Raw genomic sequence first — 57,671 nt, 5'->3', positions numbered from 1 at the left:
GATGGAACTGTACCGCCAGGAACCATGGATGCTCAGGAAGCTCCACAATTTCCACCAAGCGTCCATCCGGTGAAGTACCGGAAATACGAAGACCTGCTTTTTCAATAACTTCACGATATTCGTTATTGAATTCGTACCGATGACGGTGTCTTTCGTACACCAGCTCGTCGTTGTAGCAAGCCGAAGCCAGGGAACCTTCCGCCAGTTTGCATGGATACAAACCAAGACGCATCGTACCGCCCAAATCTTCGATGTCTTTTTGGTCAGGAAGCAAGTCAATGACAGGATAATCAGTAGCCGGGTTAATTTCCGAGCTGTTGGCTCCTTCGAGACCAGCCAGGGAACGGGCAACCTCAATGACAGATACCTGCATACCCAGACAAATGCCGAAGAACGGAATTTTTTGCTCCCGCGCATAACGGATGGTACTAATTTTGCCTTCAATTCCGCGATCGCCGAAGCCACCCGGTACGAGAATGCCGCCAATGCCGCCCAGCATGTCAGCTACGTTCTCGTCCGTCACTTCTTCAGCGTTCACCCAACGGATTTTTACGTCTGCATTCGCATCAAATCCAGCGTGGGAAAGTGATTCAACCACACTTAAGTAAGCATCATGTAATGCAACATATTTACCAACAATAGCAATCTCAACCGTTTTATCCAGCTTGCTGATTCGATCAACTAACCCTTCCCATTCGGTCATATCTGGTGCAGGTGTTGTCAGCTTCAGATGGTTAACTACGATTTCGTCCAAGCCTTCTTCGCGCAGGTTCAACGGAACCTCGTAGAGGGTTGAAGCATCGCGGCATTCTACCACTGCATTCGCATCAATATCGCAGAACAATGCAATTTTAGCCTTCATATCGGAGGACAGTTCATGCTCTGTACGGCAAACAATGACATTCGGTTGGATGCCGATGCTGCGCAGTTCTTTTACACTGTGCTGAGTTGGTTTGGTTTTAACCTCACCAGCAGCTTTAATATAAGGAATGAGCGTTACGTGAATGTACATCACATTCTCGCGCCCAACTTCGCTTTTGAGCTGACGAATAGCTTCCAAAAATGGCAAGCTTTCAATATCGCCCACAGTACCGCCGATTTCTGTAATAATGACGTCCGAACCTGCTTCACGGCCTGCACGGTACACGCGTTCCTTGATTTCGTTCGTAATATGAGGGATAACCTGCACCGTACCGCCCAAATATTCTCCGCGACGCTCTTTGCTGATTACGCTGGAATATACCTTGCCTGTTGTGACATTGCTGTTCTTGGACAGATTAATATCAATAAAGCGCTCATAGTGTCCCAAGTCAAGGTCCGTTTCCGCACCATCATCCGTTACAAACACTTCACCGTGCTGGTAAGGACTCATCGTACCCGGATCGACATTCAGGTAAGGATCAAATTTTTGAATCGTTACCTTCAGTCCCCTGTTCTTCAAAAGCCTCCCCAGTGAAGCTGCCGTAATCCCTTTGCCCAAGGAAGACACAACCCCGCCTGTCACAAAAATATACTTTGTCACTGTTCAAAACCCTCCTAGATAAGATGCAAAATTCAGGCGACATTATGATGTTATCGTAACCCGTTTGCACGGATTATCATCCATGAAGAAGGCAGCGGAATCATTTTCCATGTCCGCCGCCCTTAGCCCTCTTTCATGAGTGAAAACACCCCTATAAAAAACAAAAAAGCACTCCCGTAGTACGGGGCACTTTTATACAAAAAGCAAACATATAAGTGAATCAATCATAAGCCCAAGCAATAGTTTACCCCGTGTCCAATCCGCTGTCAAGGAAGTTATCTGTGTTAATTTGTCCATTGAACCAGATTGGAGAGAATCCACCTGAAAGCTTTAAATCAGAAGAGGTTTTCAAGAGAATGGTCATGAAAAAGGGGAGAACTCATCTCCCCTTGTAGCCTGTTCCTAACGAAGCGAATCGTCGTCTTCCGTCGACTCATCGTCATTTTCATCTTCTGAATCTTCCTCATCACTGAGGTCTTCATCGTCTATAACCACGTCTTCATCACTATCATCATCATCTTCTTCTCCGTCGAACAGCTCATCTTCGCCATCCTCGTCTTCGCTATCTGCATCGAAGTCGTCATCAGAGTTGTATGTTTCTTCTTCCTCATGATAGTCATCTTCATCGTCATCGTCTTCGTCGTTAATAATACGAGGACGCTTGGCTCCTGTCAGGGCATCTTCGGATTTATCTACCGGATACCAACGTTTCAAGCCCCACAGATTCGTACCGACACAGGCAAAACGCCCGTCAATGTTGATTTCAGTATATAGCTGAGCAATAACGTCATTAATTTCTTCGTCGGAAAAGCCACGCAATTTGGCGACTTCCTTCATCAGGTCACGGTAATAATACGGAGTATTGGCTGCTTTCAATACCATAAATGCCAAATCCACCATTGGAGTCTCGTGGACTTTCTCCGGGTCAATCTTCAAGTTGAGTGGGGTACTCACCTAGGGACACTTCCTCTCACACGTAATTCACAAGAACATGTTTCAGAGCATACACGATACATGCAATACTAACATATCCATTATCAAAACTAAGTAAAACCTATTTGGAAGCAAATTGCAAGTTAAAGATGGGTATCGTCATAATTTCCAGGAATATCCCTATAAACAAGACGGCATACATAAAAAGACGGGGTCCCCCCCGTCTTCGACTGTACCCGCTCCGGGAGAACCCCCCAAAGTTGTTGCACAAGAGCTTATGCCCTCCATGTATCGTATGTGTCCACGGCCACTTTGACACGACAAGCAGGCCTATTTCCATAAAAAAGGGGCAGGTTTCCCATGCCGCAGCTGACGCTTGCTCATACAATACCTCAGCATGGCTCATCGGAGGGGGACCGTCTCAAATGGACTATCCGGATTTTTTGCAGCGTTTGCATGAGGGTATTTCGGAGCCGTCCGGCAGTGGACGGAACAAACAGATCATCACGTTCGATAAGCCTCACCAATACCGGGAATGCCTGTCCTATCTCAGGAAGCTGAAACCCGAGCTTGCGGGATTACGGCAAGTACAACCGGCCCGACTAATCCGCGCTTTAATCGCTCCGCTTTCAGGGGGAGACAGGCTAGGCAAATATCACAACGGTGTTACCGTTGAAGAAGATACCCGCATGAAGGTCCACGCTGAAACTGCTCATATACCAAAAGTAGAGAAGAACCTTTCCATGCCATGGGGAGTCAAACAGGTACGTGCATACAAGGCTTGGCCTTCCTCGACAGGGAATCGGGTCAGAATCGGTGTGATCGACACAGGAGCAGATTTTCAACATCCTGATCTTCGTCATTCTCTCGCCAGAGGTATTAATTTGCTTAACCGAACCATGCTACCCTATGACGATAACGGCCATGGTACTCATATTGCTGGAACTATCGCGGCGTCTAACTATGATGAAGGTATGGTCGGCGTAGCACCACGGGCTTTAATTCATCCCGTAAAAGCATTTGATCATAATGGAGCCGCCTACGTCTCCGATATCATTCTTGGCATCGACTGGTGTGTATTAAATCGTGTCGATATCATCAATATGAGCTTTGGTATGAAGTCGCGTAGCAAGGCACTACTAGATATGGTGAATAAAGCATATCATAACGGCATCGTGATTGTAGCGTCCTCGGGAAATGAGGGCAAGCGCCGAAGTATTGACTATCCAGCCCGCTATTCCCAGACGATTTCGGTGGGGGCTACTGACAAATACAGACGCATTGCACCTTTCAGCAACCGAGGGCAATTTGTAGACGTGTACGCACCTGGCGAAAAGATTACCTCCTCCTGGATCCATGGCAAGCATCACGAAATGAGCGGTACCTCTATGGCTACTTCCCATGTGACCGGAAGCATTGCACTTCTCCTTTCACTGAGACCGGAACTGGAGCCTGGAGAAATCAAAGCACTGCTTAAGCGTACCGCCACACCGCTACGCCTGCGTAAAAGCGCTGGACGTAGCTCTATCTCCACCAAACTTGGAGAAGTCGATGCCTTCCGATTGATGCAGGAGGGCACAAAGTGAATGATGTTGCTAAACCTCTAGTGTAGCGCCCGGCTCCAGAGAATGAACTTTTCTGGCAGAACCTTCACACCCACTATTTCCTCCTCTTATCAACTCATCTCGTACCAGGTCAGTCTGCAGCTTTGGTGCATGAACGAGTACAACCTGTTTGCTAGGCAGATCCTTTAACATTTGCCGCACATCTGATAATCCCTGATGCACCTTGTAAATCAAATGCCGAGCTACACAGCTGTCATTTTGATCTGCACGTTCCAACAGATGTTTGCCAAAAGAACCATGTGGAGCATGCCCGGTCAATATAACACTGTTGCTGATTCTTTCTCCGCTTTCATTACCCTCCCCCATGTTGCGGTTATCCGATAGATACTGATAGTACCAGCGCGCCTGTGGGGAATCCATCATGCCGTCTCTTGTTATGATAATAGCCGTTGGGTTCTGTTCCAGCAGACTCACTCGTTCCGCAGCATCACGAGGCACGAAGACCCTGTCACTGTTTAGCACATGTTTTATTCGCGCTGGAGCTTCCGGACGCAGCCATTCTTTCCAGCGTTTTAACTGTTTCAATCCCTGCCATATGTCGTGCTCTACAATCATTGCCTGTGCAGGGAATTGCTCGCTAGCCCATACGATCATGTCCTGTCCTCTACCAAAGGCAGGCACCGGCAACAACACATGACCACCAGACATTAATATCCGCCCCATCTCGACCCTCAGCCGCTCCAGCTTAACAGGCTGCGGGTCTATATCCATGCCATAGGCATTGTCCATAATGGATATGTCCGCTAGGTTGGGCTCTGACTTCCATTCAGGCAGGTCATGCAGCCCCTCCCCAACACCCAAGTCTGGCGCATCGGCAGCAAGAAGCTCAGATTCGCGGCTGTAATCTCCAGAAAAAAACAACCGCTTCCCTTCCATTTCTACCGCATACCACACTGCACCAGCCAAATGTCCACTGCGTCCCCACATGATTCTCACACCCGGACAAGCCTCAAGCCATTCTCCTGCTGGCCCTTCATCTTCCAGATAGCGATAAGCAATGGATTGGATATCCTGTACGTCGTATGGCAATTCGGCTCCTCTCGATTCAACATAAGTATGCCAGGAGCGAAAATAGGAGCCTAGCTGCTCAGCGGTGGCCTTGGTCGTCCAGACCTCCCCTTGGTATCCATACTTGTACAGTAAGGGGAGCGCCATGGAATGATCCTCATGTGCATGAGACAGCAATACAGTGGTCAGTCCCTCCGCCTTTTGCGGCGGAAAAACCGGATATTGTCCGGTTCCTTCCTTTTTCACGCCACAATCCAGCATAACGCGATGCTGTGTTCCTTCAAAAACATAGCAGGAGCGGCCATGTTCGCCCGCTCCTCCCCAAATCCTAAGCTTGGTCATGATCATTTCCACTTTCTTTGCGAGTTTAAGCTTTCCATTAAGACCAGCAGCAGTGTGGTCATTCCCACCGATATGACGGCCATCGCCATCCCAAGTGACACCTGTCCCTGCTCAAATTGTGCAAAGATGTAGGTTGCAGACGTCTGAACAGATGGCGGCAAAATCAGCAACGATCCTACCAGCTCGCGTGAAGCAATGGTAAATGTCATCATCCAACCAGCGAGCATTCCCGGTATAATCAGCGGCAGCACAATCCGGCGGAATATGTAAGACGGTCGCCCGCCAAATACCTGTCCCGCCTGAAAAAGGCCAGTGTCCACCTGCGTAAAGGCGCTTTTGACATACTGCACCGTATAAGGAACAAACAAGATAACATACGTCAGAATGACCATGCCGTATGTGTTATACAAAGGGATCGGCATCCATGGTGAGTTCCACCACAAAATCAGGCCGACCACCATAACAATTCCCGGCACCGTATTCGGAAGCAAGCTAAATGCATCAACCGTCCGTTGAATTCTTGTGCGTGAGCCGCCAATGACAAGCGCAAACCAAGTGCCCAGCACCACAGCAAGCGTCGAAGCGCCCAAAGAGAGAAATACGCTGTTCAGGAGCGCCTCCATGCTCTCTGATCCCCAAGACAGCAGTTCCTTGTAAGAGTCGAGCGTCAAATTATCCCAGGCAAGCCCAATTCCCCTCAGCTTCATCGTCGAGGCTGAAAGAATTGAAAAATAAGGAATGCCAATGGATGCAATGAGCAACAATAGAATGAATGCAACACTCAGCCCCGTAGTCAAGCCGGATATACGAAGACGGGACGGACGCGAACCTTTACCACCTACCAGCCTGTACGTAAACTTTCGGTTGATCACCGATTGCGCATACCACATGAGCAGGCAGGCGGTTAACAGCACCGAGGCCATTGACGTCGCTTTGCCAAAATCTATGGGCCAGCTGGAGATATATTTGTGAATTTCCGAAGTCATGACCTCATACCCGATCCGTCGCCCAAAGGTAGCGGGGGTGCCAAACTCGGCAATTGTTTTAACGAAAATGAGTAACGCGCCCATTCCGTAAGCTGAAAGCAGCAGCGGTAAAATGATTCGACGGAATCTGTACAGAAAGCCACCGCCCATTACGGCACCCGCCTCTTCCAGGCTCCCGCCAATCCTTACCAGCGCCCCGCGCAGCAGGAGGTACAGGAATGGGAACAGATGCAGGCTCATGATCATCACCATGCCACCAAGGCTGAAGAAGGACGGCGCTAAAAAATGTAGACCCGGGAACAACTGCTCCAGATATCCGTTTTTTTGCATAAACAGAATCCAGCCCATGGAACCGATATAGGGAGGAGTCATAAACGGAATCAGCAACAGGATATCCAACCAGCGCCAGTGTGCAAGACGAGTGTTGGACATGATCCAGGCTAGCGGAAGTGCAAGTACCGTTGTTCCTGCAATCACACAGATACCAAGCCAAATCGAGCTGAATAGCACTCCTGCAAATTGTGAAGCAGCTAACGTTCGAAAAGGCGCATCCCATTGAAATTTTTCATCAACATATACACTTTGGATAAAGATTTGCAGCAACGGCATCACAATCAGGAAAAGAAGCGCGATCAGAGCCAGCGTCAGACACCACGCTCTGATGTGTTTAACGGATAAGCCTCCCATCGGCTTACTTGAACATTTGCGTGAACTTCTCCGTCACGTCTGATCCGTGCTCACCCATCCACTCCCAATTGGTTTTCAACAATGGAATCTCGTCCAGATTGGCACGCTTGTCGGCTTTGACATCCGTGCGGCCCGGGAGTAAGGAGGCGTCTGCTACTAGTTTCTGCGCCTCGTCCGACAACAGATAATCAATGAATGCTTTCGCATTCTGCTCATGCTGCGTTGACTTGAGAATTGCGGCAGGACGTGGGCTGATGACCGTTCCCTCTGTCGGATAGACAATGTCAATCGGCTCGCCTTTGGCTTTAGCCTTGTATGTCATGTAATCGACCGCAGCGACGACTATACCTTTAGCTCCGGTAATTACGGGGTCCAGCGCTTCCTGATTGGCACCAGCCATAGCAACACCGTTAGCCTTGTACTGCTCGAACAACGTCCAGCCTCCATCGCCCTTGGCACTCAGATAGCCTGTCATAAAATCCAACGCTGAGCCGGACAGGGATGGATCGGGAATATTAACCTGATCCTTGTACTCAGGCTTCGCCAAATCAGCCCATGAAGTTGGTGGTGTTTTTACCAGCTTCGTGTTATACGCAATGCCCAGAGCAGAAGCACTGGTACTGAAGTAGTTGCCCTCCTTATCGGACCAGTCTGGATTTAGCTTGTCTGCGTTCTTGGCTTCCGGGTAAGGCAGCGTAAGTCCTTCCTTTTTCAAGCCTTGTACAGATGGAAGCGATGCTAGTACAACCACGTCCGCTACCGGATTCGTCTTCTCAGCTTCCATGCGGGCCAAAATTTTCCCTGTCGTTCCCTGGAACAACTCTACCTTCACTCCGCTCTGCGCCTCATACCCTGCTACCAGCTTTTTCGCCAGTCCATCCGGGCCTGCGCTGTAGACCACCAGCTTCTGATCGGTGGATGCCGCCTCAGCTTGTCCTGCTGATCCATTAGCTGGCGCCCCATCCTTGGATGGCGTTGCTGTTCCGCAACCCGCCACAGCGAGTCCAAAAGTCAATGTTAATGCGAGCATCGTCCCTTTTTTCCATCCTGTACGAAAAACATGCCTATTCATCTTATATATACCCCTTTTCCCTATGCTTCAAGTTGGTGGATGTGTTGCGGTGATACCCAAATGTGCATTTGTTGACCTATGGGCAAGCGGATGGAATGATATGCAGTCCATTGTTCGCCGTTCTCGGCTAGTAAACGAATTTCATAACGATCGCCGACATAGCTGACATGCAGGATCTCTACTGTAAAAACATGCTGATCCGCTTGCTCCTGTTCCCAACGGGCATGTTCAGGACGAAATAGTGTCCGTTCCGACTCCAGCCAGTTGGATTTGCCAATAAACTTCGCCACCTCTGGATGAGCCGGGCAACCGTAGATCACCTCTGGTGTTCCGGTCTGCAAAATATGTCCACTTTTCATAACAACTACTTCATCGGACATTGACATAGCCTCGATCTGATCATGGGTGACATATAGGGCGGTCAGCCCCAGATCGCGCACAAGCGATAGCATCTCAATGCGCATCTCCTCCCGTAGCACCGCATCCAGCGCACTGAGCGGCTCGTCGAACAAAACAAGTCGAGGCCGGATAGCAACCGCTCTTGCAAAGGCAACCCGCTGCTGCTGACCACCGGACAGCTGATGAGGATACCGATCCTCCATCCCTGACAATCTGACCATGTCGAGCGCCTCCAGCACCACTGTCCGCAGTTCCTTGTCTCGAACGCTGGCGAACCCTTTCCCACGCTTGCCCGCACGCAGGCCGAAGGCCACATTTTCAAACACCGTCATATGCGGCCACAACGCGAAATCCTGAAAGACCATCCCAAAGTGGCGGAAATGGGCGGGAATATCCTTTTTGCGTTCTGCAGAAAAAAGAATTTCCTCTCCCATCGTGATTGTGCCGGTATCCGGTGTCTCCAGACCAGCAATCAAGCGTAAGAGGGTTGTTTTCCCACAGCCGGACGGTCCGAGCAGTGTTGTGAATTTGCCCCGTCGTACTACCAGATTCGTCTCATGCAGCGCTGTTATTTGGCTGAAGGTTTTACTTAATCCGTGAATATATAGATCCTGATTCATCGCATTACCTGCCTGTTCTTCTGACTGACCCCAGTGTAAAACTTGAATTCGCAACCTGTGTTATTGGAAAGTTAAAACAAAATTAATTATTTCAATGAATTGTGTTAACACTCATAGATTTAATCTATATAGAGGGGATTGATGCTGCTCCCCAAAGAAATAGGCATGATTGTTCGATTAACCTGAAAGCGAGGCATTCTAAGTGAATTTAAGTCTTCTAAAGTTACATATTGTAGAGCTGCTGAATAAGCACCATAAAATTACCACGGTCGCCGAGCTTCTTGGCCTAAAGCAACCAACCGTTACTTTTCATATGAAAAATCTGGAGCGTGAATTCGGAGTAAAGCTGTTTGACACACGTATGGGCAAAATCATCCTGACCGATGCTGGAAATGCGTTGCTGCACTATGCCACTAAAATTAATGCACTGGCTGCTGAAGCTGAGCGAGTCGTCCGCGAGTTCGATACGCTCCAGCGGGGAAGTATACGTATTGGCGCAAGCTATGTACCCGCTACCTACCTGCTTCCTGCTGTGCTGCACCGCTTTGCCCGTGAGCATCCGGGCATTCACATCGCCTTGTCCGTGAAAACAGCGCCCGTCATCAAGGACATGCTCGCTCGCCACGAAATTGACCTTGGCATCATTTCGGCAGAGCCGTTTCAATCCCCAACGCTACTCTCCGAATCTTTGGGCGAAGATGAGCTGATGCTCATCTGCTCACCCACTCATCCGCTCGCCAACGAAACCAATTTGACAACCGAGCTTATCGCTTCTTCCTCCTTCGTATTACATGGCAAGGAATCCAGCACACGCCACGTGACCGACAAATGGCTGGAGCGTGGGAGTCGGCGACTTCCTTCCTATCTGGAGTTGGATTCACTGGAAGCCATCAAACAGGCGGTTATGCTGGGAGAACACATCTCCTTTGTCTCTCGCATTGCCGTTCAGTCAGAGGTTGAGCGGGGCTTACTGGTTGTAAGACCTATTCCGGGGCAGTCTGTTGAGCGGTACATCTATATGGTCAGCAACAAAGACCGCCATCGCTCGGCGCTCATTCACAGATTCACCGAATATTTATCATGGAACCAAGATTAAATCTTACCTGTCATATAGAAATTATGTAATTTTTTAACCGGAGTACCCTCTTGCTTTGACATACGACTGACAATACACCCGTAAAGTGTAGCGTGTAACCTATTCGGACGAACAGGAGAGGATGAAATGAAAACAGGCCTTCGTATCACCAAATTGATGTCGGTAGTAACTCTGAGTGCAGTGCTGCTCGTAACAGGATGGAGAGGAGCAGAACCGGTACAAGCTGCCGCCAATGCCACACCAAGCTATGAGGTGAAGCTGCTACTGGATACGGCTCAGGTCCTCAATGCGGATGGCTCATTAAAGAGTGGCATCGTGAACGAGTTTCAAATTAGCGACGATGCACAACGATTGAGCGTCGAGTATTTTGATACAAATTCATTGCAATTGAATGACGAGGGCTGGAACGTGAGATTTCGCAAAAAAGAGGACAAAAAGAATTATGAATTAACCTACAAAAAGCGCTATACGGTCACAAACGGAAATATCGACGCGGCGCTCACCCAAGCGAATAAAGAAGGGTTCAGCGCATCTGATGATAATTATGAGGCTGAGGTGGATTGGGGGTACAGCAAGCAAACATTAAGCTTTTCCAATGATAAGAAAACAAACGCCTCCAAAGGATTGGCTCTGCCTTCCCCAGATCAAGCATTAAAGCAATTGCAGGATAATCTTCCGGGCAAGCTGCAAAACTGGAAAAACAGCAATTGGGGTAAACAAACCTTGGCAAACTCCAGAGTACGCGGTCCTGTACAGGTCAGTAAATACGAGGGTAGCTTTCAGGGATTGGATGCCAACGTTGAAGTATGGCCTATTCGCAGCGCAAACGGATCAGGTACAGAAAATATTATCGAAATCTCCTTCAAAACCTCGGATTACAGTGTTGCCGCCAGCAACCGCACCAAGCTGATGAACCTGCTGCAATCCAAAGGATGGCTGGTTCCCGCCGATTCCCTGAAAACGAATTTGGTACTGGAACGCTACTAAGCTAATCCAACATAAAAAGGAACCGAGGCGCCACCCTGTTGAGGGTGATACGAACGGTTCCTTTTATTATTATTTATATGACTACAAAGTCATGATGTTAAAGTTGCTTGCTTACATACGTTCCGGTGCAGACACGCCCACCAGCTTCAGTACGTTGGCAATGGTCGTGCGCACCGCACCAAACAAAGCCAAGCGTGCCTGCGTTTGAGCGGCATCCTCTGTGATGACGCGCTCTGCCTTATAGTAGCTGTGGAACAATGAAGCCAGCTCGTAGACATAGCGAATCATACGGTGTGGTGCAAAGTTTGCAGCCGCCATCGATACTTCTTCCGGCAGCTCGCCGATTTTGCGTAACAGATCGTATTCATGCTCAGCCGTCAGCTTGGACAAGTCAACTTCTGCCAACGGCAGCACAGCAATACCTTGCTCTTCGGCTTGACGATATACGCTGCATGCACGTGCGTGCGCATATTGCACATAGAATACTGGATTCTCATTGGAGGTGGAAATCGCCAAATCCATGTCAAAATCCAGGTGCGAATCCATGCTGCGCATCGTGAAGAAGTAACGGATCGCGTCTACACCCACTTCTTCCATCAGATCTTCCATCGTCACGGCCTTGCCGGTACGTTTGGACATTTTTACTTTTTCCCCATTTTGGAACAAGCTGACCATTTGGGCAATCAGCACTTTAAGCTTATCCGGGTCATTGCCCAGTGCTTCCATTGCTGCCTTCATCCGTGGAATGTAGCCGTGGTGATCCGCTCCCCAAATGTTGATAATCGTGTCATACCCACGAGCATATTTATCGCGATGGTAAGCGATATCCGGAGTCAGGTACGTGTATGTACCGTCATTTTTGATCAAGACGCGGTCCTTATCGTCGCCGTACTTGGTCGTATTCAGCCATGTAGCTCCGTCCTTCTCGTAAATCTCCTCACGGTCACGCAGCTCATTCAGCGCTTTAAGCACTTCACCGTTTTCATACAGCGACGTTTCGCTGAACCAGGAGTCAAAAGGTACACGGAACAGTTCCAGATCGCGCTTGATCTTGTTCAGTTCCTTTTCCAGACCGTAGTCACGGAAATAAGCAGCGCGATCTCCCGGTTCCATAGACAACAGAGAATCTCCCTTTTCGGTCACCAGTTCCTTGGCAAACCCGATGATGTCCTCACCATGGTAACCATCCTCCGGCATCTCCGCAGGCTGTCCCAGCTCCTGCAAATAACGCGCCTCAATAGAGCGGCTCATGTTGTAGATCTGGTTGCCCGCATCATTAATGTAGTATTCACGAGTTACTTTGTATCCGGCAAAATCAAGCACGTTGCAAAGAGCATCCCCTACGGCTGCACCACGTGCATGACCTAAGTGAAGGCTACCTGTCGGATTGGCGCTGACAAACTCGATTTGTACCTTTTTGCCCGCACCTTCCTGTATACGCCCGTAATCTGCCCCCTGCTCCTGCACTTGTCCAATAACAGCATAAAGGTAGCTCTTGTTCAGGCGGAAGTTAATAAAGCCCGGTCCAGCGATTTCCGCACTTTCAATAGAAGCAGAAGCTAAATCCATATTCGCGATCAAATCTTCAGCGATTTGCCGTGGATTCTTCTTCGCAATGCGGGTGAGCTGCATCGCAGCGTTGGTAGCCAAATCACCGTGTGACTTGTCCTTTGGCACCTCCAGCGTAATGGTCGGCAGCTCTTCGCGGCTCACGATTCCGGTAGCCAGCACCGCCGCCTCGATTGCTGAAGTCACCTTTTGATTAATAAGTTCCAGTGGATTGCTTGTCATGATTATTGCTCCTCCTGTATATGCAAACTGATGGCAAAATGCCCCGAGAAATCCTCAAATACGTACAGATCATAGGTCCAGCTCACATGCCCGGTGAATCCATCCATCCGAATATCGAGCTTCTGCGTATGCGCAGACATGTTCAGGTTTAAATAAGGCGAGCGGTAAAATCCAGGCAACCTGCGTCCCAGCGCAAACGACTGCTCTGATTGTACCTCACCGTGACGAATCAGCTTTAGCTCATCCGGTCCGATTTTGACTGTGTTCCGTGTCGTACCACCCTCAGGACTTTCTTGCGGCTCATCGTACCTTATATATAGATGCTTCCCACGCACGATCGCTTCTCCGGGAAGTTCCTGTACCACATCTTCTCCGTCATGATGACTATGAAGACGGATTCGGACCTTTGCATTATGTGGCATGTATTCAAACTCCATTCTATTGCTATCCTACTGTACTACTATATCCAGTTCCCGATTGCAATTCAAATGAGTTTTTACAAAAAGATGCTTTCATCCAAAAAATTTAGCTACCTTAAGTCAGCTTCATCGGATGCTTGGCTAAAACTTTCAATGAATCGAGAGGCTAGAGAAGACATGTATTTATCCTTCAGCCAGACAGCCGCCACACGCGTATGCAATTCTTCACACATAATTTCCTTAACGATTAACTGATTATTGCTTCCGAGTGACAACGCAGAGCGCGAAATCATACCGATCCCTAGTCCTTCATTAGCCCAGTGAAGCGTGGTGCGAGCATCATCGTTTTTGCAAAAGAAATTTGGCTCAAAGCCATGCTTCATACAGGTATCGTGGATCAATTGTTCAAAGCGGCGATATACGATGAGCGGCCTATTTTTCAAATCAGACAACGGGATGGTCTTCTGTTCGGGGTTCCAGTCATGTTCTTCTGTCATCACTGCTATCATCGGCTCGGAGGACGCATATCTGCACCCTAAATCGGTGGTATTAAAAGGGGTTCTGACGATACCGACCTCTACAATTCCTTTGTTCAAAAGATCGAGAATCATGAAGGTATTTCCCTCATGAATTTCGAATTTTACACCCGCATAGGTTTTATGAAATTCGGAAAGCCTGTCTTTCATCAGGGCTGCGCCGGAAGAGGAGACCGTTCCAATGGTGAGCGTACCCTTCATCCCCAAGGCAAAATCGTTTATTTCTCTTGTTGTGGCATCTGTCAGCTCCAAGATCTGCTTAGCCCTGTTCTGTAAAATGATGCCGGCCTCCGTCAATTGGATGCTTCGTGAGCCTCGATGCACGAGCTTTACACCAAGCTCTTCCTCTAGCTGCATGAGCTGCTGACTTAAAGGAGGCTGCGCGATTTGCAGCTTTTTGGCTGCTGCGGTAATCTGTCCGGCCTCTGCGATCGCCAAAAAATACTTGAGATGTCTCAATTCCATCTTTATGGACCTCCGGTACTAGATATATGTAAAACCTATACCTCTAATATATATTAAATATTATTCATATGGTTGGGGATATGCCATAATCAAATTCAGTTATGCTATTGCGGCATGAGGCTATATACATTATTTAGGTTAGGTGATGGTTTATTTGCTGAAATTTGCTGTTTTTTTGAAACCCTATAAAAAGGAAACGATTCTTGGGCCTCTGTTTAAATTGATTGAGGCCATCTTGGAACTATTGCTACCTACTATGGTTGCTTTAATGATCAATCATGGCGTAGGTAAAGGAGACACCCATTATGTTTGGCAGATGGGTCTTTTGATGTTACTCATGACTATACTGGGCTTTGGCAGTTCATTAGTGTGTCAGTTTTACGCAGCTCGTGCCTCTCAAGGATTCGGAACTACGCTGCGCAATACGATGTTTAAGCATATTTCATCGTTTTCTTATGCTGACCTCGATAAGTTCGGTACGCCCTCGCTCATTAACCGGATTACGAATGATGTTAATCAGCTCCAAACGGCTGTAGCGATGCTGATTCGTCTGGTCATTCGTGCTCCTTTTATTTGTATCGGGGCTATTATCATGTCAATGATTCTGGATTTCCGCCTGGCTTTGGTGCTGTTGGCGGCTACACCAGTTCTGGCTTTGATCCTATATGTGGTCATTACGAAGGCTTCACCACTGTATCGTCGGTATCAGAAAAAATTGGATAAAATCGCCCTGGTGCTAAGCGAAAATCTTACAGGCGTACGGGTCATACGCGCATTTGCCAAAAGAGGAGCTGAACGAGTTAAATTCAACACTGCTTCAGATGATCTGACTCAGACCGCTATTCGTGTCGGACGTATTTCTGCTTTGCTAAGCCCTGCCACCTTACTGGTGGTAAACGGAGCAATTATTGCAATCCTGTGGATCGGCGGTATCCATATCCAATATGGATCTCTTACACAAGGGGAGATTATTGCCTTTATTAATTACATTACGCAAATTTTACTGGCTCTGATTGTGGTGACCAATTTAATTATTTTGTTCACCAAGGCTGCTACTTCAGCAGCGCGGATTCAGGAGGTCCTAGACACGCAAGCTTCGATTTCCGACACTGCTGCTACTTCTACACCTATAGACAGGGAGGGAACAACTGAGCATGGCGCTGTACCAGCTATCTCTTTTGATCATGTCTCCTTTGGATACAATACGACAGGGCAACTGGCACTTAGCGATGTAGTGGTAAACATCTATCCCGGTGAAACGGTCGGCATCATCGGAGGAACAGGTTCGGGGAAATCTACCTTTGTGAATCTCATTCCCCGCTTCTACGATGTAGTAGAAGGTCGTATAGAGGTTGATGGCATTGACGTACGGCAGTATAAGCTGGAGCAATTGCGGCAGAAAATCGGTATTGTTCCTCAGAAGGCGCTGCTGTTCACTGGAACTATAGCGGATAATATCCGTTGGGGGCATGAACACGCCACCGATGAGGAAGTCGCTCAAGCCGCAGCAATCGCGCAAGCAGATGAGTTCATATCCAACTTGCCGGAGAAATTCGATGCTCCGATCACCCGAGGGGGGCTTAATCTGTCGGGAGGACAAAAGCAGCGACTTACCATTGCCAGAGCTATTGTCGGCAATCCGCAAATTCTCATTTTGGATGACTCCTCAAGCGCACTTGATTTTGCTACCGATGCTGCCCTCCGTAAATCGCTACGGGAAAATAGCACCAGCATGACCGTCCTGCTGGTCTCGCAACGAGTAAGCAGCGTACAGCATGCTGATAAAATAATTGTGTTTGATGAGGGGCGGATTGTCGGTATCGGCACACATGAACAGTTGATGAGCAGCTCAGATGTGTATCAGGAAATTAATCATTCCCAGCTCTCAACACAGGAGGTAGACCAATGAGTGGCAAGGAAACCTGGAGAAGATTGTTAACCTATGTAGGTCGATATAAAAAAACAACATTTTGGGTCATCGTCAGTGCGTTTCTCAGCGTGCTTGCCAGTCTGATCGGACCCTACATGATTGGTCAAGCTATCGACCATATGGTGAATAAGGGAGCAGTGGATTTTAAAGGTATTGCACAGATTTTAGCTGGATTAGGCATTGTATATGTTGTAGGCAGTCTATTTAGCTGGCTGCTCACGTATTTGACGAACCGGATTGCTTTTCAGACCGTAAATGATATGCGGCGGGAGTTATTTGATCATTTTAATATCCTTCCGTTAAGCTTTCATGACACTCATCCGCAAGGAGACAGCATTAGCCGTTTTGTGAATGATATGGATGCTGTGTCGGATGGATTGCTGCAAGGCTTTTCCACACTGATTACCGGGATCATTACGATTATAGGCTCCATTGTACTCATGCTGTATATCAGTCCGATAATGACGTTGGTCGTATTGGTGTCTGCCCCGATCACATACGGTGTGGCACGGTTCATTACTACAAGGTCACAGCGTATGTTCCGCGAACAGGCCAAAATTTTAGGAAGCCTGAATGGTTACGTGGAAGAAATGATTGGCGGACAACGGGTAGTTACCGCTTTTCATTATGAAAACCGCTCGCTTGAGGAATTTTCCGCCAGAAACGAACAATTGTATCAAGCCGGGGTGAAATCGCAGTTTTACGGATCATTGTCCAACCCCTCCACCCGATTGGTAAACAACATGACTTTTTCAGTCACCGCCATGATTGGCTGTATCTCCATTATTTTGGGTGGGATCTCGGTAGGCGGATTGTCGAGCTTTCTGATTTATACTAATTTGTTCGCCAAGCCCTTTAATGAAATTACGGGTGTGCTGACCCAGTTCCAGGCAGCTACGGCTTCTGCTCAGCGCATATTTGCGATTTTAGACTCACCGCCTGAGCAGCCGGAAAAATCGAACGCCATACAGCTGGAGCGCAGCAAAGGCACGATTCTTTTTGATCATGTCAAATTCTCCTATAACCCGGAACGTACGCTCATTACGAACTTTAGTCTGGAGGTTAAGCCAGGCACTCGTGTGGCCATTGTCGGGCAGACCGGAGCTGGTAAAACCACACTCGTCAATCTGCTCATGCGGTTTTACGATGTGGACAGCGGCTCGATATCCATCGACGGGGTGAATATCAACGACATGAGCCGGGACAGCCTGCGGACTAACTTCGGTATGGTGCTTCAAGATACATGGCTGTTCAGCGGGACCATTCGGGATAATATCGCTTACGGAAAGCCGGAGGCCACGGACGAAGAAGTCATCGCGGCTGCAACAGCTGCCAATGCGCATAGCTTCATCAAACGACTGCCTCATGGCTACGATACGGTCATCAGCGGGTCAGGCGACAGCCTGTCGCAAGGCCAAAAACAGCTGCTCACTATCGCGAGAGTGATCCTCGTCGATCCACCTATGCTGATCCTGGATGAAGCGACCAGCAGCATAGACACCCTGACAGAAGCGCGTATCCAAAAAGCATTTATGAAAATGATTGCCGGACGCACCAGCTTTGTGATCGCCCACAGACTATCGACCATCCGTGAAGCGGATTTGATTTTATACATGAAAAACGGCGATGTCGTCGAAAGCGGTACCCATGAGGGACTGCTTGCCAGCGGCGGCCATTATGCCTCGCTCTATAACAGTCAGTTCACTACAGCCTAACACTGCGGGTTGAGGGGAAAAGTCGGTTGCTCTTATGCAATCGGCTTTTTTTGTAGTGACACAGGAAGAAACAAAGAACGCGCATCTCCAGCAAAAGGCCGCCGGATCTTCTCTCGGCAGCCTTTTGGATTATATCTTGCTTATGTAATTCATCGAATGAAACATTCCCTGCCTAGACGAAACAAAACTCAAATGCCAGCGCCCGTAGCGGTTGGATGGTCCATTTGCTCACTTTCCTGAAAATCCCTGCGATACAACCAGCCGATCAAGATAGCAATGGTCGTCATAATCGCAGCCAACAAATACACCTGCACCATACCAAAACGGTCTGCATACCAGCCCATGAATAACAAGGACAGGCCGAAAGCGAGATTGGTAAGCACATCAATTCCCGCCATCACTTTGGGCAGCTGGGCTGCCGGTGCACTGGTTTGCAGCAAGGTACGGCGAATGATACCAGCCATTTGAACAGGTAAGCCTGATACAGCAAAAAGAATAAGTGCAGCAACGGGGATTGTATTCAGCGCAAATACAATTGTAATCAGTACATACACCAGCAACGCTCCGAGCATGTACAAAAAGCTGTTCTTTTGCAATCGCTTGACCAAGCCAACGACAATCAATCCACCCAAAATCGTGCCCGAGAAAAAGGACGCATTCATAAAGCCCCACCAGCTTGCATCCCGATGCAGCACTTGGCTGACGTACGCCAAAATAAATACGCCGAGCCAAGAGACACCCCCAATACTATCCACACTATCGACGATCATCAGAGAACGTATACGACGGTTGTGCCAAATGATTTTCCAGCCTTCCCCAAGCTCTTTCCAATGGGAGCCTTTTTCCTTTCCCTTTGCAGGTTCTACTAGATTTGTCGAGGAATCCGAAGCTTCAAGACTTAATTCCTTCTGATCCAGTGGATCACGGACGAAGGACGTGACAGTTACAGCTACGAGATAACAACAGGATGCGATCACAAGCGTATTCAGGGAACCCAGCCAAGCCACAATAATTCCGCTCAACGCCCAGCCTGCACACTTGACCACCTGATCACTGACCGCTACCATGCCGTTGGCCCGCATTAGCCCTTCACCCGTAGCCAAACGAGGTACAAGCGCATTACGCGCAGGATTGGTCCAGCCATCCAGAAAAGACATACCAAACACCATCACAAAAATAAATAGAAACGACCTCTGCTCAGGTACGATCCACAAATAAAGCAGCAACAGCGTAAAAATGACAAACTGCCCAAACTGGGAAAATAGCAACACGCGCGTCAGCCGAAATCGGCCAAGGACGATCGGTGCAACGAGCCCACTAAGCACTTGGGCAGACAATCGGAACAACGGGATTAAAATAGTCGTCATTAAGGAATTACTTGAACTGAACACCAATACCACTACACTCAGCATGTAGATGATATCTGCTACGTTGGAGATCGTCTGAGACCCCCACAGGTAATAAAAAGAGCGTCTGATCAAAAAAGTTTCCCCCTCTTTGGTACATCGCCGATTTATGTATTTCACAACCAAACCGTCCCTGTTGACATTACAAATCTGTTAAATGTCTGGTTTTTTGTATATTCTACGCACACCCTTAAATTTCCTTCTTTTATCTTAAAAGGAAATCCGGTGTCCAGTATGCTTTCATAGCCTTTTTCAAATCTTATCCAACACAAAAAAGCGCCTATAGCGCTCTTTCCCACCCAGAAACAGGCAATAAAGACCACTAAGGCGCTTCTTAAAATGTTTATTTCGTTAAATCTTCCACGAATTTAGGTAGTACAAACGCCGCTTTGTGTAGACGCGGACTGTAATATCGGGTGTCCATCTCTGGAATTCGGGTCTCGTCTACTTCGAGCGGATCATACTTCTTACTACCCAACGTGAATGTCCAAAGACCACTCGGATAGGTCGGAATGTTCGCACCATACACACGCACAATCGGGAAAATTTCCTTCACATCTTTGTTGACCTTCTGAATCAGGTCTGCCTTGAACCAAGGATTATCCGTTTGCGCAACGAAAATGCCGTCTTCCTTCAACGCTTCAAAAATACCTTGGTAAAACCCGCGCTCGAACAGCGGGGCTGCCGGACCTACCGGCTCCGTCGAATCGACCATAATGACGTCGTATTCATTTTTGTGTTCAATAATGTGCATGTATCCGTCATTGACCAGCACTTCTACATTAGGCTCGTCCAGCTTTCCTGCGATTTCAGGCAAATATTTTTTGGAATATTCAATCACCTTACCGTCGATTTCAACCAATACAGCCTTTTCCACTTCAGGGTGCTTGATGACCTCACGAATAACGCCGCCATCGCCACCGCCCACAACCAAAACTTTTTTCGGATTCGGATGTGTATTCAAGGCCGGATGTGCTACCATTTCGTGATACACAAATTCATCCTTAACCGTTGTCATCACCATGCCATCCAGAACAAGCATATTGCCGAATTCCTCAGTCTCGATCATAGCCAGATCCTGAAAATCTGTTTTCTCAGAGACGTAGGTTTGTTTGATTTTTGCTGTAATGCCGAAAGAGGGAGTCTGCTTCTCCGTAAACCACAAGTCCATCATTCCAACCTTCTTTCTGATCAAAGTATGTGTCCGGCAATCCGGTAGCATAAACGTTGACTTTCCTTATATCAGCAACACGCAAACGCCGAGTTTGCTATATTTATTGTACCAAACGCATTGGAATTTCACACTTTTTGCATTATAAGTGATACCTGAATGGACTGCAAAAGCAATTTGGAGATTTAATCTTGTTTAAAATAGACACGTGTGTGTATCTGATGAATAGACGCTTTCGGATTGACTATACTGAGAACATCAACTATGGAAGGAGGTGGCATGATGACCGATACAACCGGGCGATCCCCCAAGCGTAAACCGCTTTGGCTTCGATGCTTTCAAGGACTGATGTCTCTCACTATTCTGACGGTCATCACCGCCTGCATCCTGCTCGCCTATTTGTACACGACCAGCCTTCCGCTCGCGGATACGGATCGGAATTCACGTCTGCTAGATAGTCAGGGACAAGTCATCGCTACTTTCTCTGCCGGAGGCAAAGAATCCATTCCGGTCCAGCTTGATCACATTTCACCCGATTTAATTGTAGCTACCCTGGCTGTGGAAGATCGGAAGTTTTACGATCATTTTGGCTTTGATTTCAAAGGTCTGGGCCGGGCGGTAATCGTTAATCTGACCCGCTGGGATATGTCGCAAGGGGCCAGCACGCTGACTCAGCAGCTTGCACGCAATCTGTACTTATCTCATGAGAAAACATGGACGCGCAAGGCCAAGGAGGCCATCTATACCGCACAGCTTGAAATGAAGTACACCAAGAATGAGCTGCTGCAAATGTATTTGAACGAAATTTACTATGGTCACGGCGCCTATGGCATTGAAGCGGCTTCGCAAATGTATTTCGGTAAATCTGCAAAGGATCTGGATTTGGCCGAAAGCGCCCTGTTAGCAGGTATTCCGAAAGGACCGACCTACTATTCACCGTATAATCATATGAAAAATGCAAAGGATCGGCAGAAAATTGTACTGGACTCCATGGCGCTCACCGGCAAAATTACTCCGGCCGAAGCCACCAAGGCCTATGAGGAAATGCTGGCCCTGCGGCCCGAGAGCCAGCGCCGGACAGTGGAAGCCGCTCCCTGGTTCCGCGATTACGTCCGCCAGCTGGCGACTCATCAGCTTGGGATTAGCGAAGGGGTGCTTGAGCATGGTGGCCTGAGCATTTATACCACGCTGGACATGCACATGCAGCAAGCAGCCGAGGCGGCTGTAAACGAAGGCATGAAGAGCAGCAACGGACTGGAAACCGCGTTAATCTCCATGGACCCGCGCAACGGACATGTCAAGGCCATGGTCGGCGGAACGAACTATGTCGGGAATCAATATAATCATGCGCTGGCCACAACCCGGCAGCCAGGCTCCGCTTTCAAGCCGATTATGTATCTGAGCGCGTTGGATTCCGGCGAATTGACGAGTACGTCCAAGTTCGAAAGCCGACCGACGTTGTTCCACTACGATAACAATCGCAAGACCTATAAGCCCAAAAATTTTGGAGACAAATATTTGGGTGAAATAGATCTTCGGCGCGCAATTGCGGCGTCCGATAATATCTATGCCGTTAGCACCATTTTGAAGGTGGGAACGGATAAGGTCATGGACCTCGCCAGCAAAATGGGCATTACAAGCGAGCTCAAGCCCGTACCTTCGCTGGCGCTGGGCGTGTCGCCCGTCAGCCCGTTCGAGATGGCCTCGGCCTTCTCGGTCATCGGCAGCGGCGGGCAAAAGGTGGCTCCGGTGGCAGTGCTGCGCATCACCGATGCGGCCGGGCGGTCGTTGTACGAAGCGCCCCAAGCCGCGCCCGTGCAGGTGGTGAAGCCCGCCTCCGCCTACGTCCTCACTCGCCTCATGGAAGGCGTGTTCGAAGAAGGCGGCACTGGCAACCGGGTCGCGAAGCTGATCAAGCGCCCGGTTGCCGGCAAGAGCGGCACGACCAACACCGATGCGTGGATGGTCGGCTTTACCCCTGAGCTGTCCACCGCTGTCTGGGTCGGCTATGACAAGGGCAAGGCCATCAGCACACAGGATGCCCGACGGGCGGCTCCGATTTTTGCGCAATATACGGAGAAAGCGCTGGAGAATGTGCCGCCCAAAATCTTCCCTATCCCTGACGGCGTAGTCAGCGCTTATATTGATCCGGCCAGCGGCAAGCTGGCTGCACCGGACAGCCCGGACAAGCGGCTGGAGGTATTCGTCAGCGGCACGGAGCCAAAGGAGACGCTGTCGGGGCAAGATAATCCACCAGCAGCAACGCCAACTGACCAAGCGGAGCGACAAGCCGAAAAGAAATCGTGGTGGGGCAATTTTAAGCGTTGGTGGATGGATTAATAGCAAAAAAAAGACTGGGAGAACGCGACGAGCGCTCTCTCAGTCTTTTTTTCGCTTCACTTACCTCATTTACCCATTTACCTCTCTTGCCAGTGCCATCAGCCATCATCCCGTTAAGCCCCGCTCTTCCCTAAAGCTGCGCTATTACCAATAACAGCTAAACGACTCAATACGGTTAGTGTCTACACCATAATAAAACCAAAAACGACCACTCCACCGAAAACCCGCTACGGATGTCCTGCCTACAAAGACAGGGTACATCCAGAAACGCTCTCCGTTCGTCAGCCATACAAACGTGTTGCGGAACAAACAACCGAAAATGGCTCCAGGGTCAACCGCATACGCCGAAACCAGCGGCTTCGGTGGCGTAAATTGCGGTGGTGGGGAAGTTGGTGCTTGAGTTTGCTGCCCACCTTGCGGACCGAATGGCCCCTGCGGCGGCGGTGAGAACGGCTGTGGCGAAAATGGCCCTGGGCCTGGTGGCGGACCTATCGGAGATGGGAAGGAATCCTGCATATCAGGAAATTGTGGAATCGAAGGACCTGACGGCGTGAATGGACCCGGAGTACCCGGTTGCGTTCCGAAAGGAACTTGTGGCAGTAAAGACATGTGTTTCACTCCTTGTGTTCTAGGCTGATGTATCCTATGCGGGACATCAGCCCGTGGACTGGGCGAATCCCCATATCGCCGCCAGACTCCGCTATTTCGTGCTTTTACATCAAAAATTCTTATTTCCTGATACGATTAACTCCCTTTCTGAACATGCTCCAGCTCAATTTCATGCACCATTTTAATCTCGACTCGTTTCCTTAGCTCATAATACCGTTCCAGCAATCGGTGCTCAACCCCCAACTGTTCATTCATCCAGCCTATAATAGAGTCATCGTGATGTTCGTTAGACCAGCTAAACAAATCGCTATATAGCTGACCAAATGATTCCTCATTGCTGCGAGCGAACCGGATCGGTCGGGCTGTATAGCTTAGCTTGAGTTCCAACATCTCATATAGCACGTCCAAACGGTATTCCAATACCTGTACATCTTCTTTGGATGCATCGTGGCTTTTTATATCCTGAACGAGCTCCCTAAAGGTTAGCCCTACATGCTGCATAGCAAAATAAGACCACACACAACTACCTGTAGCCGTTCCATGAGCCTCCCAAAACGGATTCCACAGGATAGAGCGAATCGTATCCTTCTGCCCTTCTCCAAACAATGCTATTCCAGCAATAATTCCTGCATTACAATCTACGGAAGCATGTTGCTCTCCCCAATGTACCAATCGCGGAATCATATCTTCAGCAGTGCATTTGAAGCTTAACAGAGGTAAGAATTCATTAAACAAATTCTGATCCAGCGCTTTTTCCAATTCAGCCGCCAGTTGTCCACGATACGGTTCGCATGGAAGCTGTACCAGTCCCAAACAGGCATCCACAGACACAGCTCCATACGGTCCGTTCACCAAAGCGACGAGATCAGCAGCAGCCTCCACATAACCCAAATAACCTAGAGCATACAGCACACCGTCAGGTATATGTTCTGGGGATGCCTGATTTTGAACGTAACGCTCGTACATATCCTGCGCCAAAGTAACATCCCCGCATCTCATGATCGGCTGGAGGAGTAACCCCCTGATATAATGATGGGGATCTTCTACAAAAAGCCTGTATAACTCCCACGCATCCTCCATGGTCCCATATCGGGCAACCACATCCGTATAGGCGGAAATGATGCTGGCGTCCAGCTTCTTGCCTGAGCCGAACATATCAATAAGTCTTGCTGTCGCGTCCATCATCCTGTCTTTCTCCTTTCACGTGTGTGCGTCTTCTTGAAGCACTTCTCTAATGCTGAATATTCCTATTAAAAAAGAGGAAAGATGTTATCATCTACGATCCAGTCTAGGGAGTTGATCTCATGCAAGATTCCAGTCCAAAAATTACAACATTTTTCATGTTCTCTGGTCAAGCAGAAGAAGCCATGCAATTTTATACCTCTGTGTTTAAGCCTTCGGGTATCATGAGCGTTTTTCATCAGGAGGATGGGAACGTGTTACATGCCGTATTCAACCTCAAAGGGCAGACTTTTATGGCTATAGACTATAACCATCAGGACAAACATCCTTTTACCCCAGCTCTATCGCTATTCGTCACTTGTGATTCGGAAGAAGAAATTCATCGTGTGTTTGGTCAGCTATCTCAGGAAGGCCAAGTTTTAATGCCCCTTGAAGCCTCACCCGTAAGCCAACAATTTGGGTGGGTTGAAGATAAATACGGAGTCTCATGGCAATTGAACCTGGCAAAAGACTAAATTTCTTCTCTAAACGATCCAGCAGACTCTAGAAGTCTATGGAAAAACAATAGACCATGCTCCATCTTTTTTTGGTAATATTATGTTTAATAGGTGCCAGTAAAAGGATGTGTGTTTATTGTATAGTGCAGATTGTGAGAAATGTTTTGGTTTATGCTGTGTAGCTTTACCTTATGCAAAATCTGCTGATTTTGCTTTTAATAAGGATGGAGGAACCCCTTGTCAAAACCTAAATGCGGATTATCGTTGTGATATTCATAAGAACCTAAGAAATAAAGGCTTGCGAGGCTGTACGGTATATGATTGCTTTGGAGCAGGTCAAAAAGTTTCCCAAGTTACATACAACGGAAAAAGCTGGCGAGACGATCCGGCAATAGCTGAGGAAATGTTCAATATATTTCCCATCATGCAACAGCTTCATGAAATGCTTTATTACCTAAAAGAAGCCCTTAACTTAAAAGAAACTCATCCCATCTATACAGACTTACAAAAAGCCATGGCGAAAACCGAGCAGCTTACGAATCAAGATCCAAAATCACTCATAGATCTTCATGTACCAACCCATAGGGCGTTAGTCAATGATTTACTTTTACAGACAAGTGAGTTAGTACGAGAAAAAGTTAAGAAAAACATAGAGCACAATAAATATAGTAAAAAAATCAGGAGTAGAGACCTTATCGGGGCCAATTTGAGAGGCGCTAATCTTAGAGGTACCAACCTGAGAGGAGTTTTACTGATTGCTGCTGATCTGCGAGAAGCTGATCTAAGAATGACCGACCTTATCGGTGCGGATTTTAGAGACGCTGATTTAAGTGGAGCTAATCTGGAAGGAAGTATTTTTCTTACACAAGCGCAATTAAATTCGGCTAAGGGCAATTGTAAAACCAAACTGCCCCCTTCTCTAAGTATTCCCGGCCATTGGCTGCATTAGTTTTTTTCTAAAGAAACATTGCTTACCTACATGAAAAAGAAATAGACCGCCCCCCCACAAAGGTAACGGTCTATTGTTGGACCCTAATGCCTTCGTTCAGAAATCCCCCTAACCTCCTACTTAAGGCTGCATACTGCTCTGCATTGGTGTCCGAAAATGCTTCTTCCCGGTTGGACCGTACATCCTGATACTGAGGAAGGCTTGAAAATTGCGACCTCGTAAAATCTATAATGTCCTCACCAATGCGGTTGTAATAATGCCAGCCACTATCCAGCCAAGTCCTCAAAATATCGCCGCCAAGCCTGTCCTGAACGACAAGCGCTGTGACACCACATTGTCCAGCCGCAGGATTATTTACTGTCCATTTAGAGCTAGACTCCAAAGACCAAGCTTGAAACAACGCCTTTTCTAATTCTAAAAAACGGTTTGCATTCAACATGCGCCTCCCCTTTCAATTCCATTCTGCACTTATGGTGAACGTGCTTTATTTATTTCAACCCGTATTCCACACTCTGTGAATCTTGGCTTCTGCTTTCTTCAGTTCTAGCAAATATATGTCGGGATTCGAAAGTTTTTTCCACTCCTCAAAACCAAACTGCGGATCGTAATGTCGAATGAGAAGAGATAATAAAGCTCCATGAGTTACAATGATAACCGTTTTCTCCGCCCGCTCTATAAGCTCCTGGACAAGCTGGATTCCTCGATCTGCTGCTTCACGAGATGATTCTCCTCCCTCCAGCTTCAAGTCCTCGTCCAAATACGTCTGCTCCAGCACGTCCAGCCAATGATCCAGATGCTCACAGCTAAGTACACGTTCCTGAAGACGTGGATCAGTATATACCTGCAACTGTCTACGCTCAGCCAAGGGCTGAATGGTTCGCACAGCCCGTTTCCATGGGCTGGACACTATATATTCCACACCTACATTCTCCATAAAATCAGCCAACTGCTCAGCTTGTCGGGTACCTTCATCGGTGAGTCGGGCATCTGGTTCCTGTCCGGTTGCTTGGGCATGTCTGACAAAGTAAATTTTCTTCACATCATCGCTCCTAACCGTCACACAAATGTAGTATTCCTCATATTTACAAATAATTATTTTTATGTTATAATATAGGTTTACATATTTAGATTTCATGATACGATTCCTTTGTATTACATCAACTCTTATGGGAGGGATTCGATGCAATTAGACAAGGGAATACACATACTTCAGGTTTCTGCTAACATCATGGGAAGTATAGAGAGTATTTACCCTACCTTAATGTGGGACGAAGATAACATGATTTTAGTCGATACGGCTTACCCCGGGCAACTCTCACTTTTACATGAGGCTATTCTAGGCACCGGATTAGCAATCCATAAACTTACCTCCATATTAATAACACACCAGGATCTTGATCATATCGGCAGTTTAGCAGATATAATCCGGGCTTCCTCATCCCCAGTTCAAGTATTAGCCAGTTCTATCGAAAAGCCTTATATACAGGGAGAACAACAGCTTATAAAGCTGACTCCAGAAGCAATAGATCAAGCTGTAAGCGCCATGCCCGAATCCGTTCCGGTAGAGTGGAGACACGCATTCCGGCGTACACTTGAAAATCCCCCAAAGGCTATTGTAAACTCCACCATCGTTGCCGGAGAGGAATTACCCTTCTGTGGGGGGATCGTAGTTATAGATACTGCTGGACATACACCAGGACACCTAAGTTTCTATCATAAATTCAGTCAAACCCTGATTGCAGGAGATGCTCTACGCTTGGTAAGCGGCAAATTATTGGCTCCAGACCCGCAATACTGCTGTAATTTCAATATGGCCAAAGAATCTCTTAAAAACCTGCTGCCATATGATATTAAAAAAGTGATTTGCTTTCATGGAGGGCTGTACGAAGGCAATTGTAATCAGCGGATATCTGAAATATGTGAATCCTAGCTTTTGATCACATGGTCATACCCGATCCTTGACCGGTCAGTGAATCATCTAAAGAAAAGACTAACCAGGAATTCCTGGTTAGTCTTTTCTGAATGAGAACTAGGCTTTTAAGTGTACTCTTAATACGGGTACTTCTGAAGAGGCAGATGTTCCTTCCAAGATTTCCACATGACTGATCATCTCTTGCCCGTCTGGAACGATTACCGGAGTAATTACAGGCAATCCACCCTGTTGAATCGCGTCTAGATCAAATTCCATCAGTAATTGCCCTGCTTTAATGTTATCTCCTGTTTGAACGTGAGGATTAAACCCTTGTCCTTTGAGGGAAACTGTATTAATCCCGACATGTATCAAGATTTGTACACCGGATTCATGCTCAATGATCAGAGCATGCTTACTTTTCTCCATCACGTGGACGACTTTACCCGTAAAAGGAGCAGTCACTTTACCTTCAGTCGGATGAATAGCGATGCCTTCCCCCATAGCCTTCGTAGAAAACGCAGGATCTGGAACCTCTTCAAGGGAAACCACTTTTCCTTTGATTGGTGCTACCATGTCGAATTCTTCAATACGAGGAGCCGCCTTCTTTTTCAACCATTTAAACATAACGATGCCACCTTATTTAGAGAGTACATTCATAAACAGTGAATAGGACTTAACTACACCTTTTAAGGAACCGGTTCCACAAAAGAATAAAAAGAAGAGTGGAAGCGATTTCTATCTGAATTATAGTGAGTGCCTTTCCAGAATGTCAAGATGCTCTCCGTTTCTAAAATCACTCCAATTAAAGATACAGAAACATTTTATAGCGAGCATACTTTACATCCTTTCACTAAAATTGCATAATGATCAGTTGTAAAGTATGCACATTCATATTATATACTTACCTAAAGGAGAGTGTAATTTATGAGTGAACCCTGTGTTCCGTCTGGCGTGGTCCTAAAAGACACTGGCTTTGGATATACGTTGTCCTTAATAAGCGGTAAATATAAAATGATCATTATATATTGGCTTTTTGAAAATAAGGTTATGCGACATAACGAGCTGAAGCGAAGTATCGGTACCATTTCCTTCAAAACACTAAGCATCATGTTAAAAGAGCTAGAGGCAGATGGACTTATCATACGCAAGGAATTCCCCCAAATACCTCCAAAGGTTGAATATTCATTATCTGAACGCGGTCTTTCTCTCATTCCATTGTTAAATATGATGTGCGAGTGGGGAGAGGAAAATGGTTTGCCAGCTCTGGAGGACGGACGGCAATAGGCAATTCCTATTACAGGCTGTCAATAAAATTCAAATAATCTCGTGCGCTTTTCTCCAATTCGCTTTCGGACGTACCCATCTCATTTTCGCCAGACTGTTTTTCTGTACCATAAAACGCAAAGAACGAACGGTAATTTGCATTGCAATATAGGAAGGTTGTTTCAAAAGGAGATAATAGCTGCTCAAGTGTATAGCGATATCTTCCTTCTTCACTATAATCTTCTTTTTTACTTCCGGCAGATACTGCTAAAGCAACCTTACGATTCTTTAATTTGTCACCTCCATTTGAACCATGAGCCCAACCATAAGCAAAAACATCGTCAAGCCATTTTTTTAGGAGAGGCGGACTGTTAAACCAATAAACAGGAAACTGTAAAATAAGATTGCTATGTGATTCAATGAAGTGCTGCTCTTTTTCCACATCAATGTTCCCGTCAGGGTAAACCTTATGCAATTCGTGGATAGTATACTTTTCTGGATATTTTTTGAGCTCTTCTACCCATCGCCTATTTATGACAGATGCCTCGATGCTTGGATGTGTAACGATAACAAGAGTTTTCAAAGAATTGTCCTCCTTAAGTATTATTTATTTTTGAGTATAAAGTGAGCGCTACAAATATGTAAGTATGCACTTTCAGGACAACTACTTACTAAAAGGTTAGTGTCAACTCAGATAAATAAAAAAAGCAGCCCACAGAAGTGGCTGCTTTTTTACAATATTATTGCTGCGTTAACGCTGGGCCTATCCTTCCAGCGCCTGCTTCAATTCCTCAGGCGAAGCGTCCCACCATTCCTCGTTATGCGAAATTAGCAGGCTTCTAAGCGCTGCTCTATCTTCGCTGCCGAGATCATCCAGCATGAAACGACGCTTGAGCGCGTAATCCATACGGTTGACGTGATCGGCGAGGATTTTCCAGCCGCGTTTGGCTTCGTCGTCAATCAGCATCTCGCAGGCGGTGGCACCGCCGTACATACGTCCTTCGGACGTACGATCCACGGCTACCCATACGAGCCATACCTGGCGTCCGTTCGGTACATCCTCTTTATTCGTAGAGAACTTGATACCACGTTCTACTTTACTTTTGGCATGCATGGCACCGATATCAATTTTCGCCTCTCCTCGGTCAATAATGACCGGGGACATGCTGTTCAGGTCGATTGAGCCTGCGCCGAAACCCTTATGTTTGCTCTTGCCACTGACAATGTTCAGTGCAATCTGTTTTTTGCCGTCCGGCTGATTTTCACTCATGCGTCACTAGACCTCCATTTTCCGTCTTCACACTCATTCTACACTATAAATATTTTAACTAATAATCTCCTGAAAGCAAACATATACATGCTGTAGATGCTTGTCAACGGGAGGTATCCATTGTATGACCCCAGCACGCACTAAAATCGTTTTATTGTCTACACTAGCCCTCGGTCTCCTCGCAGGGACGTTATGGTTTGCCTGGCAGCCCCAATCGCAATCCGACCCGCAGTCCATAGGCCAACCACTATACGGCTCCCTGTCTGAGTCTGCGCTTGTCCCAAATATGGGCAAGCCTCTAGGGGCAAACATCCTGCCTGACCTGCCCAAGAACCCTCCACAGCCCGCTACAGAAATCCTCAGCAAACGGGTGGTAGAGTACCACATTGATGTGTCTCTGGAAAAAGGACAGGTTTTGCGAGGCACTGAGACCCTGACCTGGAAGCACCCGGGCAAGAAAACCGTGAATGATCTGTATCTTCATCTATACCCGAATGCCTTCTCTTCCATGGAAACCACCTTTATGAAGGAATCCGGTGGAAAGCTGCGTGGAGACACCATGCCCAAAGACGGCTTTGGCTCTATGACGCTGACTGAACTAAAAACAGAAGACGGTTTATCTCTCATGCACCGCATCCAATATGTGCAGCCAGATGACGGTAACGCAGGCGACCGTTCGCTCATGAAGGTGCGTCTACCCAAGCCGGTACGAGGTGGCGAAGAAATTACATTATATATGAAGTTTGAGGTAAAACTGCCCGCCATCTTCGCTCGTATGGGTGCGACAGATGATTTTGTAATGGCAGGACAGTGGTTCCCGAAGCTCAGCGTCTACGAGACTGCAGGGCAGCGTGGACGCGCCGAAGAGGGCTGGAACCTCCACCAGTATCATGGTAACTCCGAGTTTTATGCCGATTTTGGAATTTACAGCGTACGGATTCGGGTGCCTGAAACTCATATCGTAGCAGCGACCGGATTTCCCACCCGTGGTGCCGTCCGACAGAACGGCCAAAAAATATATCAATTTTATGCCGATGATGTACACGATTTTGCCTGGTCCGCTTCACCCAACTTTGTAACCGTAGAAGAACCCTTTTCTTCTGCTGAAGTCCCTGGTGTCAAAATCAAGCTCTACCTTGACCCGTCGCACAAGGAGCTCAAAGGGCGCTATATGAGCGCCGCGAAGGCCGCCCTTTCGTACTACAGCAAATGGTACGGGCCTTATCCATATTCCACCCTATCCATCGTGGTTCCACCCAAATCAGGCAATGGAGCCGGCGGTATGGAGTATCCGACACTCATCACAGCCGCTGCTGCGGGTAATCTGAATCCTGGCTATAGTCTGGAACGAACATTAGTTCATGAGATTGGACATCAATATTTCTACGGAATGGTAGCCAATAACGAATTTGAGGAGCCGTGGCTGGATGAAGGCTTCACCTCCTATGCAGAGGAGCGGCTTATGGAGCAAGAATATGGGCTTAGCCCCAACTTGCCATTACAATCGGGACAGGTAGCCTCCCCACAGCCGCTCAACCGCGAGTCATGGAAGTACGGCTCGGCTACTGAGTACGCGCAAAATGCCTACTCTCGAGGCAAGCTGGTACTACGGGGCATTGAACGTCAGGTGGGTATGAAAAAAATGGATCGGATTATGCGGACCTACGTCCAGACGTACCGATTTAAGCATCCGTCCTCCCAGGATTTTCAACGTATCGTGGAGAGAGTCACCGGACGCTCATGGAGCCACTATTTTGAACAGTATGTATATGACGGCCAGATGGCGGACTTTTCGGTGGATCATATCACGAACCACAAGCTGGAGAACGGATATGAAGCCGTCGTGACGGTCAGCAAAAAAGGGGCGGATTATCCCAAGATCCCTGTCCAATTTACCTTCAAGGATGGTACTACGATATTCAAGGCTTGGGACGGCGCGGGCAAAAGCACAACTTTTCGGATCAAAAGTACTTCTCCCGTTTCCTATGTAACCCTTGATCCTCTATATACCATTGCACTGGAGAATAAGCATATTAACAATAGCCTAAAGGCCGAATTGGACGAAAAGCAACAAACCCGTTGGAATGTAAGTGTAACCAAGCTGTTAGAAACACTGCTTGGAAGTCTGTCATGGTGAGGTGTCTATAGATGCGGACTGTTATAAAAGAGGGCTGGGCGCTGGTGCGCATACGATTCTATATCGTTATCATTTTATTTCTATATCGACTACTGTGGGGGGTGTTTCTCTATCGTCTGGTGCAGTCTGCCGTTATCCCGCTACTGCTCCGTTATCCTGATCAGGGTCAAAACGAACTTGGACAGACCTTGTTTTGGATGGAGAGCCAGATTGCTCTGATGGACAGCCGGGAAGTACATGTGTATTTGTGGATACTACTAGGGGCGACTGTACTACGTATACTGATCACTCCCTTCATTAGAGCCGGAATATATCAAAGCCTGCATACCGATGCTACTGAACCGCAAAGCCTGTCCTTTTTCAAGGGTATGAAACGCCATGGCATGTCGTCGCTGCTGTATTACACCATCGAGTTGGGACTGCTGCTGCTTCCCTCCTTTTGGGTAGTACCGAGACTCTACCCTATTGTAGCAGGAACGCTTCAATCTCCCTCTTACCTGCTGCATTTGTTGCCCTATGCCGTGGGATGGATGGCTTACGGATGGTTCATTCGGCAGTGCATCCTGTATATGCAACTGGGGACTGTCGGTGGTCACGCCATACTATCGTCCTTGCTCGCCTTCTTTCGCCAGCTCCTCCCAGCTGTCGGTATATCCCTTTTGCTCGGTGCTTGTGTGCTGCTGGTCTTCGGTCTATTTGGCACCGTGGCGATGATTTGGACTGGCATGCTGGCGCTCATTCTCCAGCAATCGTATCATTTTGTTACTAGTCTGGTCAGGCTGTGGCATATCAGTTCGCAGTACAGACTATGGCATACCGATATCTCCAGTAGAAGTTAAGCCCTGCCTTTATGTTTTTTACTTCATTTCCGTCTGTCGAAAAATCTCGATTCATATCCGCGCAAACGACACATAACTGAATACTGTTAACAAGATCTGTTCCTTGGACATTAGGAGCAGATTTTTTTTGTAACTTTTTGCAATGAAACATTTGCCAAAGCCAGCCGTCTTTGTTACAATAATCGCAGTGAACTGATAGTAACAACTTTGTAATCTTTATTGTAACCTTTATCTCAAAAATAACGTTATTGTGAATACTGCTCTCCAAGGTGCACATCTTAAGTTAAGCCTAATTCCTGGCACCTAGGAAGCGGGGGAACCAGTTTGGGTGAATTGATCTCGCAACAGAGTGGTCATAGGGGAACCTTCTACCGAATCCTTAAGCTAACCTCGCAGGCATTGGAAGGGGTATATTTTTTTTGAAGAAGAAGCTAACGATCGCAGCTATGGGTCTTGCCATTGCCTTTACATCTTTTACATTCGGTGGCGGCAGTGCATATGCAGACTCCAAGATGGACCAGGTCATTCAAGATGCCAAAGGAACGAGCTACAGAAGCGGAGGCACTACACTCGAGGGATTCGATTGCTCCGGCTTCACAATGTATGTATTTAACAAACTGGGAATTAAACTTCCGCATCAATCTGGATCACAATTCAAAATGGGATCTTCTGTATCCCGCGATGAAATGAGACCTGGAGACCTGGTGTTCTTCAACACCACAGGAAGAGGCATTTCCCATGTAGGTATCTTCGTAGGTGAAGGGAAATTTGCCCACTCCTCGACTTCACGTGGTGTAGTAGTTAGCTCACTGAACGAAAATTATTACGCTAACCGCTATGTCGGTGCAAAAAGAATTATGAGCACAGACGCTTACCATTCTGTAGCTTCAGAAATTCCTGATGACGACAACGTAGAATAACTAACGCACAGCAAGCTAACCCTAGCCGCAATTTGATTCTGGCCGGAATCGAATTGCGGTTTTTTATGTCCACAACATCAGCAATTATTATCATTACTGACGAACTGAAGCCTCAAAAGGTTTCAATTTTAGCGAACATCGTCGGTTTTACCGTCAGCGCTGGGGGAGCATATGAGCAGTAAATCCTTCTTATTGAATGTATACCCGACTTGAGTATGAAATAAACACGCTTGCCATTCCCCTGCAACTTGTCTACAATCTGTTGTTAATGATTGAAGTACTTGTAAAAGGAGGATGGAACACATGCCGGCCTCAATATCTAACTATCGGATCGTACCGATGGACGAGCATCAAGCGGCTGCAATCTGTGAGTGGCGCTATGATCCACCTTATAATATATACGGATGGCTCCCCTGGGAACAAATGAAGGCGCTTGAAGTCGAATTTGGAAGTCCCACGCTTCGCCAAGAGCAATATGTTGCTGTACTGGATGAAGAGAATAAGCTGACGGGATTTGCCCAATATTTCCCTATGATCGGTGTGACCCGGCTAGGTCTTGGAATGCATCCTGAAAGATGCGGACATGGCAAAGGCGCTGATTTTGTCCGTGCCATTGCAGAGGAAGCCCAACGACGCAACCCGAAGAATGAAATTGATCTAGAGGTACTTACTTGGAATCATCGCGCTATCCGGGCTTACAAGGCGGCTGGATTTGAGCTTACAGATACCTATGAACGCCAGACTCCCGATGGCAAAAAACCGTTTTATTGTATGGTATATCGTCCCGAGCACCAAACCCAGGTTCTATGATAAAAGCGCCTTCGGCATACAACCGCGATGTTGTATAGCGAAGGCGCTTTTATCATCATACGACCGATCATTACAAGCTCAATGACTGCTGCGCATTTTTTCAAAAGCTTCATTATATTGTTGGGCTTCCTTAATATCCACGGCCATAATACCGCCGTCGTCCCAAGAGGTCAAACGCAGAGTCACGGTCTTGTAATCAATCGTAATAAATGGATGATGATTGAATGCTTCAGATATAGCGGCAACTTCATCCACGAATGCAATCCCTTTCATAAAACTGGAAAAATTATATTTCCGAACGATCCAACGTCCTTCCTCCAGTTCCCAGCCCTCCAGTTTCTCCAGATGTGCTTCAATCTCTTCTTGTGTAAAAGGCATGTTACGAACTCCTCCCCGTTTATACGGAAGCCTTTCGACCGCTTAAATACGGCCAAAACTACGATATATTGGTGTACATATTACCACGGCCCCGTTGATAAATCCATAAGACGGACCTCAAATCAAAGGTACTGACGTCAGCTCCTCGTCTCCAATGAGTACATAGATACGATGGTGCTCCGGCTCATAGATCACAACGCCACTGCCTACAGTGATTATGGGCTCTGTACCCAGTGCATAGAATAAGTCTTCTGCCAAAGCTTCATTGACTTCCTGGCGTCCCGCCGGGTCCAGCCTGTCCCAATCTTCTACTTCCATCTCGAAAAATTCGTAGCTGTCTGGGATGCGTCCCACAGCCTCTGTCAAATCGTTCAAAATTTGTTCATACTCACGCCCATGCTTTACTCCCATGCCATTTCCTCCAATGGTTCCGCCATTCAATACATAATCACCTTATTATACCGGAAATTCGCACTTAACAAAAAAGAGAGTTTTGTCGATAAATACTATAATCCGTCTTGTAATGACGCGCTTGGGGCAAGGACGACCCCGGCGGCATGAAAGGATTCAAAATCTATTCTCATGGATGAGGTGTATCATGCAAATTTCAACCATTATCGGACTTGTGCTCGGGATTATGTCACTGGTCGTCGGGATGATCTTAAAAGGCGCTCCGGTCGTCAATCTGGTCAATAATCCCGCTGCTTACATGATTATTTTCGTCGGGACGGCAGCGAGTATATTTATGGCCTTCCCGATGGCAGAAATCAAACGGATTCCGAAGCTGTTCAAGGTTATTTTCACCGAACAAAAACTGTTAGACCGCAAAGAGCTCATCGGTACGTTTACCGAGTGGGCATCCATTACCCGTCGTGAAGGTCTGCTCGCCTTGGAATCTAAGGTAGAGGAAATCGACGATCCCTTTATGCGTGGCGGCATGCGAATGATTATTGACGGAAATGATCAGGAATTCGTACGGGACGTTCTGATGGAGGATATCAATGCTACCGAAGATCGACATCGCTCTGGCGCGCTGATCTTCTCTCAAGCTGGTATGTACGCTCCAACGCTTGGGGTACTCGGTGCGGTTGTAGGTCTGATCGCCGCTCTGGCCGACCTTAGTGACATGGAAAAGCTCTCTCATGCCATTGCAGCAGCCTTCATTGCGACGTTGCTCGGTATTTTTACAGGTTATGTCCTGTGGCATCCGATGTCCAACAAGCTCAAACGGTTATCCAAAAAAGAAGTAGAGCTTAAATTAATGATGGTCGAAGGTCTGCTTTCCATTCAATCGGGGATATCTACGATTGCCATCAGTCAGAAACTGACGATCTTCCTGACTCCGACCGAACGGGCTACGATGACCCAGAAGGATGGCGATTCCAGTGAGTAAAAAGAGACATGAACCGCATGAAGAGCATGCTGACGAAAGCTGGCTGTTGCCATATTCCGACTTAATGACCCTTCTGTTGGCTCTTTTCATTGTCTTATTCGGTATGAGCTCGCTCGACGCCAAAAAATTTGAAACTATGGCTCAATCCCTGAGTGCAGCTTTTAATGGCGGCACTGGCGTGCTGGATCACTCGGCCGCGAATCCGTCATCACAATCCATGGATATGGGCAAAAATAAAGAACAAGTATCACAACCCTTAAAATCGAAAGCTACTTCTACCTCTGAACTGCAAAAACAGTTGGCCCAGCGGGAAGAAGAAGATTTAAAAAAGCTTAAAAAACAGATGGATCAATACATTCAAAATAACGGCCTGACCCCGTTGCTGAATACCAAGCTGAACCAATCACAGCTGATGATCACTATTAGTGATAATGCCCTATTTTCATCCGGGCAGGCCGAAGTAAAGCCGGAAGCAAGAAAGCTGGCCAAGTCTATTTCTAGTATGCTTCAGCAGTTCCCTGGCTATGATGTTATCGTATCGGGTCACACGGATAATGTACCGATCTCCAACAGCCAGTTCCCGTCCAACTTTGATTTGAGCGCCAAGCGCTCTCTAAATTTCTTGCGTATCTTGTTGCTCAATCCAGATCTCGATCCAACCAAGTTTGTATCCATCGGTTATGGCGAGTATCGTCCATTGGCAAGCAATCAAGATGGTCAAGGACGCTCCAAAAACCGTCGTGTTGAAATATCTGTTCTCCGCAAATACCAGAACGGGACACAAGTCATCAGTCCTACCTCAAGCTCGAGTGAAGGTTGATTATGCATATGTTATATGAACAAAGGCACCGCCGCATTTTTATGCAGCTGGTGCCTCTTTGTTTATGCTTCCTGTACTCTGACCCTGTCAGATACGACGATCATACGCTGTAGGCTATATGAAGCCCCTCTGGCATTAGCTAAGCGTATAATCGAGCATCTGTCCAAGCTCCAGCTTCTCAGCCTCTGTGAGATCACGCCAGGCACCTTTCTGAAGGGACCCCAACCGAATATTCATGATTCGCAGGCGTTGCAGTTTTTTTACTTCATAACCGAAGGCAGCACACATACGCCGGATCTGACGATTTTTTCCTTCAGTCAGGATAATACGGAAAACATACTCAGATACACGCGTCACCTCACAAGGTAGCGTTCGCTGACCGAGTATTTTCACCCCGCTGGACATACCCTGCACAAAAGATGGTATGACAGGGCGATCCACCGTTACGATATATTCTTTCTCATGCTTGCCTTCTGCCCGTAAAATCTTATTCACAATGTCTCCATCATTGGTAAGTAAAATGAGACCTTCCGAATCCTTATCCAGGCGTCCAATCGGGAATATCCGCTGCGGGTGCCCCACAAAATCAACAACATTGCCTCTAATGTGGCTCTCCGTTGTACTTGTGATGCCCACCGGCTTGTTCAATGCAATATAGACGTGATCGGACTTCTCGCGCAGTGGCTTGCCGTTCACGCGAACATCATCGCCTTCTTCCGCTTGACTACCCAGCACAGCCACTTCGCCGTTAATCGTCACGCGGCCGCTCTCTACCAGCTTGTCTGCCTCCCGGCGCGAGCAAAAACCGGTTTCGCTGATAAACTTGTTAATGCGCAACCTGTGTACCCTCCATTTCTACTAACACACTTCCTCCTGCACCCCAGCCCGTTACTCCGGCTTGGCAATCGGAAGCTGCACCAGGGCTGTCGTTCCCTCTCCCTCTGTGCTTTCAATATCCAGTGTGCCTTTATGACTCTGTATAATACGCTGACTGACCATAAGTCCTAGTCCTGTCCCTGTTTCTTTGTTTGTGAAAAAAGGTTCTCCTAGCTTGGACAGCATTTCTGCAGGAATACCCGTTCCCTGGTCCCGTATGAAGATTTTAACGCTTTCTCCCTCCAAGAACAAATGAATCGTGATGATACCACCTTTACTCATAGCCTCCATGCTATTTTTAAGTAAATTAATGAATACCTGTTTTAACTGATTTTCTTCGGCGTATACCAGGGCAGGCTCGTCCGTGACCTGAAGATTGAATACAATGCCCAGCAGATGCGCTTGACTATCTAGTAAAGAAATCACGTCGCTCACAATATAGCGAACATCTTTTTTCTGAAAATGCACTGCCTGTGGCTTCGCCAGTATTAAAAACTCGCTAACGATCAAATTAATGCGATCCAGCTCAGACATCATAATATCGTTGTGTTTCATATTCAACACTTGGTTTTGCTGCTGTAGTTGGAGAAAGCCACGTAGCGTGGTTAGCGGATTACGAATCTCATGCGCTACGCCTGCCGCTAGTTGTCCGACGGTTGTCAGTTTCTCTGATCTGCGCAACAGCTCCTCCATCCGGTTGCGACCCGTGATATCACGCGACACGCAGATGAATCCCAAAATCTGGCCTTCTTCATCTAGAATAGGCGACGTACTCATACTAATCTCTACCGTACTTCCATCCTTACGCATTCTAAGGGACTCACTTGATACGATACTCTCTCCCTGAAGCAGGCTCTTCTTCTGAAATTCATACTCCTCCTGTTGCTGCGGAGGTACAAACTCCAGCTTACGACCAACCAATTCTTTCTTGGTCCAGCCGTACAAAGCCTCGAAGGCATGATTGACCCGAACGACACGATCCTCCTCGTCAGTCACATGAATCGCATCTGCTGTCTGATTAATAACCGATTCCAGATGCTCCTTTACAGAACGGTTCTCTTCATACATCTGTTCGAGTCTTCTCGTATACATCCCCAAATTGTAGGCCATCGCATTGATGCGCTCACCCAACTGTGCAAGCTCATGACCACCCTTGATTTCTAGCCGTGTATCAAAATGACCATCAGCCATCTCGTTCACTTTCCCCAGAATCGACTGGATTGGGCGAACAAACAGACTTGCCAGCACATAGCTTCCAATGATTACAACCTCTAAAAGGACAATGGAAATGGCAATTAAACTTATCAATTGCTTGGAAATAACAGAAGTAATCGTATCATAATTCATAACAATACGTATAACATAGGCTTCACGGTTAGCCGGGTAAAAAGGTATGTAACTGACGAGAACCCGTTCGCCTTTGATATAGCAGTCTTGTACAATACTCTCCCCGGAGAGAATAGCTCTGGACACGGCCAAACGATCTTCCTGCACTCTTGTTAGTTGATACGTGCCAAATTGGATCGGTTTATTGTACATGTAATAGTATTTCGAATCGTTCCCGTTCTTGTCCATCGAAGCGCCACCAAAGGTTGCAGGGTTAATTCCTGTAATCTCCATGATACGATAATCCACTTGTTGGGTTTGCTTTACGATCTCATCGGGGCTCAGGATGGTTATGAAATCTTGCACTGAAGTATCCTGAAAGGAAATTCGAATTAAGTAGTTACGTTTTTGGTCATAATAAAATCCCCATTTATTAATATGTGAGGAGCCTGAACCGGTATAGTCAAATGATCCGGTCCAAAAATGATCCAGTTTCTGGCCTTGCGCCATTGCAGCCTGTCCGTGCTCATATAATTGGTCAACTGCATTTTTCCAATACCCTGTCATTGGATCAGATGGCGTTACTTCTTTTGGATTCGAGGATTTAACAATCTTATACCCCTGCCCGTCTCGAATCATCAATGAAATATTAGTATCTCTGTGGAGTGAGGCTACCTTTTGAAGCTGTTCCTGCTGAACATTTCGGATGTCAGGACCTAGCTGATTGGCAGCCAATGTGGCAGAAAGCCACAGATTATATCCGAGCTGTTTGTCAACGGCCTCCCAGCTATGTTGGGTTTGTTCGATAGCTCCTCCGATAATTTTAGCGGTCAGAACCATTTTAGTTTCACTGTCACTTCTTAGATTTTCGTGGGTCGTGTAATAATTGAGTGCGATGTTTAACAACAGGATAAACAGGACGGACCCCGACAAAATGATCGTTATTCTGATTTTTATCGACACACTGATTTCTCACCTCTTGCCGTATGCTGGCGATTACTGGCAATTGCTAACTCAATGATACCGTAATAGCGCCTCTGATACCAGCATTTACATTTACCGGATATACATAAATACACACCTTGTGTACAGTATTGTCAATAGACGAGGGTTTGCCTACAATATAAGAAGATAATCATCCACAGGTAGTCCACAAATACACAGATTTTATTATAAACTGTGGATAAATCTGTGGACAAGTGCCGTGTTATCCACAATTTTATTCACATCATGTTAACAACGGAATATTTGTTCGTTGGATAATTCCGCATTTGAAAGGAGCATTTTCCCAGTGACCACTATGGATCACGCCTATTGGATGAAAGAAGCCATTCAGGAAGCGTACAAGGCAGAAGCGTTGGGTGAAGTCCCCATCGGAGCTGTCATCGTAAAAGATAATGAAATCATCGGTCGCGGCTACAATTTGCGCGAGACGGGTGCTGACCCAACCGCACATGCAGAGATGGTTGCCATTCGTCAGGCCAGTGAGCATTTGGGTGCTTGGCGCCTGCTGGATTGCAGGCTGTATGTCACCCTAGAGCCGTGCCCAATGTGCGCCGGAGCCATTGTTCAATCACGAGTCCCCCATCTGATATACGGCACCACAGATCCCAAGGCAGGCTGTGCAGGCACGCTGATGAATTTATTACAGGAGCCTCGGTTCAATCATTGCACAGAGGTAACCAGTGGTATACTTCAGGAGGAATGTGCCTCGTTGCTAACGAGCTTTTTTCGGCATCTTCGGCAAAAAAGAGCGGCCGCCAAATTGTCTCCTCCCCCATCTTCATCCTGAGGGGGAAAATTCCAAAACACTTCATCTCATTGCTAATTCCCCATGGAAGGAGATCACCCCATGCCTATGAGCTTGTTTAATACGCCTCAAGGTATCTTTTTACGACCATTTAGCTTGGCGGATAGCGAAGCCCTTCTCACCCTTAGGCACCGAAATAGGGATTCCCATGCGCCTTATGAGCCGCTTTACGAGGATTCATTTTTCACATTAGAGAAACAGCAAGAATACATCCGTGAGAAATTGCGGCAAGCCGAAGAAGATCGAGGTTACGTGTTCGGTATCTTTCTCTTAAAGGAAGAACGACTCATCGGTTATATCTCCATTTCCAATCTAGTACGTGGAGTTGGACAATTCGCTGATATCGGCTACATGATGGATCATCATGAACAGGGTAAAGGGCATATGACCGCTGCCTTAAAGTTGATCATACAATATGCCTTTCGTGCCTTATCTCTACATCGTCTCCAAGCGGGTACTCTTTTGCATAATGATCGCTCACAACATGTATTAAAAAAGTGCGGCTTCCAGCCAGAGGGCATTGCTCGCAAGCTTGTACAAATTCAGGGCACATGGCAGGATCACCAGATGTTTGGACTTTTAGCTGAGGATGACGTGTGGCAGAGCTAAATGACTGCACAGGGACAACACTAACAGTAAACAAAAAACCGCCCGGCTTGTGCCGAGCGGTTTTCTTACATCAAATTCGAAAAAAATGATGTTTTGCAATCATGTCATCCCATACTTAAGGAGCAACAGTTTGCATTTTTTGTTGCAGTTGTTCCATAGTCAGGACTTGATCCCCTGTTGGAATACCCACTTTAAATGCTGCTTTAGCATTGATTTTGCTATATTGCGTGTAGCCTGTTACGGACAATTTCACATTGTCTTTTGTAGCCGGATCATTCATCTCTACATTCGCATTCAGGTCTTGATACACAGGAATGTTATCCTTGTTCAAAGCTGTGTTAATGTCAAATTGTTTCACCGTCAAATAGTTTTTCAACTCATCCAGCTTTTTGCTAACTTCGCTGGTGTTCGATTGCAGTTCTTTCTTCGCTTCAGCCAGCTCTTCCTTCTTCACTTGAAGCATGCTAGCATATTCATCTTTAGACATCACATCAAGGACTTTAGGAAGCGCCTTAGTGATAAATGTATTGGTCGCTTGCTTCACATTGTCGTTCGTTATTTTGAACTGAACTACTTGTTTAGCTTCAACGCCTTGTGGCAATTTAGCGTCTTTAGGATCAATATCAAAGAAGTACGTAGCTTGATCATACTCGTTCATAATCGCAGCAATCACTTCATTCGCAAATTTCTGCGATTTTTCCTGATCCATGGCTGCAGGGTTAAATTCTTGTCCTGATTGTTTAGCCAGTTCTTGTGGATCAATGATCAGGAATTTACCTACAACATCCTGTGGAAGCGGGTAAAATGGAATATTAGGAATTTTAACGTACAGTTTATCTTTAGTCATTACCATTGGAATCGTGAAGCTGGTGGAAAGATCACCTTTCAAATGAATGCCGAGCGTCATTTCAGATTGGAAAGGTTCCTTTTGGTACACACCATCCAGCGTAATATCAGCATTTTTCAGCATGCTAGTTACCATTGCACTTTGCTCACTTGGAACAGAAGCGGATGTAATGGTCAGTTCCTTAATCGTGAATTGACTTTTGGATTCATAAGAATTCAATTTCATTGCGTTAGCTGTACCAGTCGTAACAGCTTCCTTCGGTTCTAACTTCTTGCTACAACCTACCAGGGCTACCGTCAAAAGCAACACCATAGTGAGTACCAAGACGGATAACTTTTTACTCATTGTGTAGATTCTCTCCTCTCGTATTTAACCCCTTTTTTTATGCTAACAAAAAAATACACACCCTCTATTTTAACTCATATTCTCAAACGGCGAAACACTTATTGGAAAATTTTCTTACAATAAGCACAAAGACACCCTGGCTCTCTAACCAGGGTGCTTACACTATGCAATATATTTTAGGAGAAAGGTCTGTCTGCTTATGAGCCTTCTCTATTATGGTGATCCACGTGATTCCGCTGTTTCACCTTCTTGGAACCAGATAACGGCTCCTGTTGATGACTACGCTCACGCTTTTCGTTACTTCCACCAGAATCCTGTGCTTCGGGAACAGGAATGGCTTTAGGCTTGCTCATTTATGCATCCTCCATTCTCAGTCTATATTTTTGGTACGTCGACGAATCCGTTTATTACCATTAAAAATAGGACTATAGATGGTGTAGATCTTCCGTTTTATCGTGATTTAATGAATCCTGATGACGGCGATCATTACGATCCTGCTGCACTTGCTGTGCCTGATGACTATTAACTGGACGTTGCTCCAAATCATCAACAATGTTAGACAGGTTTTTATCCAGTCCGTTTTTGGCTTTTGTCATGTAGCCTTCCTCCTCATTCCTTCATGACCTACGAATGCGTCAACGACTGTAATGTTTGGGCACATTGGTGAATATGCCGAGTATAATCGGACACTAACTGCTGAATGATATCTGTTCGTTCATCCACAGACTGTCCGTCTCGCTCTACATCGACTAAGCTAACCTGTACTTCCCGGGAGTCTACATAAGTACATGCAAAATCAAAGGAGTACATTTGTCGGCCTTCAACCTCGATGTGGATTCGTATAGCCCGGTTGTTGGCTTCATCTGCCTGTACCTGTGATTTGTCTCCTGAATTCAAAAGAATCGGCAGTTGTTCCTGCCAGGCCTCTACCAGCTTTTGCTGATCTACTGTCATTTCTCGATTCATGCCAGCACCTCCACATCTGATAACGTGTGAAAAAAACGAGCTTTTTATACAACAAAAAAGCCACTCTCCACGATTCCTAATCATTAGCTTATAAAGGCCAATGTATCAGCTATCGTATTTGAATGGCTTGGTTTATTTAGAGTATGGCGGAGAGGATGGGATTCGAACCCATGCGAGCTTGCAATCTAACGGTTTTTAAGACCGTTACTACCTATGAAAAGCCGCCGAGCCTTGGTATGACTGGGTTTGTGAAGTCTAATGCAAGAACTGCTACAACTGCTGGCCAACGCTGCCGTGTCCCCCTTGCCATTATCTGGAGGCAACCAGGTGCACGGAGCTGCCCCGATAGCTCATTTTTATTGCACCAAAACTATAATAACTGATTGAGCTTGCTTTCAGGCTCTTCACCATTTTCTACACGTCTTATATTGTTTATAAAGAAATCATATCTTTTTTTATGAAATTTTCGACCATCAGGCATTCCTGCTGTATGGGGAGTAAGTATCACATTACCCAGATTCCGGAGCTCACTGTCAATAGGAAGCGGTTCAGATTCAAACACATCCAGGCATGCGCCTGAAATATCCCCGTTTTTTAATGCATCAATCAAGTCTCTTTCGTTGACAATCCCACCGCGGGCTGTATTGATAAAAAGAGTGGTTTTCTTCATTTTCTTGAATGCCGCTTTGTTGATCAGTTGTTTGGTTTGCTGATTCAAGGGTACATGTACACTGACTATATCCGATGTGCTTACAAGAGTATCGAAATCCGTCATTTTCACAAAACCGTCAGATTGTACAAGAGCATTTCTCGCATAAGCCAGTACATTCATATCAAAAACCCTGCAAAATGTAGCTACTTTTTTTCCGATAGCGCCCAAACCGATAATCCCAATCGTTTTGCCTTTTAATTCACTCCCTGTATAGTCCAATTGATTTTCATCCATCCTGTTTTTCATGAAAGTATCAAGAAACGGTATGTTTTTATAATAAGACAATATCAGTGCCATTACGTGCTCGGCCACTGCCTGTGCATTCACTCCTGCAGCATTGGCCACCCAAATGCCGAGCTGTGTACAAGCAGGGACATCTACATTATCAAATCCTGCACCCGTCTGTACCAATTTTAATTTTTTTGCGATAGAAAGCAGGCTGTGATCCACTTTAATATGTTCAGGGATGATTACCTGGCAATCTTCAATATGATGCAGCATTTCTTTTCCGGGCGGGACAATTACAACATTCCATTCTTGAGGAAAATACCTTACAATATTTGATTTCGAGGTCTCGCTAAAATAGCCAACTATGAGAATCTTCATTGCTAAACCACCTTTCATTACCTATATCATTCTTCGAAGAAAACCCGTTTGATGATCTTCATTTTATCCTTTTGAAGAAGAAGTGATTATTTCCATATTATAGACTTCATCGGCAGTACAACCTCTTGAAAGGTCATTGATCGGTACATTTAGCACTACAGGATCGGACCATATGCCTCAAAGTTTCCAAGACGCTGCGCTACCTTACAACCAATATTACCGGCATGAATACCTGGGAATATGAAAACGTACTATAATAAAGCAACTTTTAGAGCAATGGAAAAGACTTTTGCTGTTCTTACCGTTTCAACAGCAATCTAATTACATTGAAAAACATTTGACCCCTCGTCTTTATTAACGATAATTTTAAACATAAAGAATATTGTTGTAAAACTCAAATATTTTGTGAACTATATTAATCATTTCTATATATTGAGGAGGTATTCTATGTATTTTCCTGGGATTGAAGCGTTTTTAGCTATCGGTTAAAGACATTGGAACAGGAAATGGGTGGCCTTTTTGGTTGAGCGAAGAAAAGGGGCACCTAAAATCATTCTGACCCCAAAAGGGGAAAACTTTTTTAGCATTGCGGAAAGATGGGATGCTCTCTGGAGGGAAACACAAATCTTGCAGGCTAGCGGTTTGCAGTTAAGTCTGGCAATAAGCGCTGCCGAAAGTATAAGTCACTTTGTTTTGCCTCCTGTACATAGAATGCTTAATCAGCATACCCCGTCCATCCGACCGCAAATTCGTACGCAGCATACTCAGGAAGCTTTTGATAGTATTGAGCGGCGCGAGATGGATGTGGCGTTTGTGGTGCGAGAAATCGTGCCGCCTAGTGTCACTGTTAAACCGTTTTTACTGAAGAAATGATGCTGTTGCGCCTAGCTGTGTCGGGGCGGCAGGCCGGAGATACTGTTGAAATGGAAGAATTGGCGGCGCAAGACGAAGTCTTCATAAATTGGAATAGAGAGTTTCAATTCAGACATGACCAGTGGTGGGACCCTCTTTGCCCGTCCCGTGTTCATCTGGACACAGCGGGACTCATCACTACTTTTTTGAAGGACGCCAGACAATGGACGATAGTTCCCGCTTCGATTGGCGCACATATGATGCGGATGGGGGATTTTGTTCTGGTAGCCCTCCAAGGTACGTTCTGCCGCTCCTGCCGCTTGCCGCGCGGTGTAATAGCGTTTGAACAGCCCCTCCAGTGTCAGAATCTCAGGCGATACGCTCGCTCTCTCATCCTGCGCCACCCGAGACGTTTCCAAAACCGATGGACTCAGACGGTCGAGAAACGGCTGGGGAATGTCCACCTATTCTTCCGCTGCCCGCGTTTACGCGGTTTGCCCCCGTGTTTGTATTAATCCTATACCTCCGTCAGATGTTTATCCAACGGTCACGAACACAAAAAACGCACCACACCGCTATCCAACGGTAAAGTACGTTTCAGTCATACTTGCTACAAATCCATATGCAGCAAGGAAATTATTAAACTGACGGAGAGGATGGGATTCGAACCCATGTGAGCTTGCACTCTAACGGTTTTCAAGACCGCCCCGTTATGACCGCTTCGGTACCTCTCCAGGTGGTAAATGTATAAAGCTGCTTCCCTTTTAAACATACTCAGGCGCAACAAAATTATTTTACCACAGGACTTCTAAGAATGCAACACTTACTGTTTAGGAGCAATAACCTCAATGCCTCGCATGTATGAACGCAACACTTCTGGGATCACGATGCTTCCGTCCTCTTGCTGATAGTTCTCCAAAATAGCAGCCACAGTCCGCCCTACAGCCAATCCTGAACCGTTCAGCGTATGTACAAATTCAGGCTTTGCCTTCGAATCTGGACGAAACCGGATGTTCGCACGACGCGCTTGGAAGTCTTCCGTATTTGAACAAGAAGAAATCTCGCGGTACATGCCACTCTCAGGCAACCATACTTCCAGATCGTACGTCTTGGCAGACGTAAAACCCATATCTCCAGTGCAAAGTGCCAGCACGCGATATGGAAGTCCGAGCAGCTGTAAAACACGCTCAGCGTTATTCGTCATTTTCTCCAATTCCTCATAAGAGGTATCCGGGTGAACCAGCTTAAGCATCTCTACCTTATTGAACTGATGCTGACGGATCAGGCCACGTGTATCACGTCCTGCTGATCCTGCCTCCGAGCGAAAGCAAGAGCTGTATGCCACATAATATTTCGGAAGCTGCTCCGCATTCATAATCTCTTCACGATGGTAGTTCGTTACCGGAACTTCAGCCGTAGGAATGAGATAATACTCAGTATCACGCAGCTTGAACAAATCTTCTTCAAACTTCGGAAGTTGACCCGTTCCGTACAAACTATCCCGATTTACAATGTATGGAGGAAGCATTTCTTCATAACCATGCTCACTGCTGTGCAGATCCATCATAAAGTTAATCAGCGCACGCTCTAATCTTGCTCCCAATCCTTTGTAGAACGTAAAACGAGAACCCGTTACCTTGGCTGCTGCCTCAAAATCAAGAATATCTAGATCCTGAGCCAATTCCCAATGCGCTTTGGGTGTAAAAGAAAACTCGCGCGGCTCCGACCAGCGACGGATTTCTACATTATCCTCTTCCGAAGCGCCTACAGGTACTGTTTCATTCGGAATATTCGGAATGGACATCACCAGTTCGTCGATCTGTACTTCCAGTTCGCGTACTTGCTCATCTAATTCTTTGATACGATCGGAGACTTGACGCATTTCTGCAATAAGATCATCCGCATTTTCCTTATTCTTCTTCAACTTGGCTACTTCACCGGATACCACGTTCCGACGATTTTTGAGCCCTTCGCTTTCTTGAAGTAACTCACGACGGCTTACATCCAGATCTGTAAAACCATTAATCAGATCCAGAGATTTCCCCCTGTTCTGCAAGGCTTTCTCAACCCGACCAAGCTCATTACGTAAAATCTTTATATCTAACACAGGTAATCCCTCCTACACTACAAACCTGACTTTCCACTATTCGCGGACCATATCCACAAAATATTGATGTAACCGGTAATCGTCTGTTAACTCCGGATGGAAGGATGAAGCCATCAAATGACCCTGACGGGCTGCCACGATCTCGCCGTTATACTCAGACAGCACATCTACTCCCGTTCCAACAGACTGTATTAAGGGCGCGCGTATAAATACAGCACGAACCGGTTCCTCAATCCCTTTAATGTTCAAGTCTGTTTCAAAGCTTTCTCTTTGGCGACCAAATGCATTACGCGATACTGTAATATCCATGAGTCCCAAATGTGCTTCTTCCTGTCCTTGAATCGTTTTAGCCAGTACAATCAATCCCGCGCAAGTACCGAATACAGGCTTGCCTTGATTGGAAAACTGACGTACAGCCTCTATAAAATTATACTTGCGCATTAGCTTACCGATAGTGGTACTTTCACCACCGGGAATGATAAGACCGGACAGCTCATCGAGCTGTTCGATCTTCTTCACCGCTATACCTTCCGCACCCGCACGTTCAACGCTTCGTATATGTTCAGCTACAGCGCCTTGCAGCGACAATACACCTATTTTCATGCCGGTCCCTTCTTTCTTACCAACCACGATCCTGCATGCGCTCATGCGGTGCCAGTTTGGAAATTTCAATGCCTTTCATAGGAGTTCCCAAATTCTTGGAGACTTCTGCAATTAGCTTGTAATCCGTATAATGAGTGGTCGCTTCCACGATTGCACGTGCAAACTTCTCAGGGCTATCCGACTTGAAAATACCAGAACCTACAAAGACGCCATCAGCGCCTAAATGCATCATTAACGCGGCATCGGCAGGTGTCGCTACACCACCCGCTGCAAAGTTCACCACAGGCAGCTTGCCAAGCTCATGCACTTCCAACAGCAGTTCATAAGCAACTCCGAGGTTTTTCGCTTCTGCATACAGCTCGTCCTTCGACAAGTTTTGCACCTTGCGAATTTGACCATTGATAAAACGCATATGCCGAACGGCCTCAACAATATTTCCAGTTCCCGGTTCGCCCTTCGTACGGATCATAGATGCACCCTCACCAATACGACGCAGCGCTTCTCCCAGATCCTTGGCCCCACAGACAAATGGAACGGTGAACTCACGCTTATCAATATGGAAAACTTCATCCGCAGGTGTCAGCACTTCGCTCTCATCGAGATAGTCAACACCGAGAGATTCCAGTACCTTTGCCTCTACAAAGTGACCGATGCGAGCCTTAGCCATAACAGGAATAGAAACAACCTTCATAACTTCTTCCACAATCGTTGGGTCAGCCATACGAGCGACCCCACCAGCTGCACGGATATCCGAAGGCACCCGTTCAAGAGCCATTACAGCTGTAGCTCCTGCTGCCTCTGCAATTTTAGCCTGCTCAGCGTTCATGACATCCATGATTACGCCGCCTTTTTGCATCTCTGCCATACCTCTTTTTACACGCGAAGTTCCCGTTTCCATATCGTTGCCTCCTGTAAGGGTTACGTTTAGATTCTAACTTAATATTTTACCGCACGAATGCCAAATACACAATCATTTCAAGCTGCAAAATAAGTAATGAAAAACAAGATAGGTCACTTAGCTTTGCTTTTTTAGAAGAGGTTCTTAATTCCTTGGAACAGATCTCCGAAGAAATCACCGATTGCCCGGAAAAGCATTCGGAACCAGCCGCCCTCTTCTACTGCCGTCGTAGTAACCAGATCAACGGTTTTCGTCTGCCCTTTATCCACACCGTCTGTCTTGTACGTGTACGTAATTGTTCCGACTTTGGCCCCTTGCTTCAAAGGTGCCACCAGAGAGCTTGCTGGTGTAATGTTCGTTGTAAAGGTTACCTTAGGATTACTCGCACCCTTAGGTACAATAAAGCTTACTGCATCCTTGGTGACGATCGGTACTTCTGTTTCCGTACCTTTGGTCACAGGCACATTCTCAACACCCTTAACCACCGTCTTTGGAGCAACAACCTGCTTCACTTCAAAATTATCAAAACCATAGTTCAGCACTTTAGCTGTCTCTGTAAAACGGTGTGCATCTGAATCAGCCCCCATAACTACACTGATGAGACGCACTCCGTTGCGTTCAGCGGTTCCTGTAAAACAGTTGCCAGCATTAGCCGTATGGCCTGTTTTCATCCCGTCTAAACCTGGGTAAGCAAACTTTCTAAAGTTAGTAATATTTTTGTTTGCTTCTAGCATCCAGTTATAGTTAATAATCGGCGCCTTGTCAGTAGGACGGAATTTGTAAGATTGAATTGTCGTAAATCGTGTGTAATCCGGATGATCTTTAATGATGTAACCAGCCAGAGTAGCTGCATCTCTCGCTGTCATTACAGTTTCCCGGTCTGTATCCGGCTGGAAGCCTTTCGGCATATCACCACGGTCCAAACCAGTCGAATTGATAAAATACGTATTTTTCATGCCCATTTTCTGAGCTGTTTCATTCATTAGTTTTACAAAGTCCTGCTCGGTTCCGGATACGCGTTCAGCAAGGGCTACTGTTGCGTCATTAGCAGAACCTACCGCCATTGCAATATAAAGCTCTTCTACCGTATGTTGATCCCCTTGAGCCAAAAAAATACGTGATCCAATGCTCTTAGAAGCATTCTCGTTAACCGTAACCTTATCCGTCCACTTGAGTTTACCTTGCTTAACCTGTTCAGCCACGATGTATTCTGTCATCATTTTAGTCATACTTGCTGGTGGAAGCGGTTCATCTGGATTCATAGACAGCAATACTTGCCCAGTGGAAGGCTCGATCAAAATGGCGGAACGTAGTGCCAGACTAGGGGGGTTAATAGAACCTGTCCCCGTAATATTGGTTGCCTGTGTTGCCGCCCCAGCTGCAAAAGTAGCCACGCTCGGATCGAAATTGCCTACAACAGGCAATGCCGACATATACATCATATTAAGCACCATGACTGCAGTCACACTCTTTTTAATCATGCTGCGTTTTGTATTTTGCTTTAAATTGTTCGCTTTCAAATGAATACAAACTCCTCTCGTACCTCAACCCGATCCGCTATATATAACGAGACGGTGGTTACAGCCTCTACTTGGCCAATGTAATTAATGTTTTAATGTTATAAAATCCAGTTTTATTTCGTTTTCTTAGTTGTATCCTGTCATGAGCATTTCCTGCTCGAATCTTCTTCACTGGTAGGAATCGTCCAAAAGACCTACGTGCCCTAATTCATCACTAATTTCTTCATAAAGGCGGACACTTGTCTATTCTATCACAGGGGTATCTCTAAAAAAAGACAGGCAGAGCGAAATACGCTCTGCCTGTCGTCAAGTCTACTACAGCCGAACTTTATAGAGAGTAGTTTGGTGCTTCTTTCGTAATTTGCACATCATGCGGATGGCTCTCACGCAGACCAGCACCTGTAATACGGATAAAGCTTGTATCGTTACGAAGCTCCTCAATATTAGCTGTACCGCAATAACCCATACCAGAACGAAGACCGCCCAACAGCTGATGAACAGTGTCGGAAAGTGGTCCTTTATAAGCAACACGTCCTTCGATGCCTTCCGGTACCAATTTCTTGTCGTCATCTTGGAAATAACGATCTTTACTACCTTGCTTCATCGCAGCCATAGATCCCATGCCACGATATACTTTGAAGCGGCGTCCTTGATAAATTTCAGATTCGCCTGGGCTTTCTTCCGTACCTGCAAAAAGACTTCCCAGCATTACCGCAGAAGCCCCCGCCGCAATGGCCTTTGTAATTTCACCGGAGTATTTAATACCGCCGTCTGCAATAATCGGAATATTATATTCACGTGCTACTGTTGCACAATCATAAATTGCTGTTACTTGTGGAACACCAATCCCTGCGATTACGCGTGTTGTACAGATGGAGCCTGGACCAATACCGACTTTTACGACCGATGCTCCAGCTTCAATCAATTCGCGCGTTCCGTCACCAGTAGCTACATTACCTGCTACAATCGTCAGATCAGGATAAGCTTCACGCAGCTTGCGGACTGCTTCAATAATGTTAATATGATGCCCGTGAGCAGAGTCCACGACAATCATATCCACACCAGCTTTTACAAGTGCTTCAGTCCGATCAAATGTATCCTTGGAAATGCCGACAGCCGCACCGACCAGAAGACGCCCTTGTGCATCTTTCGCTGCGTTCGGAAATTGAATAGCTTTCTCAATATCTTTAATGGTAATAAGACCTTTGAGATAATTTTCATCATCGACCAAAGGAAGCTTTTCAATTTTATGCTTTTGCAAAATGACTTCCGCTTCCTGTAAAGTCGTGCCTACAGGTGCAGTTACCAGTTCTTCCTTCGTCATGACTTCACTGATTTTAAGGTTAAAATCGTGAATAAAGCGAAGATCGCGGTTAGTAATAATACCCACCAGTTTGTTTTCTTCGTTTACAACAGGTACACCAGAAATACGGTATTTACCCATAACTGCTTCAGCATCGGATACCAAATGATCCGGAGTCAATGAGAATGGATTGGTGATAACACCGCTCTCCGAACGTTTAACCCGATCCACCTCTACCGCTTGCTGTTCAATCGACATATTTTTATGAATAATACCGATACCGCCCTCACGAGCCATCGCGATTGCCAACACTGCCTCAGTAACAGTATCCATACCAGCACTCATCAAAGGAATATTCAGCTTTACGTTATCACTCAAACGAGTCGCCACGCTTACTTCTTTGGGCAGAACCACCGACTTGCGAGGTACCAGCAAAACATCGTCAAAGGTAAGGCCTTCCTTACCGAATTTATCTTCCCACACCAAGATGATCCTCCTTCAAATTGTTTAGTCTGTATTGGTCTTGTTGTCTGTCCGACATGGACAAATCAAGGCTCTCTGAAAATATATTATTGCAATCTTAGCAAAGCGGTATAGGGGTGTCAAGCCTTCATCAATAGCCCTAACCTTTAGTATTTCCCTGTACAAACAACTGTACTCCTACGAAGGACAACCTTTAAAAATAAGCGTTTCCAAAGGTAATAACTATTCACAAGAGTATATCTCCTCTTTGAATGCGCAGCATAGAAGCAATCATATAAGTGGTTTGTACCGTAATATACCAAAGAGGACCATGATCTCAATGAGATCATGGTCCTCTTTGCTTGTTGCTTGGCGACGTCCTACTCTCCCAGGACCCTGCGGTCCAAGTACCATCGGCGCTGGAGGGCTTAACGGTCGTGTTCGGGATGGGTACGTGTGGAACCCCTCCGCTATCGCCACCAAACATGAATTTACTTCGTAAATTCTACCGTACGGTTATTCGGTTCATCACTTATCGTGTGAATGAATAGCCATGCGCTTGTCGTATGTCACTTGTACATACCTTCAAGGTTACACCCTGAAAACTGGATCCGAAACTCATTTGCGTTTTATTTTAGGATAAGCCCTCGACCGATTAGTATTGGTCAGCTCCATGCATTACTGCACTTCCACCCCCAACCTATCTACCTCGTCGTCTTCAAGGGGTCTTACTAATTGGGAAATCTCATCTTGAGGGGGGCTTCACGCTTAGATGCTTTCAGCGCTTATCCCTTCCGTACATAGCTACCCAGCGGTGCTCCTGGCGGAACAACTGGTACACCAGCGGTACGTCCATCCCGGTCCTCTCGTACTAAGGACAGCTCCTCTCAAATTTCCTACGCCCACGACAGATAGGGACCGAACTGTCTCACGACGTTCTGAACCCAGCTCGCGTACCGCTTTAATGGGCGAACAGCCCAACCCTTGGGACCTACTTCAGCCCCAGGATGCGATGAGCCGACATCGAGGTGCCAAACCTCCCCGTCGATGTGGACTCTTGGGGGAGATAAGCCTGTTATCCCCAGGGTAGCTTTTATCCGTTGAGCGATGGCCCTTCCATGCGGTACCACCGGATCACTAAGCCCGACTTTCGTCCCTGCTCGACTTGTAGGTCTCGCAGTCAAGCTCCCTTCTGCCTTTGCACTCTTCGAATGATTTCCAACCATTCTGAGGGAACCTTGGGGCGCCTCCGTTACTCTTTAGGAGGCGACCGCCCCAGTCAAACTGCCCACCTGACACTGTCCTCGCACCGGATCACGGTACCAAGTTAGAACCTAGATACGATCAGGGTGGTATCCCAAGGATGCCTCCTCTCAAGCTGGCGCTCAAGATTCAACGGCTCCCACCTATCCTGTACAGATCGTACCCAAATTCAATATCAAGCTGCAGTAAAGCTCCATGGGGTCTTTCCGTCTTGTCGCGGGTAACCTGCATCTTCACAGGTATTAAAATTTCACCGGATCTCTCGTTGAGACAGCGCCCAAGTCGTTACGCCATTCGTGCGGGTCAGAATTTACCTGACAAGGAATTTCGCTACCTTAGGACCGTTATAGTTACGGCCGCCGTTTACTGGGGCTTCGGTTCATAGCTTCGCCCCGAAGGGCTTACCACTCCCCTTAACCTTCCAGCACCGGGCAGGCGTCAGCCCGTATACTTCGCCTTGCGGCTTCGCACAGACCTGTGTTTTTGCTAAACAGTCGCTTGGGCCTTTTCACTGCGGCCCCCTCGGGCTATTCACCCTACCGAGGCACCCCTTCTCCCGAAGTTACGGGGTCATTTTGCCGAGTTCCTTAACGAGAGTTCTTCCGCGCGCCTTAGAATTCTCTTCTCGCCTACCTGTGTCGGTTTGCGGTACGGGCACCTTCTCCTGGCTAGAGGCTTTTCTTGGCAGTCTGAGATCATGACCTTCGCTACTACAATTTTCGCTCCCCATCACAGCCCAGCCTTAACGATGTGCGGATTTGCCTACACACCAGCCTCACTGCTTAGACGGACATCCATCAGTCCGCGTCACTACCCTACTGCGTCACCCCATCGCTCATAACGGATTACGGTGGTACAGGAATTTCGACCTGTTGTCCTTCGACTACGCCTATCGGCCTCGCCTTAGGTCCCGACTTACCCTGAGCGGACGAACCTTCCTCAGGAACCCTTAGGCTTTCGGCGGATCTGATTCTCACAGATCTTTTCGTTACTCATACCGGCATTCTCACTTGAATGCAGTCCAGCGCTCCTTACGGTACACCTTCAACCCGCATTCAACGCTCCCCTACCCCTGATGCATAAGCATCAAGCCATAGCTTCGGTGGTGTGTTTAGCCCCGTTACATTTTCGGCGCAGAGTCACTCGACCAGTGAGCTATTACGCACTCTTTCAATGGTGGCTGCTTCTAAGCCAACATCCTGGTTGTCTGTGCAACTCCACATCCTTTCCCACTTAACACACACTTGGGGACCTTAGCTGATGGTCTGGGCTGTTTCCCTTTCGACAATGGATCTTAGCACTCACTGTCTGACTCCCGGAACTAAATCTATGGCATTCGGAGTTTGACTGAGCTTGGTAACCCTTGCGGGCCCCGCACCCAATCAGTGCTCTACCTCCACGATTCTTCTTTCCGAGGCTAGCCCTAAAGCTATTTCGGGGAGAACCAGCTATCTCCGGGTTCGATTGGAATTTCTCCGCTACCCCCACCTCATCCCCGCATTTTTCAACATGCGTGGGTTCGGGCCTCCAGTGCGTGTTACCGCACCTTCACCCTGGACAGGGGTAGATCACCCGGTTTCGGGTCTACGTCCACGTACTCAAGTCGCCCTATTCAGACTCGCTTTCGCTGCGGCTTCAGCTCTTCACCTTAACCTTGCACGGGAACGTAACTCGCCGGTTCATTCTACAAAAGGCACGCCATCACCCATAGATCGGGCTCTGACTTCTTGTAAGCACACGGTTTCAGGATCTATTTCACTCCCCTTCCGGGGTGCTTTTCACCTTTCCCTCACGGTACTGCTTCACTATCGGTCGCCAGGGAGTATTTAGCCTTGGCAGATGGTCCTGCCGGATTCATACGGGGTTTCACGTGCCCCGCACTACTCGGGATCCGTCTCGGAGAGAACAAGTTTTGAATTACAGGGCTTTTACCTTCTCTGGCGGGCCTTTCCAGACCTCTTCATCTAACCGGTTCCTTTGTAACTCCATGTGAGACGTCCCACAACCCCAAGGAGCAAGCTCCTTGGTTTGGGCTAATCCGCGTTCGCTCGCCGCTACTGACGGAATCACTATTGTTTTCTCTTCCTCAGGGTACTTAGATGTTTCAGTTCCCCTGGTCTGCCTCTATTCTGCCTATGTATTCAGCAGAAAGTGACTGTCGATGAAGACAGCCGGGTTTCCCCATTCGGACATCCCCGGATCAAAGCTTGCTTACAGCTCCCCGAGGCCTTATCGTTGTTCGCCACGTCCTTCGTCGGCTCCTGGCGCCTAGGCATCCTCCGTGTGCTCTTTGTAGCTTAACCTAGTATTTACATGGTAAATACGATTTGCTTTGAATCTCGGTTCAACACTTACGTGTGAATGAAATTCAACGCAGCTACCTTTATTTCACTTGTTTACACAAGATCAGCTTAAAGGAATATTCTAAAACGCAATTTCGTTTCGGTATCCAGTTTTCAAGGTGCAATTCGCTTCATCGAAGCGAAACCCGATGAATATTTCGGTTCCACACAGAGTGTGAATGAAACATTCGTCGA

The 57,671-nt window shown here is 46.9% G+C and carries 52 protein-coding genes, 1 tRNA gene, 2 rRNA genes, 1 pseudogene and 1 riboswitch (1 of these 57 cut by a window edge); of the genes and pseudogenes, 19 read left to right on the top strand and 37 right to left on the bottom strand.

Annotated elements, in window-relative coordinates; all coding sequences use genetic code 11:
- Together KAI37_RS00695 and rpoE are read right to left on the bottom strand one after the other, a co-directional pair.
- Positions 1-1,522, bottom strand: the 5' portion of a protein-coding gene (locus tag KAI37_RS00695; protein WP_071639067.1) for a CTP synthase. 80 nt of this gene lie to the left of the window's left edge; the window shows 1,522 of its 1,602 coding nt (coding positions 1-1,522); the start codon lies at positions 1,520-1,522; the stop codon falls past the left edge of the window.
- Positions 1,523-1,924: 402 nt separating this feature from the next.
- Complete coding sequence (gene rpoE, locus KAI37_RS00690; protein ID WP_013308216.1) at positions 1,925-2,476, bottom strand: DNA-directed RNA polymerase subunit delta; 552 nt, start codon at positions 2,474-2,476, stop codon at positions 1,925-1,927.
- Between the two features lie 404 nt (positions 2,477-2,880).
- On the opposite strand from rpoE, the gene KAI37_RS00685 reads away from it, so the two are divergent.
- The gene (locus KAI37_RS00685) at positions 2,881-4,041 is read left to right on the top strand and encodes a S8 family peptidase (protein ID WP_025718442.1); all 1,161 of its coding nucleotides are present in this window, start codon (positions 2,881-2,883) and stop codon (positions 4,039-4,041) included.
- 9 nt (positions 4,042-4,050) lie between these two features.
- On the opposite strand, the gene KAI37_RS00680 is transcribed toward KAI37_RS00685, so the two are convergent.
- From KAI37_RS00680 to KAI37_RS00665, 4 genes are read right to left on the bottom strand one after another with little or no spacing between them, the layout of a single operon-like run.
- Entirely contained in the window at positions 4,051-5,436 is a 1,386-nt protein-coding gene (locus tag KAI37_RS00680; protein WP_220030548.1) for an MBL fold metallo-hydrolase, read from the bottom strand.
- On the bottom strand, positions 5,433-7,103 hold the full coding sequence (locus KAI37_RS00675; protein WP_071639065.1) for an ABC transporter permease: 1,671 nt from the start codon (positions 7,101-7,103) through the stop codon (positions 5,433-5,435). Before KAI37_RS00675 ends, KAI37_RS00680 begins: the two co-directional genes overlap by 4 nt.
- 4 nt (positions 7,104-7,107) lie before the next feature.
- A complete protein-coding gene (locus KAI37_RS00670) occupies positions 7,108-8,175 on the bottom strand; it encodes an ABC transporter substrate-binding protein (protein ID WP_220030547.1) in 1,068 nt (355 codons plus the stop codon).
- A 20-nt stretch (positions 8,176-8,195) separates the two neighbouring features.
- Positions 8,196-9,194: an ABC transporter ATP-binding protein gene (locus tag KAI37_RS00665; RefSeq protein WP_071639063.1), complete on the bottom strand. Its 999-nt coding sequence runs from the start codon at positions 9,192-9,194 to the stop codon at positions 8,196-8,198.
- 202 nt (positions 9,195-9,396) lie between these two features.
- Between KAI37_RS00665 and KAI37_RS00660 the strand changes: the two genes are divergently transcribed.
- Both KAI37_RS00660 and KAI37_RS00655 read left to right on the top strand, forming a co-directional pair.
- Entirely contained in the window at positions 9,397-10,290 is an 894-nt protein-coding gene (locus tag KAI37_RS00660) for a LysR family transcriptional regulator (RefSeq protein WP_071639062.1), read from the top strand.
- Between the two features lie 126 nt (positions 10,291-10,416).
- On the top strand, positions 10,417-11,277 hold the full coding sequence (locus tag KAI37_RS00655; protein ID WP_220030546.1) for a hypothetical protein: 861 nt from the start codon (positions 10,417-10,419) through the stop codon (positions 11,275-11,277).
- A 111-nt stretch (positions 11,278-11,388) separates the two neighbouring features.
- Here the strand turns inward: KAI37_RS00655 and argS are convergent, their stop codons facing one another.
- From argS to KAI37_RS00640, 3 genes are all read right to left on the bottom strand, one after another.
- Positions 11,389-13,068 (bottom strand): arginine--tRNA ligase, encoded by a 1,680-nt coding sequence (gene argS / locus KAI37_RS00650; protein WP_071639060.1) that lies wholly within the window; start codon positions 13,066-13,068, stop codon positions 11,389-11,391.
- A 2-nt stretch (positions 13,069-13,070) separates the two neighbouring features.
- Positions 13,071-13,505, bottom strand: coding sequence for a YwiB family protein (locus KAI37_RS00645; RefSeq protein ID WP_013308207.1), 435 nt, complete (start codon positions 13,503-13,505; stop codon positions 13,071-13,073).
- 92 nt (positions 13,506-13,597) lie between these two features.
- A complete protein-coding gene (locus KAI37_RS00640) occupies positions 13,598-14,488 on the bottom strand; it encodes a LysR family transcriptional regulator (RefSeq protein ID WP_028542580.1) in 891 nt (296 codons plus the stop codon).
- Between the two features lie 154 nt (positions 14,489-14,642).
- On the opposite strand from KAI37_RS00640, the gene KAI37_RS00635 reads away from it, so the two are divergent.
- Both KAI37_RS00635 and KAI37_RS00630 read left to right on the top strand, forming a co-directional pair.
- Positions 14,643-16,397: an ABC transporter ATP-binding protein gene (locus KAI37_RS00635; RefSeq protein ID WP_071559511.1), complete on the top strand. Its 1,755-nt coding sequence runs from the start codon at positions 14,643-14,645 to the stop codon at positions 16,395-16,397.
- Positions 16,394-18,133, top strand: a complete 1,740-nt coding sequence (locus KAI37_RS00630) for an ABC transporter ATP-binding protein (protein WP_220030545.1) — start codon at positions 16,394-16,396, stop codon at positions 18,131-18,133. The genes KAI37_RS00635 and KAI37_RS00630 overlap by 4 nt, the downstream gene beginning before the upstream one ends.
- A 188-nt stretch (positions 18,134-18,321) precedes the next feature.
- Here the strand turns inward: KAI37_RS00630 and KAI37_RS00625 are convergent, their stop codons facing one another.
- Both KAI37_RS00625 and speE read right to left on the bottom strand, forming a co-directional pair.
- Positions 18,322-19,614 carry an MFS transporter gene (locus tag KAI37_RS00625; RefSeq protein ID WP_071639058.1) on the bottom strand — a complete coding sequence of 431 codons (1,293 nt, stop codon included), beginning with the start codon at positions 19,612-19,614 and terminating at the stop codon, positions 18,322-18,324.
- Positions 19,615-19,882: 268 nt separating this feature from the next.
- Positions 19,883-20,710 carry a polyamine aminopropyltransferase gene (speE, locus tag KAI37_RS00620; protein WP_053324352.1) on the bottom strand — a complete coding sequence of 276 codons (828 nt, stop codon included), beginning with the start codon at positions 20,708-20,710 and terminating at the stop codon, positions 19,883-19,885.
- 282 nt (positions 20,711-20,992) lie between these two features.
- On the opposite strand from speE, the gene KAI37_RS00615 reads away from it, so the two are divergent.
- Entirely contained in the window at positions 20,993-23,050 is a 2,058-nt protein-coding gene (locus KAI37_RS00615; protein WP_220031420.1) for a transglycosylase domain-containing protein, read from the top strand.
- Between the two features lie 144 nt (positions 23,051-23,194).
- On the opposite strand, the gene KAI37_RS00610 is transcribed toward KAI37_RS00615, so the two are convergent.
- Positions 23,195-23,659, bottom strand: coding sequence for a hypothetical protein (locus KAI37_RS00610; protein WP_028542587.1), 465 nt, complete (start codon positions 23,657-23,659; stop codon positions 23,195-23,197).
- Positions 23,660-23,794: 135 nt separating this feature from the next.
- Positions 23,795-24,844 carry a hypothetical protein gene (locus KAI37_RS00605; RefSeq protein WP_076294633.1) on the bottom strand — a complete coding sequence of 350 codons (1,050 nt, stop codon included), beginning with the start codon at positions 24,842-24,844 and terminating at the stop codon, positions 23,795-23,797.
- A 119-nt stretch (positions 24,845-24,963) separates the two neighbouring features.
- Here KAI37_RS00605 and KAI37_RS00600 point away from each other — a divergent pair, with 119 nt between their 5' ends.
- Complete coding sequence (locus KAI37_RS00600) at positions 24,964-25,356, top strand: VOC family protein (RefSeq protein ID WP_220030544.1); 393 nt, start codon at positions 24,964-24,966, stop codon at positions 25,354-25,356.
- Positions 25,357-25,474: 118 nt separating this feature from the next.
- On the top strand, positions 25,475-26,287 hold the full coding sequence (locus KAI37_RS00595) for a pentapeptide repeat-containing protein (RefSeq protein ID WP_220030543.1): 813 nt from the start codon (positions 25,475-25,477) through the stop codon (positions 26,285-26,287).
- 70 nt (positions 26,288-26,357) lie between these two features.
- Here KAI37_RS00595 and KAI37_RS00590 read toward each other — a convergent pair whose 3' ends face one another.
- A complete protein-coding gene (locus KAI37_RS00590; RefSeq protein WP_220031419.1) occupies positions 26,358-26,723 on the bottom strand; it encodes a YunG family protein in 366 nt (121 codons plus the stop codon).
- Positions 26,724-26,780: 57 nt separating this feature from the next.
- On the bottom strand, positions 26,781-27,326 hold the full coding sequence (locus tag KAI37_RS00585) for a histidine phosphatase family protein (protein ID WP_076294632.1): 546 nt from the start codon (positions 27,324-27,326) through the stop codon (positions 26,781-26,783).
- A gap of 141 nt (positions 27,327-27,467) precedes the next feature.
- On the opposite strand from KAI37_RS00585, the gene KAI37_RS00580 reads away from it, so the two are divergent.
- Positions 27,468-28,217, top strand: coding sequence for an MBL fold metallo-hydrolase (locus KAI37_RS00580; RefSeq protein WP_071639051.1), 750 nt, complete (start codon positions 27,468-27,470; stop codon positions 28,215-28,217).
- A gap of 99 nt (positions 28,218-28,316) precedes the next feature.
- Here KAI37_RS00580 and KAI37_RS00575 read toward each other — a convergent pair whose 3' ends face one another.
- Positions 28,317-28,823: a PTS sugar transporter subunit IIA gene (locus KAI37_RS00575; protein WP_025723771.1), complete on the bottom strand. Its 507-nt coding sequence runs from the start codon at positions 28,821-28,823 to the stop codon at positions 28,317-28,319.
- A 300-nt stretch (positions 28,824-29,123) separates the two neighbouring features.
- Here KAI37_RS00575 and KAI37_RS00570 point away from each other — a divergent pair, with 300 nt between their 5' ends.
- Complete coding sequence (locus KAI37_RS00570; RefSeq protein ID WP_071639050.1) at positions 29,124-29,483, top strand: winged helix-turn-helix transcriptional regulator; 360 nt, start codon at positions 29,124-29,126, stop codon at positions 29,481-29,483.
- A 10-nt stretch (positions 29,484-29,493) separates the two neighbouring features.
- Here the strand turns inward: KAI37_RS00570 and KAI37_RS00565 are convergent, their stop codons facing one another.
- Positions 29,494-30,045, bottom strand: coding sequence for an NAD(P)H-dependent oxidoreductase (locus KAI37_RS00565; RefSeq protein WP_220030542.1), 552 nt, complete (start codon positions 30,043-30,045; stop codon positions 29,494-29,496).
- 180 nt (positions 30,046-30,225) lie between these two features.
- Positions 30,226-30,732 carry a YwhD family protein gene (locus tag KAI37_RS00560; RefSeq protein WP_220030541.1) on the bottom strand — a complete coding sequence of 169 codons (507 nt, stop codon included), beginning with the start codon at positions 30,730-30,732 and terminating at the stop codon, positions 30,226-30,228.
- Positions 30,733-30,856: 124 nt separating this feature from the next.
- Between KAI37_RS00560 and KAI37_RS00555 the strand changes: the two genes are divergently transcribed.
- The 4 genes from KAI37_RS00555 (at position 30,857) to KAI37_RS00540 (ending at position 35,438) form a co-directional block, all read left to right on the top strand.
- Entirely contained in the window at positions 30,857-32,869 is a 2,013-nt protein-coding gene (locus KAI37_RS00555) for a M1 family metallopeptidase (protein ID WP_076294629.1), read from the top strand.
- A gap of 11 nt (positions 32,870-32,880) precedes the next feature.
- Positions 32,881-33,708 carry a hypothetical protein gene (locus KAI37_RS00550; protein WP_220030540.1) on the top strand — a complete coding sequence of 276 codons (828 nt, stop codon included), beginning with the start codon at positions 32,881-32,883 and terminating at the stop codon, positions 33,706-33,708.
- Positions 33,709-33,984: 276 nt separating this feature from the next.
- A riboswitch (cyclic di-AMP (ydaO/yuaA leader) is annotated at positions 33,985-34,122 on the top strand.
- Positions 34,123-34,127: 5 nt separating this feature from the next.
- Positions 34,128-34,628: a C40 family peptidase gene (locus KAI37_RS00545; protein WP_025723776.1), complete on the top strand. Its 501-nt coding sequence runs from the start codon at positions 34,128-34,130 to the stop codon at positions 34,626-34,628.
- A gap of 303 nt (positions 34,629-34,931) precedes the next feature.
- Complete coding sequence (locus KAI37_RS00540) at positions 34,932-35,438, top strand: GNAT family N-acetyltransferase (protein ID WP_013308187.1); 507 nt, start codon at positions 34,932-34,934, stop codon at positions 35,436-35,438.
- Positions 35,439-35,516: 78 nt separating this feature from the next.
- Here KAI37_RS00540 and KAI37_RS00535 read toward each other — a convergent pair whose 3' ends face one another.
- Together KAI37_RS00535 and KAI37_RS00530 are read right to left on the bottom strand one after the other, a co-directional pair.
- Entirely contained in the window at positions 35,517-35,816 is a 300-nt protein-coding gene (locus tag KAI37_RS00535; protein ID WP_007428083.1) for a 4a-hydroxytetrahydrobiopterin dehydratase, read from the bottom strand.
- Positions 35,817-35,933: 117 nt separating this feature from the next.
- A complete protein-coding gene (locus KAI37_RS00530) occupies positions 35,934-36,227 on the bottom strand; it encodes a hypothetical protein (protein ID WP_071639044.1) in 294 nt (97 codons plus the stop codon).
- A gap of 187 nt (positions 36,228-36,414) precedes the next feature.
- Between KAI37_RS00530 and motA the strand changes: the two genes are divergently transcribed.
- On the top strand, positions 36,415-37,209 hold the full coding sequence (motA, locus tag KAI37_RS00525; protein WP_013308185.1) for a flagellar motor stator protein MotA: 795 nt from the start codon (positions 36,415-36,417) through the stop codon (positions 37,207-37,209).
- Positions 37,202-38,029, top strand: coding sequence for a flagellar motor protein MotB (motB, locus tag KAI37_RS00520; protein ID WP_220030539.1), 828 nt, complete (start codon positions 37,202-37,204; stop codon positions 38,027-38,029). The genes motA and motB overlap by 8 nt, the downstream gene beginning before the upstream one ends.
- A gap of 135 nt (positions 38,030-38,164) precedes the next feature.
- Here the strand turns inward: motB and rluF are convergent, their stop codons facing one another.
- Positions 38,165-38,866: a 23S rRNA pseudouridine(2604) synthase RluF gene (rluF, locus tag KAI37_RS00515; protein WP_025723782.1), complete on the bottom strand. Its 702-nt coding sequence runs from the start codon at positions 38,864-38,866 to the stop codon at positions 38,165-38,167.
- A gap of 51 nt (positions 38,867-38,917) precedes the next feature.
- The gene (locus KAI37_RS00510) at positions 38,918-41,194 is read right to left on the bottom strand and encodes a PAS domain S-box protein (protein WP_220030538.1); all 2,277 of its coding nucleotides are present in this window, start codon (positions 41,192-41,194) and stop codon (positions 38,918-38,920) included.
- Between the two features lie 328 nt (positions 41,195-41,522).
- Between KAI37_RS00510 and tadA the strand changes: the two genes are divergently transcribed.
- Both tadA and KAI37_RS00500 read left to right on the top strand, forming a co-directional pair.
- A complete protein-coding gene (tadA, locus tag KAI37_RS00505) occupies positions 41,523-42,023 on the top strand; it encodes a tRNA adenosine(34) deaminase TadA (protein WP_076294625.1) in 501 nt (166 codons plus the stop codon).
- A gap of 60 nt (positions 42,024-42,083) precedes the next feature.
- A complete protein-coding gene (locus tag KAI37_RS00500; RefSeq protein ID WP_104494864.1) occupies positions 42,084-42,650 on the top strand; it encodes a GNAT family N-acetyltransferase in 567 nt (188 codons plus the stop codon).
- Positions 42,651-42,765: 115 nt separating this feature from the next.
- Here KAI37_RS00500 and KAI37_RS00495 read toward each other — a convergent pair whose 3' ends face one another.
- The 6 genes and pseudogenes from KAI37_RS00495 to KAI37_RS00470 form a co-directional block, all read right to left on the bottom strand.
- A complete protein-coding gene (locus KAI37_RS00495) occupies positions 42,766-43,842 on the bottom strand; it encodes a hypothetical protein (RefSeq protein ID WP_076161093.1) in 1,077 nt (358 codons plus the stop codon).
- Positions 43,843-44,039: 197 nt separating this feature from the next.
- A complete protein-coding gene (locus KAI37_RS00490; protein ID WP_025720032.1) occupies positions 44,040-44,195 on the bottom strand; it encodes a small acid-soluble spore protein P in 156 nt (51 codons plus the stop codon).
- Between the two features lie 72 nt (positions 44,196-44,267).
- Positions 44,268-44,438, bottom strand: a complete 171-nt coding sequence (locus tag KAI37_RS00485) for a hypothetical protein (RefSeq protein WP_007428073.1) — start codon at positions 44,436-44,438, stop codon at positions 44,268-44,270.
- 28 nt (positions 44,439-44,466) lie between these two features.
- Positions 44,467-44,808: a hypothetical protein gene (locus KAI37_RS00480; RefSeq protein ID WP_013308177.1), complete on the bottom strand. Its 342-nt coding sequence runs from the start codon at positions 44,806-44,808 to the stop codon at positions 44,467-44,469.
- 370 nt (positions 44,809-45,178) lie between these two features.
- Positions 45,179-46,126: an NAD(P)-dependent oxidoreductase gene (locus KAI37_RS00475; RefSeq protein WP_220030537.1), complete on the bottom strand. Its 948-nt coding sequence runs from the start codon at positions 46,124-46,126 to the stop codon at positions 45,179-45,181.
- Between the two features lie 63 nt (positions 46,127-46,189).
- A pseudogene (locus KAI37_RS00470) lies at positions 46,190-46,374 on the bottom strand (phosphate acyltransferase); the annotation flags it as partial.
- Between the two features lie 271 nt (positions 46,375-46,645).
- Here KAI37_RS00470 and KAI37_RS26220 point away from each other — a divergent pair.
- On the top strand, positions 46,646-46,999 hold the full coding sequence (locus tag KAI37_RS26220; RefSeq protein ID WP_258383028.1) for a substrate-binding domain-containing protein: 354 nt from the start codon (positions 46,646-46,648) through the stop codon (positions 46,997-46,999).
- Between the two features lie 11 nt (positions 47,000-47,010).
- Here the strand turns inward: KAI37_RS26220 and KAI37_RS26215 are convergent, their stop codons facing one another.
- The 9 genes from KAI37_RS26215 to KAI37_RS00425 all read right to left on the bottom strand — a co-directional run bounded on the left by KAI37_RS26215 (position 47,011) and on the right by KAI37_RS00425 (position 57,437).
- Positions 47,011-47,382, bottom strand: coding sequence for a hypothetical protein (locus KAI37_RS26215; protein ID WP_258383027.1), 372 nt, complete (start codon positions 47,380-47,382; stop codon positions 47,011-47,013).
- Between the two features lie 244 nt (positions 47,383-47,626).
- Positions 47,627-47,712 (bottom strand) — tRNA-Ser (locus KAI37_RS00460).
- Between the two features lie 89 nt (positions 47,713-47,801).
- Positions 47,802-49,085: a serine--tRNA ligase gene (gene serS / locus KAI37_RS00455; RefSeq protein WP_025720034.1), complete on the bottom strand. Its 1,284-nt coding sequence runs from the start codon at positions 49,083-49,085 to the stop codon at positions 47,802-47,804.
- 36 nt (positions 49,086-49,121) lie between these two features.
- On the bottom strand, positions 49,122-49,688 hold the full coding sequence (gene pdxT / locus KAI37_RS00450; RefSeq protein WP_076294622.1) for a pyridoxal 5'-phosphate synthase glutaminase subunit PdxT: 567 nt from the start codon (positions 49,686-49,688) through the stop codon (positions 49,122-49,124).
- A 16-nt stretch (positions 49,689-49,704) separates the two neighbouring features.
- The gene (pdxS, locus tag KAI37_RS00445) at positions 49,705-50,586 is read right to left on the bottom strand and encodes a pyridoxal 5'-phosphate synthase lyase subunit PdxS (protein WP_025720037.1); all 882 of its coding nucleotides are present in this window, start codon (positions 50,584-50,586) and stop codon (positions 49,705-49,707) included.
- Positions 50,587-50,717: 131 nt separating this feature from the next.
- Positions 50,718-52,106 carry a D-alanyl-D-alanine carboxypeptidase family protein gene (locus KAI37_RS00440; RefSeq protein ID WP_071639034.1) on the bottom strand — a complete coding sequence of 463 codons (1,389 nt, stop codon included), beginning with the start codon at positions 52,104-52,106 and terminating at the stop codon, positions 50,718-50,720.
- Between the two features lie 328 nt (positions 52,107-52,434).
- Positions 52,435-53,892: an IMP dehydrogenase gene (guaB, locus tag KAI37_RS00435; protein WP_013308172.1), complete on the bottom strand. Its 1,458-nt coding sequence runs from the start codon at positions 53,890-53,892 to the stop codon at positions 52,435-52,437.
- Positions 53,893-54,238: 346 nt separating this feature from the next.
- A 5S ribosomal RNA gene (gene rrf, locus KAI37_RS00430) occupies positions 54,239-54,355 on the bottom strand.
- A gap of 151 nt (positions 54,356-54,506) precedes the next feature.
- Positions 54,507-57,437: ribosomal RNA gene (locus KAI37_RS00425) — 23S ribosomal RNA — on the bottom strand.
- Positions 57,438-57,671: the final 234 nt, after the last annotated feature.

The sequence above is a fragment of the Paenibacillus sp. S25 genome (assembly GCF_019454085.1).
GTDB lineage: Bacteria > Bacillota > Bacilli > Paenibacillales > Paenibacillaceae > Paenibacillus > Paenibacillus polymyxa_B.
The sequence above is the reverse complement of the archived record's forward strand: the minus strand, read 5'-3'. Positions and strand labels throughout refer to the sequence as shown.

Coding starts and splice junctions, on each gene's coding strand:
- KAI37_RS00580 (WP_071639051.1), top strand. CDS start 27,468: ATGCAATTAGACAAGGGAATACACATACTTCAGGTTTCTGCTAACATC.
- KAI37_RS00490 (WP_025720032.1), bottom strand. CDS start 44,195: ATGAGCAAGCCTAAAGCCATTCCTGTTCCCGAAGCACAGGATTCTGGT.
- KAI37_RS00615 (WP_220031420.1), top strand. CDS start 20,993: ATGACCGATACAACCGGGCGATCCCCCAAGCGTAAACCGCTTTGGCTT.
- KAI37_RS00605 (WP_076294633.1), bottom strand. CDS start 24,844: ATGATGGACGCGACAGCAAGACTTATTGATATGTTCGGCTCAGGCAAG.
- KAI37_RS00640 (WP_028542580.1), bottom strand. CDS start 14,488: ATGGAATTGAGACATCTCAAGTATTTTTTGGCGATCGCAGAGGCCGGA.
- KAI37_RS00530 (WP_071639044.1), bottom strand. CDS start 36,227: ATGGGAGTAAAGCATGGGCGTGAGTATGAACAAATTTTGAACGATTTG.
- pdxT (WP_076294622.1), bottom strand. CDS start 49,688: ATGAAAATAGGTGTATTGTCGCTGCAAGGCGCTGTAGCTGAACATATA.
- KAI37_RS00495 (WP_076161093.1), bottom strand. CDS start 43,842: ATGAGTAAAAAGTTATCCGTCTTGGTACTCACTATGGTGTTGCTTTTG.
- KAI37_RS00655 (WP_220030546.1), top strand. CDS start 10,417: ATGAAAACAGGCCTTCGTATCACCAAATTGATGTCGGTAGTAACTCTG.
- KAI37_RS00575 (WP_025723771.1), bottom strand. CDS start 28,823: ATGTTTAAATGGTTGAAAAAGAAGGCGGCTCCTCGTATTGAAGAATTC.
- KAI37_RS00670 (WP_220030547.1), bottom strand. CDS start 8,175: ATGAATAGGCATGTTTTTCGTACAGGATGGAAAAAAGGGACGATGCTC.
- KAI37_RS00675 (WP_071639065.1), bottom strand. CDS start 7,103: ATGGGAGGCTTATCCGTTAAACACATCAGAGCGTGGTGTCTGACGCTG.
- KAI37_RS00680 (WP_220030548.1), bottom strand. CDS start 5,436: ATGATCATGACCAAGCTTAGGATTTGGGGAGGAGCGGGCGAACATGGC.
- KAI37_RS00480 (WP_013308177.1), bottom strand. CDS start 44,808: ATGAATCGAGAAATGACAGTAGATCAGCAAAAGCTGGTAGAGGCCTGG.
- KAI37_RS00645 (WP_013308207.1), bottom strand. CDS start 13,505: ATGGAGTTTGAATACATGCCACATAATGCAAAGGTCCGAATCCGTCTT.
- pdxS (WP_025720037.1), bottom strand. CDS start 50,586: ATGGAAACGGGAACTTCGCGTGTAAAAAGAGGTATGGCAGAGATGCAA.
- KAI37_RS00475 (WP_220030537.1), bottom strand. CDS start 46,126: ATGAAGATTCTCATAGTTGGCTATTTTAGCGAGACCTCGAAATCAAAT.
- KAI37_RS00685 (WP_025718442.1), top strand. CDS start 2,881: ATGGACTATCCGGATTTTTTGCAGCGTTTGCATGAGGGTATTTCGGAG.
- KAI37_RS00550 (WP_220030540.1), top strand. CDS start 32,881: ATGCGGACTGTTATAAAAGAGGGCTGGGCGCTGGTGCGCATACGATTC.
- KAI37_RS00665 (WP_071639063.1), bottom strand. CDS start 9,194: ATGAATCAGGATCTATATATTCACGGATTAAGTAAAACCTTCAGCCAA.
- KAI37_RS00630 (WP_220030545.1), top strand. CDS start 16,394: ATGAGTGGCAAGGAAACCTGGAGAAGATTGTTAACCTATGTAGGTCGA.
- KAI37_RS00485 (WP_007428073.1), bottom strand. CDS start 44,438: ATGACAAAAGCCAAAAACGGACTGGATAAAAACCTGTCTAACATTGTT.
- KAI37_RS00570 (WP_071639050.1), top strand. CDS start 29,124: ATGAGTGAACCCTGTGTTCCGTCTGGCGTGGTCCTAAAAGACACTGGC.
- KAI37_RS00535 (WP_007428083.1), bottom strand. CDS start 35,816: ATGCCTTTTACACAAGAAGAGATTGAAGCACATCTGGAGAAACTGGAG.
- KAI37_RS00600 (WP_220030544.1), top strand. CDS start 24,964: ATGCAAGATTCCAGTCCAAAAATTACAACATTTTTCATGTTCTCTGGT.
- KAI37_RS00610 (WP_028542587.1), bottom strand. CDS start 23,659: ATGTCTTTACTGCCACAAGTTCCTTTCGGAACGCAACCGGGTACTCCG.
- KAI37_RS00500 (WP_104494864.1), top strand. CDS start 42,084: ATGCCTATGAGCTTGTTTAATACGCCTCAAGGTATCTTTTTACGACCA.
- KAI37_RS00555 (WP_076294629.1), top strand. CDS start 30,857: ATGACCCCAGCACGCACTAAAATCGTTTTATTGTCTACACTAGCCCTC.
- KAI37_RS00560 (WP_220030541.1), bottom strand. CDS start 30,732: ATGAGTGAAAATCAGCCGGACGGCAAAAAACAGATTGCACTGAACATT.
- motA (WP_013308185.1), top strand. CDS start 36,415: ATGCAAATTTCAACCATTATCGGACTTGTGCTCGGGATTATGTCACTG.
- KAI37_RS00540 (WP_013308187.1), top strand. CDS start 34,932: ATGCCGGCCTCAATATCTAACTATCGGATCGTACCGATGGACGAGCAT.
- argS (WP_071639060.1), bottom strand. CDS start 13,068: ATGACAAGCAATCCACTGGAACTTATTAATCAAAAGGTGACTTCAGCA.
- speE (WP_053324352.1), bottom strand. CDS start 20,710: ATGGACTTGTGGTTTACGGAGAAGCAGACTCCCTCTTTCGGCATTACA.